General features: G+C 64.4%; 51 protein-coding genes and 1 pseudogene. 16 read left to right on the plus strand and 36 right to left on the minus strand.

Annotated elements, in window-relative coordinates; genetic code table 11:
• Positions 1 to 149: 149 nt before the first annotated feature.
• The 4 genes and pseudogenes from F0311_RS02930 to F0311_RS02945 form a co-directional block, all read right to left on the minus strand.
• Positions 150 to 566: pseudogene (locus F0311_RS02930) on the minus strand (DUF4143 domain-containing protein); the annotation flags it as partial.
• Positions 567 to 641: 75 nt separating this feature from the next.
• Positions 642 to 1,544, minus strand: coding sequence for a GNAT family N-acetyltransferase (locus F0311_RS02935; protein WP_150460472.1), 903 nt, complete (start codon positions 1,542 to 1,544; stop codon positions 642 to 644).
• A gap of 22 nt (positions 1,545 to 1,566) precedes the next feature.
• Positions 1,567 to 2,406 carry an ABC transporter permease gene (locus F0311_RS02940; protein ID WP_150460473.1) on the minus strand — a complete coding sequence of 280 codons (840 nt, stop codon included), beginning with the start codon at positions 2,404 to 2,406 and terminating at the stop codon, positions 1,567 to 1,569.
• Positions 2,403 to 3,317, minus strand: a complete 915-nt coding sequence (locus F0311_RS02945) for an ATP-binding cassette domain-containing protein (RefSeq protein ID WP_150460474.1) — start codon at positions 3,315 to 3,317, stop codon at positions 2,403 to 2,405. Before F0311_RS02945 ends, F0311_RS02940 begins: the two co-directional genes overlap by 4 nt.
• A gap of 83 nt (positions 3,318 to 3,400) precedes the next feature.
• Here F0311_RS02945 and F0311_RS02950 point away from each other — a divergent pair, with 83 nt between their 5' ends.
• From F0311_RS02950 to erm, 3 genes are all read left to right on the plus strand, one after another.
• Complete coding sequence (locus tag F0311_RS02950; RefSeq protein ID WP_191089703.1) at positions 3,401 to 4,168, plus strand: TetR/AcrR family transcriptional regulator; 768 nt, start codon at positions 3,401 to 3,403, stop codon at positions 4,166 to 4,168.
• A 42-nt stretch (positions 4,169 to 4,210) separates the two neighbouring features.
• Positions 4,211 to 5,302: a serine hydrolase domain-containing protein gene (locus F0311_RS02955; protein ID WP_150460476.1), complete on the plus strand. Its 1,092-nt coding sequence runs from the start codon at positions 4,211 to 4,213 to the stop codon at positions 5,300 to 5,302.
• 279 nt (positions 5,303 to 5,581) lie between these two features.
• Positions 5,582 to 6,436, plus strand: coding sequence for a 23S ribosomal RNA methyltransferase Erm (erm, locus tag F0311_RS02960; protein ID WP_150460477.1), 855 nt, complete (start codon positions 5,582 to 5,584; stop codon positions 6,434 to 6,436).
• Between the two features lie 26 nt (positions 6,437 to 6,462).
• Here erm and F0311_RS02965 read toward each other — a convergent pair whose 3' ends face one another.
• The 3 genes from F0311_RS02965 to F0311_RS02975 all read right to left on the minus strand — a co-directional run bounded on the left by F0311_RS02965 (position 6,463) and on the right by F0311_RS02975 (position 9,256).
• Complete coding sequence (locus tag F0311_RS02965) at positions 6,463 to 7,170, minus strand: Pr6Pr family membrane protein (protein WP_150460478.1); 708 nt, start codon at positions 7,168 to 7,170, stop codon at positions 6,463 to 6,465.
• A gap of 41 nt (positions 7,171 to 7,211) precedes the next feature.
• Positions 7,212 to 8,006, minus strand: coding sequence for a SurA N-terminal domain-containing protein (locus F0311_RS02970; protein WP_150460479.1), 795 nt, complete (start codon positions 8,004 to 8,006; stop codon positions 7,212 to 7,214).
• A gap of 71 nt (positions 8,007 to 8,077) precedes the next feature.
• Positions 8,078 to 9,256 carry a pyridoxal phosphate-dependent aminotransferase gene (locus F0311_RS02975; RefSeq protein ID WP_150460480.1) on the minus strand — a complete coding sequence of 393 codons (1,179 nt, stop codon included), beginning with the start codon at positions 9,254 to 9,256 and terminating at the stop codon, positions 8,078 to 8,080.
• 56 nt (positions 9,257 to 9,312) lie between these two features.
• Here F0311_RS02975 and F0311_RS02980 point away from each other — a divergent pair, with 56 nt between their 5' ends.
• The 3 genes from F0311_RS02980 to F0311_RS02990 are packed head-to-tail and all read left to right on the plus strand — an operon-like array spanning position 9,313 to position 11,310.
• Complete coding sequence (locus F0311_RS02980; protein WP_150460481.1) at positions 9,313 to 9,708, plus strand: TOBE domain-containing protein; 396 nt, start codon at positions 9,313 to 9,315, stop codon at positions 9,706 to 9,708.
• A gap of 34 nt (positions 9,709 to 9,742) precedes the next feature.
• Positions 9,743 to 10,498 carry a molybdate ABC transporter substrate-binding protein gene (gene modA, locus F0311_RS02985; RefSeq protein WP_150460482.1) on the plus strand — a complete coding sequence of 252 codons (756 nt, stop codon included), beginning with the start codon at positions 9,743 to 9,745 and terminating at the stop codon, positions 10,496 to 10,498.
• Positions 10,499 to 10,506: 8 nt separating this feature from the next.
• Complete coding sequence (locus tag F0311_RS02990) at positions 10,507 to 11,310, plus strand: ABC transporter permease (protein ID WP_223881097.1); 804 nt, start codon at positions 10,507 to 10,509, stop codon at positions 11,308 to 11,310.
• Between the two features lie 30 nt (positions 11,311 to 11,340).
• Here the strand turns inward: F0311_RS02990 and F0311_RS02995 are convergent, their stop codons facing one another.
• Both F0311_RS02995 and F0311_RS03000 read right to left on the minus strand, forming a co-directional pair.
• Positions 11,341 to 11,871 carry a hypothetical protein gene (locus F0311_RS02995; protein WP_150460483.1) on the minus strand — a complete coding sequence of 177 codons (531 nt, stop codon included), beginning with the start codon at positions 11,869 to 11,871 and terminating at the stop codon, positions 11,341 to 11,343.
• A 133-nt stretch (positions 11,872 to 12,004) separates the two neighbouring features.
• Complete coding sequence (locus F0311_RS03000; protein ID WP_150460484.1) at positions 12,005 to 12,928, minus strand: hypothetical protein; 924 nt, start codon at positions 12,926 to 12,928, stop codon at positions 12,005 to 12,007.
• Between the two features lie 181 nt (positions 12,929 to 13,109).
• Between F0311_RS03000 and F0311_RS03005 the strand changes: the two genes are divergently transcribed.
• Positions 13,110 to 13,361: a helix-turn-helix transcriptional regulator gene (locus F0311_RS03005; RefSeq protein ID WP_150460485.1), complete on the plus strand. Its 252-nt coding sequence runs from the start codon at positions 13,110 to 13,112 to the stop codon at positions 13,359 to 13,361.
• Complete coding sequence (locus tag F0311_RS03010) at positions 13,358 to 13,918, plus strand: hypothetical protein (protein WP_150460486.1); 561 nt, start codon at positions 13,358 to 13,360, stop codon at positions 13,916 to 13,918. The genes F0311_RS03005 and F0311_RS03010 overlap by 4 nt, the downstream gene beginning before the upstream one ends.
• A 36-nt stretch (positions 13,919 to 13,954) precedes the next feature.
• Here the strand turns inward: F0311_RS03010 and F0311_RS03015 are convergent, their stop codons facing one another.
• The 12 genes from F0311_RS03015 to F0311_RS03070 form a co-directional block, all read right to left on the minus strand.
• Positions 13,955 to 14,893 (minus strand): hypothetical protein, encoded by a 939-nt coding sequence (locus F0311_RS03015; RefSeq protein WP_150460487.1) that lies wholly within the window; start codon positions 14,891 to 14,893, stop codon positions 13,955 to 13,957.
• Positions 14,894 to 14,970: 77 nt separating this feature from the next.
• Positions 14,971 to 15,384 (minus strand): DUF3817 domain-containing protein, encoded by a 414-nt coding sequence (locus F0311_RS03020; RefSeq protein WP_223881098.1) that lies wholly within the window; start codon positions 15,382 to 15,384, stop codon positions 14,971 to 14,973.
• A gap of 99 nt (positions 15,385 to 15,483) precedes the next feature.
• Positions 15,484 to 16,836 carry a 23S rRNA (adenine(2503)-C(2))-methyltransferase RlmN gene (gene rlmN / locus F0311_RS03025; RefSeq protein WP_223881099.1) on the minus strand — a complete coding sequence of 451 codons (1,353 nt, stop codon included), beginning with the start codon at positions 16,834 to 16,836 and terminating at the stop codon, positions 15,484 to 15,486.
• Between the two features lie 137 nt (positions 16,837 to 16,973).
• Positions 16,974 to 17,993, minus strand: a complete 1,020-nt coding sequence (locus tag F0311_RS03030) for a siderophore-interacting protein (protein ID WP_150460488.1) — start codon at positions 17,991 to 17,993, stop codon at positions 16,974 to 16,976.
• Entirely contained in the window at positions 17,994 to 19,061 is a 1,068-nt protein-coding gene (locus F0311_RS03035) for an iron-siderophore ABC transporter substrate-binding protein (protein WP_150460489.1), read from the minus strand.
• A gap of 62 nt (positions 19,062 to 19,123) precedes the next feature.
• Positions 19,124 to 19,969 carry an ABC transporter ATP-binding protein gene (locus F0311_RS03040; RefSeq protein WP_150460490.1) on the minus strand — a complete coding sequence of 282 codons (846 nt, stop codon included), beginning with the start codon at positions 19,967 to 19,969 and terminating at the stop codon, positions 19,124 to 19,126.
• The gene (locus F0311_RS03045; protein WP_223881100.1) at positions 19,969 to 21,087 is read right to left on the minus strand and encodes a FecCD family ABC transporter permease; all 1,119 of its coding nucleotides are present in this window, start codon (positions 21,085 to 21,087) and stop codon (positions 19,969 to 19,971) included. Before F0311_RS03045 ends, F0311_RS03040 begins: the two co-directional genes overlap by 1 nt.
• Positions 21,084 to 22,154 carry a FecCD family ABC transporter permease gene (locus F0311_RS03050; protein WP_223881101.1) on the minus strand — a complete coding sequence of 357 codons (1,071 nt, stop codon included), beginning with the start codon at positions 22,152 to 22,154 and terminating at the stop codon, positions 21,084 to 21,086. The genes F0311_RS03045 and F0311_RS03050 overlap by 4 nt, the downstream gene beginning before the upstream one ends.
• 142 nt (positions 22,155 to 22,296) lie before the next feature.
• Entirely contained in the window at positions 22,297 to 23,772 is a 1,476-nt protein-coding gene (locus tag F0311_RS03055; protein ID WP_223881102.1) for an amidohydrolase, read from the minus strand.
• Positions 23,773 to 23,799: 27 nt separating this feature from the next.
• Positions 23,800 to 24,189 (minus strand): type II toxin-antitoxin system VapC family toxin, encoded by a 390-nt coding sequence (locus F0311_RS03060; protein ID WP_150460491.1) that lies wholly within the window; start codon positions 24,187 to 24,189, stop codon positions 23,800 to 23,802.
• Positions 24,186 to 24,431: a type II toxin-antitoxin system Phd/YefM family antitoxin gene (locus F0311_RS03065; protein ID WP_150460492.1), complete on the minus strand. Its 246-nt coding sequence runs from the start codon at positions 24,429 to 24,431 to the stop codon at positions 24,186 to 24,188. Before F0311_RS03065 ends, F0311_RS03060 begins: the two co-directional genes overlap by 4 nt.
• Before the next feature lie 222 nt (positions 24,432 to 24,653).
• On the minus strand, positions 24,654 to 28,211 hold the full coding sequence (locus tag F0311_RS03070; RefSeq protein ID WP_150460493.1) for a bifunctional proline dehydrogenase/L-glutamate gamma-semialdehyde dehydrogenase: 3,558 nt from the start codon (positions 28,209 to 28,211) through the stop codon (positions 24,654 to 24,656).
• Between the two features lie 135 nt (positions 28,212 to 28,346).
• Between F0311_RS03070 and F0311_RS03075 the strand changes: the two genes are divergently transcribed.
• The gene (locus F0311_RS03075; protein ID WP_150460494.1) at positions 28,347 to 29,315 is read left to right on the plus strand and encodes a LysR family transcriptional regulator; all 969 of its coding nucleotides are present in this window, start codon (positions 28,347 to 28,349) and stop codon (positions 29,313 to 29,315) included.
• 10 nt (positions 29,316 to 29,325) lie between these two features.
• Here the strand turns inward: F0311_RS03075 and F0311_RS03080 are convergent, their stop codons facing one another.
• Together F0311_RS03080 and F0311_RS03085 are read right to left on the minus strand one after the other, a co-directional pair.
• Positions 29,326 to 29,832 (minus strand): RES family NAD+ phosphorylase, encoded by a 507-nt coding sequence (locus F0311_RS03080; RefSeq protein WP_223881103.1) that lies wholly within the window; start codon positions 29,830 to 29,832, stop codon positions 29,326 to 29,328.
• Between the two features lie 8 nt (positions 29,833 to 29,840).
• A complete protein-coding gene (locus F0311_RS03085) occupies positions 29,841 to 30,278 on the minus strand; it encodes an NUDIX hydrolase (RefSeq protein ID WP_150460495.1) in 438 nt (145 codons plus the stop codon).
• Between the two features lie 202 nt (positions 30,279 to 30,480).
• Between F0311_RS03085 and F0311_RS03090 the strand changes: the two genes are divergently transcribed.
• Together F0311_RS03090 and F0311_RS03095 are read left to right on the plus strand one after the other, a co-directional pair.
• Positions 30,481 to 31,104, plus strand: coding sequence for a LysE family translocator (locus tag F0311_RS03090; RefSeq protein ID WP_150460496.1), 624 nt, complete (start codon positions 30,481 to 30,483; stop codon positions 31,102 to 31,104).
• 195 nt (positions 31,105 to 31,299) lie between these two features.
• Positions 31,300 to 31,941 (plus strand): MBL fold metallo-hydrolase, encoded by a 642-nt coding sequence (locus F0311_RS03095; protein ID WP_150460497.1) that lies wholly within the window; start codon positions 31,300 to 31,302, stop codon positions 31,939 to 31,941.
• Positions 31,942 to 31,979: 38 nt separating this feature from the next.
• Here F0311_RS03095 and F0311_RS03100 read toward each other — a convergent pair whose 3' ends face one another.
• Positions 31,980 to 32,897, minus strand: coding sequence for an EamA family transporter (locus F0311_RS03100; protein ID WP_150460498.1), 918 nt, complete (start codon positions 32,895 to 32,897; stop codon positions 31,980 to 31,982).
• Between the two features lie 68 nt (positions 32,898 to 32,965).
• On the opposite strand from F0311_RS03100, the gene F0311_RS03105 reads away from it, so the two are divergent.
• Positions 32,966 to 33,820 carry a LysR family transcriptional regulator gene (locus tag F0311_RS03105; protein WP_191089704.1) on the plus strand — a complete coding sequence of 285 codons (855 nt, stop codon included), beginning with the start codon at positions 32,966 to 32,968 and terminating at the stop codon, positions 33,818 to 33,820.
• A 13-nt stretch (positions 33,821 to 33,833) separates the two neighbouring features.
• Here F0311_RS03105 and F0311_RS03110 read toward each other — a convergent pair whose 3' ends face one another.
• Together F0311_RS03110 and F0311_RS03115 are read right to left on the minus strand one after the other, a co-directional pair.
• Positions 33,834 to 36,131, minus strand: coding sequence for a heavy metal translocating P-type ATPase (locus F0311_RS03110; protein ID WP_223881104.1), 2,298 nt, complete (start codon positions 36,129 to 36,131; stop codon positions 33,834 to 33,836).
• Positions 36,128 to 36,349 (minus strand): heavy-metal-associated domain-containing protein, encoded by a 222-nt coding sequence (locus F0311_RS03115; protein WP_150460500.1) that lies wholly within the window; start codon positions 36,347 to 36,349, stop codon positions 36,128 to 36,130. Before F0311_RS03115 ends, F0311_RS03110 begins: the two co-directional genes overlap by 4 nt.
• Before the next feature lie 36 nt (positions 36,350 to 36,385).
• Here F0311_RS03115 and F0311_RS03120 point away from each other — a divergent pair, with 36 nt between their 5' ends.
• Positions 36,386 to 36,679: a metal-sensitive transcriptional regulator gene (locus F0311_RS03120; RefSeq protein WP_150460501.1), complete on the plus strand. Its 294-nt coding sequence runs from the start codon at positions 36,386 to 36,388 to the stop codon at positions 36,677 to 36,679.
• Positions 36,680 to 36,956: 277 nt separating this feature from the next.
• On the plus strand, positions 36,957 to 37,253 hold the full coding sequence (locus tag F0311_RS03125; RefSeq protein ID WP_150460502.1) for an ABC transporter ATP-binding protein/permease: 297 nt from the start codon (positions 36,957 to 36,959) through the stop codon (positions 37,251 to 37,253).
• Here F0311_RS03125 and F0311_RS03130 read toward each other — a convergent pair.
• The 4 genes from F0311_RS03130 to F0311_RS03145 all read right to left on the minus strand — a co-directional run bounded on the left by F0311_RS03130 (position 37,213) and on the right by F0311_RS03145 (position 40,552).
• Positions 37,213 to 37,617 (minus strand): PIN domain-containing protein, encoded by a 405-nt coding sequence (locus tag F0311_RS03130; RefSeq protein WP_191089705.1) that lies wholly within the window; start codon positions 37,615 to 37,617, stop codon positions 37,213 to 37,215. The genes F0311_RS03125 and F0311_RS03130 overlap by 41 nt on opposite strands.
• Complete coding sequence (locus tag F0311_RS03135; protein ID WP_150460504.1) at positions 37,614 to 37,880, minus strand: type II toxin-antitoxin system Phd/YefM family antitoxin; 267 nt, start codon at positions 37,878 to 37,880, stop codon at positions 37,614 to 37,616. Before F0311_RS03135 ends, F0311_RS03130 begins: the two co-directional genes overlap by 4 nt.
• Positions 37,881 to 38,054: 174 nt before the next feature.
• Positions 38,055 to 39,410, minus strand: coding sequence for a hypothetical protein (locus F0311_RS03140; protein WP_150460505.1), 1,356 nt, complete (start codon positions 39,408 to 39,410; stop codon positions 38,055 to 38,057).
• Between the two features lie 185 nt (positions 39,411 to 39,595).
• The gene (locus F0311_RS03145; protein ID WP_150460506.1) at positions 39,596 to 40,552 is read right to left on the minus strand and encodes a hypothetical protein; all 957 of its coding nucleotides are present in this window, start codon (positions 40,550 to 40,552) and stop codon (positions 39,596 to 39,598) included.
• A 237-nt stretch (positions 40,553 to 40,789) separates the two neighbouring features.
• Between F0311_RS03145 and F0311_RS03150 the strand changes: the two genes are divergently transcribed.
• Positions 40,790 to 41,113: a winged helix-turn-helix domain-containing protein gene (locus F0311_RS03150; protein ID WP_150460507.1), complete on the plus strand. Its 324-nt coding sequence runs from the start codon at positions 40,790 to 40,792 to the stop codon at positions 41,111 to 41,113.
• Positions 41,114 to 41,232: 119 nt separating this feature from the next.
• Here the strand turns inward: F0311_RS03150 and trmB are convergent, their stop codons facing one another.
• The 6 genes from trmB to dnaK all read right to left on the minus strand — a co-directional run bounded on the left by trmB (position 41,233) and on the right by dnaK (position 48,581).
• Positions 41,233 to 42,123: a tRNA (guanosine(46)-N7)-methyltransferase TrmB gene (gene trmB / locus F0311_RS03155; protein WP_150460508.1), complete on the minus strand. Its 891-nt coding sequence runs from the start codon at positions 42,121 to 42,123 to the stop codon at positions 41,233 to 41,235.
• A complete protein-coding gene (locus F0311_RS03160) occupies positions 42,116 to 44,038 on the minus strand; it encodes a penicillin-binding transpeptidase domain-containing protein (RefSeq protein ID WP_150460509.1) in 1,923 nt (640 codons plus the stop codon). Before F0311_RS03160 ends, trmB begins: the two co-directional genes overlap by 8 nt.
• Positions 44,039 to 44,176: 138 nt before the next feature.
• Positions 44,177 to 44,599, minus strand: a complete 423-nt coding sequence (locus tag F0311_RS03165; RefSeq protein ID WP_150460521.1) for a heat shock protein transcriptional repressor HspR — start codon at positions 44,597 to 44,599, stop codon at positions 44,177 to 44,179.
• Positions 44,600 to 44,680: 81 nt separating this feature from the next.
• Positions 44,681 to 45,637 (minus strand): DnaJ C-terminal domain-containing protein, encoded by a 957-nt coding sequence (locus F0311_RS03170; RefSeq protein WP_191089706.1) that lies wholly within the window; start codon positions 45,635 to 45,637, stop codon positions 44,681 to 44,683.
• Positions 45,638 to 45,773: 136 nt separating this feature from the next.
• Positions 45,774 to 46,634: a nucleotide exchange factor GrpE gene (locus tag F0311_RS03175; protein WP_191089707.1), complete on the minus strand. Its 861-nt coding sequence runs from the start codon at positions 46,632 to 46,634 to the stop codon at positions 45,774 to 45,776.
• A gap of 78 nt (positions 46,635 to 46,712) precedes the next feature.
• On the minus strand, positions 46,713 to 48,581 hold the full coding sequence (gene dnaK, locus F0311_RS03180; RefSeq protein ID WP_150460511.1) for a molecular chaperone DnaK: 1,869 nt from the start codon (positions 48,579 to 48,581) through the stop codon (positions 46,713 to 46,715).
• Positions 48,582 to 49,153: 572 nt separating this feature from the next.
• Here dnaK and F0311_RS03185 point away from each other — a divergent pair.
• A complete protein-coding gene (locus F0311_RS03185) occupies positions 49,154 to 49,891 on the plus strand; it encodes a hypothetical protein (RefSeq protein ID WP_150460512.1) in 738 nt (245 codons plus the stop codon).
• Positions 49,892 to 50,051 lie beyond the last annotated feature (160 nt).

The raw sequence follows: 50,051 nt of genomic DNA on the forward strand, positions 1-50,051 counted from the left end.
TGCGGCAATCTCCTCAGGATGTTGACCCTCAGCGACCTGGTCGATAGCCCGAAGCCGCAGCACCTCCAGGGTGTGATGATCGATCTTGCGGCCATCGTTATTGCGCATACTCCAGTCTCCCAGAGCACACCCTCAAACAGTCGACATACTTACACGTGTCTTAGTAAGTCTTCGGCAGCGCGGCGGAATCCACCGGACACAACCGGCGCGGTAGAACGTTTGATCTCAATTGCAGCAATAGGGTTACCGCCTCTGACGAGCACCAAATCGGCCTCGTCGCCCCTCGCGGTTCGGTAGTGATACGCCTGTGCTGAGTCTCCCACGGCATCGACCAAACACTCGACGACAAAGCTTCCGTAACTCTCTCCCACTGAAGGGTGGCCCAGGAGATGATCAAGCGCGCCTATCTCCAGCAATGCATGCAAGAGTCCGGAATCACGCACGTGCACCTTGGGCGACTTGGTGATGCGCTTACCTGTATTGGCGTGCCACGGCTGCAGACGACGAACCAACCCCAAGTCCACGAGCAGGTCGACGTATCGGTTCACGGTGGGACTCGTCACACGATGTCGCTCTGCGAGGAATCATGAGTGCAAATCAAACATCAGATTTTAAATTTGCGCAATACTGATTCGCGCCAACTATCTCACCGCATTGCTCATCTGAATACCTCGCTCCATAGGAGTGAAGCCTGCCCTCAGATAGGCGTGCCATGGTGCGGAGTAATTGGGCCAAGGCGCCGAATTGATGAACACCTGACGACCGCCGCGACGGGCCACAAGTCCACATGCCTCCAAGACGAGCACCTGAGCAAGGCTCTTTCGGCGATGCTCCGGAACAATGCCCAAGGGCTCGATCTCGGCCCAGCCCGATACAGGGTCGAGCCAGACCGTGCAGCAGCCAGCAAGTGACCCGTTAGGGGCCTCGACGACCAGGTCAAGCTCCTGGTCGTAGAGCCGCAGCTGCTGCATCTGCCGAAGCACATCAAGCGTGAAGCGGCTCTCCGCATCCGGATCGATTGCCTGGAGCTGATCGGCTGGGTAGGACATATTTACCGGCTTCCATGCCCTGCGGTGCGCCTCCACGCGTGCAGGCACTTCGCCAGTCCCCATCGGACGGATGCGGTAACCCTTCGGGATGGCTGGCTGCGCATCGACGGCGGAGTGGAACAGTCCGGCAGGAGGAGTTGCCTCAGGTGCAGGCGCAAACCCGCTGGACGCTAAAGCCCGATGCACCAGCGGACGATCAGCGAATGAGACCAGAATGAACGGATCTTCCCCAGCAGTCTCCAGTAGCCAATCAAGCAGGAGCACAGGAGCCTCAGCCTCGTCCGGTGCGCATTCGAGCCTGACCTCGTCGCTGGAGAATGCTGCCCAGCCCACCACCGCACCCTTACGCAGGGCTACACGAATCTCTGCCGGCAATTGGTCCGTGGCCAGCTCCCACGCGAATCCTCCTGGGTGTGTGGCTGACGGAAACCAAGAAGAGAGCGCTGACTGCAGATCCTCAGACCGATTCTTGGCAAAAGTGACGATCTCAAACACTCCACGAGCCTATCAACGCTGCTCAGCGGGCGACCTTCTTGGGGAAGATCACCGCGGCCAGCCAGACCGCCACCGCGATGAACCCGACGCACCACAGGATGCCGATCCACCATTCACTTCCAGGGGTCTGGCCGTTGAGCAGAGCCCGCGAGGAGTCGATGATGGGGGTCATCGGCTGGTGCCCGGCGAAGCCACGCAGCCAGCCGGGCATGGTCTCCACCGGGGCGAAGCCGGAGGACATGTAGGGCAGGAACAGCAGGATGAAGCCGTAGCCGCTGGCGGCCTCGGCGGAGCCGGCGATCATGCCCAGCACCGCGAAGACCACCGTGATGACCAGGATCCACAGCGAGATGAGCCCGACCGCACCCAGGAACTGGCCCACCGAGGCATCAGTCCTGAATCCCAGCGCAAAGGCAACTCCGACCACCACAGCAGTGGCCAGCAGGTTGCGCACCATCGAGGACACTGTGTGCCCCAGCAGCACGGTGACCGCGGGGAAGGGCATGGTCCGCAGTCGGTTCATGAAGCCAGTCGTCATGTCATTGGAGACCACCACGGCAGTGTAGGAGGCGCCGAATCCGGCCGCCGTCAGTGCGATGGCAGGCAGCACATAGGCCAGATAGTCGCTGCGGTCCCCACCCTGGCCTGCGGCGATGGATTCGCCGAAGATGAAGGTGAAGATCAGCATGAGCATCAGCGGCAGCAGCACGGCCATCAACAGGGATTCGCCGTCACGGAAGGAGTGCTTGAGACTGCGAGCGCTGAAGATGCGCAGTCCGGTCATCGCCCCTGCTCCCCGCATCGGAGCAGCTCCGGGGTGGGCCGGCGCCGTCGTACTCTGTTCTGTCAAGGTGATGCTCATGCCGGGGCGTTCTCTTTCTGCTTGTCGTTCTGATCGGTGACGGGTTCTCCTGTCAGCTCCAGGAAGACCTCGTCGAGGGTGGGGCGGCGGACGGTGATGCCCACGTCCGGGCGTTCCTGGGCGAGAGCGGAGAGAGCGTGGGCCACTTCCTGCGCTGAGCCCTGGGTGGGCAGGGTCTCGATGATGTGACCGGCGCCGTCGTGAACCTGAATGGTCGAGCCGCCTACGCGGTCTTTGAGCTCGCTGGCGGTGCCGTCGGCCACGATCCGACCGCCATGGAGAACCATGATCCGCTCGGCGAGCACATCGGCCTCCTCCAGGTACTGGGTGGTCAGGAAGATGGATGTTCCAGCTTCGGCAAGCACGCTGATCTCGTCCCACAGTGCCTGCCGGCTGCGGGTGTCGAGGCCGGTGGTGGGCTCATCGAGGAAGATCAGCTGCGGACCGGCAATGAGGCTGGCGGCGATGTCCAGCTTGCGGCGCATACCGCCGGAATAGGTCACCACCCGTTTGCCGGAGGCGGCGGTCAACTCAAAGCGTTCCAAAAGATCATCAGCCCGGCGCTTGGTATCCCGACGGGAGAGCCCGAAGAGCTGGCCCATCATCAGCATGTTCTCCATACCGGTGAGCCGGCCGTCCACCGCTGCATACTGGCCGGTCAGTGAGATCAGTCCCTGCAACTGGCTGCGCTGGTGCTGCGGGTCCAGACCAAGAACGCGGACGGTTCCTGAGTCGTAGGGAATGAGCGTGGAGAGGATGTTGACCAGGGTGGTCTTGCCTGCCCCATTGGGACCGAGCAGCGCGTGAATGCCGGGTTGGATGGTGAGGCTGAGGTCATTCAGGACGTGGTGTTTGCCGTAGCTCTTGGAGAGTCCCGATATCTCGACGAGCGGCTTATCTGCGTATAGCATAAACAGAGTATGACACATACTGTTTATCTTGTACACATAGAAGATTGCCTGGCTTCCCCCACACCGGTGAGAGAATGCAGAGCATGGCCGAGACCACTGAAACCGGATTGCCCCGGGCAGTCGCCATTGCCTGGGGGATGCATGAGGCACCCCAGCGCGGACCCAACCGCGGGTTGAGCCATGAGCGGATCGTCGCCGCAGCCATCGAGATCGCCGATGCCGAGGGCCTCGCCGCTGTCACCATGCAGGCGGTGGCCAAATCCCTGGGCTTCACCACCATGTCGCTCTACCGGTATGTCTCCAGCAAGGATGAGCTGCTGCAGCTGATGCAGGATACCGCCCTCAGTGTGCCGGAGAAGGTCAGACTGCCCGCAGACTGGCAGGAGGCGCTGCGGATGTGGGCCGGAATCGTGCGCGAGGCCTACCGTGCTCACCCCTGGGTCCTGGCACTGCCCCGGGGTCCGGTCTCGATTCTGATGCCCAACAGCGTGCGCGCCGCAGACCTCGGCCTTTCGGCGATGAAGGACCTTCCGCTTGAGGATGATGAGAAGATCGGCGTAATCCTGGTGATCTCCCAGCATGTGGCCGCCTGGGTGGAGCTGGAGCAGAATCTGGCCGCAGCGGACATCATCGCTATTCCTGCCGAAGGCGTGCAGCTGCTCAGCGAGGTCATCACCCCCGAACGCTTCCCGCACCTGGTGCCGGTGATGGAGTCCGGCAACTATATTGTTGATGAGGTGCCCGTGGTCGAGATGAACAACGGCATCGAGGCCGAATACGACCTGGGCCTGGATCTGATCATCTCCGGACTCGAGGTGCTGGAGCAGCAGAGAACAGGCAAGCAGACCTGAGCCCAAACGGCCACCACTGCGCACTTTCGTAGACTGATGCACATGGCAGACACCGGCAAGCATTTCACCCCGGCCCTTGAACGGATTGGGCAGCTGGCAGCGGAGGACAGCTTCTCCGGTGTCGTATTTATCAGACAGGGTGCGCACCTCGTGGCCGACCAGGCCTATGGCCTGGCCACCCGCCGCTGGAGCGTGCCGGTGCAGACATCGACCCGCTTCGATATCGCCTCGATCACCAAACTGTTCACCTCTGTGGCGGTGCTCCAGCTGGTCGATGCCGGCAGCCTCACCCTGGACGAGCGCATCCACAGCCGTGTGGACCTCACCGGCACCCGCATCCCGGAGGATGTCACCCTCCACCATCTGCTCAACCACACCTCTGGCATCGCCGACGACGCCGATGAGGAGGCCGGTGAGTCCTATGAGGCACTCTGGGCGGACCGGCCGACCTACTCTGTCACTGAGACCAAGGGCTTCCTGCCCCAGTTCGTGCACAAGGAGCCGGTCTTCCCCGCCGGCACCGACTGCAGGTACAACAATGCGGGCTACATCCTTCTGGGCCTGGCCCTGGAGAACCTGACTGGACGCAGCTACCACGATGTCATCCGCCAGGAGGTCTTCGCACGAGCTGGGATGGTCTCCTCGGACTTCTTCAATATGCGCCAGGCGGTGCCCGATGTTGCCGAGGGCTGGGATCCGGTCACCGACGATGGGAAGATCACCGGATGGCGGCAGAACATCTTCTCCTATCCGCCCATCGGCTCCCCCGCTGATGGCGCACATGCCACCGCTGGGGATCTGGTGAGGTTCTTGGACGCCGTCGAGAGCGGGAGGCTGCTCTCCGAGGAGTCCACCGCACGGTTCCTGAGCTCCCAGGCACTGCACCATAAGACCAAGGAATCGGAATCACCGACCTCAACCCATGAGCTGCACCACGCCTATGGCCTGGAGATCGAGTACGACGCCGCTGCCCGGGTCCGCTCCTACTACAAGGACGGCATCAATACCGGCGCCAGCGGCATTCTGCGCAAGTATCCGCGCCTTGATCTGACCGTGGTGGTGCTCTCCACCAGTGAGGACGGGGCCTGGGAGCCCATCGATCTGATCGACCAGGCCGCCGCCGAGCTGCTCTGAGAGCCCAGCCAAGATTAGCGCCGGACCAGGATTCGATTCCGTAGTGCGTGATGGGCTAAAATTCTTTTTTATGGGTTCAATAACTTCAGCCGTGGCACGCCCCTGGGCGTAACGCCGCGGCGTCGAGCTTCCTCACTCTCTACGACGCCGCGCCAGCTTTTCTGAACAGCTGGGCGGCACAGGCTCATACCCAAAATATCCTTTCCGGTCCATTCGGACCCTGCGTATCTGCACCTCTGTGCCTGCCCAGGAAGATCACATACTTCCTGGAGAAGGACTTTGCACACCTACACCGACGGCCGTCACGAGCACGGCCAGAACTTCCTCACCGACCGCCGCGCAGTACGTCGCGTCATCAGCCTCGTGGCTGAAACCTCAGGACCCATTCTGGAGATCGGCCCCGGCCAGGGCGCACTGACCCTGCCGATGCAGCAGCTCGACAGGCCGATCACCGCCGTGGAGATCCACCCCGGCATGGCCAAGCAGCTGGCTGCGCGCACCGGTGCCCGCACCGAGGTGATCACAGCAGACTTCCTGAGCTATCGGCTGCCAGCTGAACCCTGCGTGGTCGTCGGTAATCTGCCGTTCCACCTCACCACCGCGATTCTTCGGAAACTCCTGCATAGCCCGAACTGGACCGAGGCGGTGCTCATCGCCCAGTGGGAGGTGGCCCGGCGCCGGGCTGGGGTGGGTGGCGCCACGATGATGACCGCTCAGTGGGCCCCGTACTACCAGTTCGGGCTGGCCGGGAAGATTCCTGCCCGGGCCTACACCCCTGTACCGAGCGTGGATGCCGGAATCATGACCATCAGCCGCCGCGAAACCCCACTGCTTCCCTGGGGACTGCGCAGACAGTACGCGGGATTCGCCCACCGAACCTTCACCGGTTCCGGCCGCGGTATCGCCCAGGTGCTGCGGAACACCACCGGTGCCGGCAAACAGCAGGTGGGCCAATGGCTCGGCGAGCTCAGCATCCGGGGCGCCTCCCTGCCCAAGGACCTCACCGCCGAACAGTGGGCCGGGCTCTACCAGCGCAGCGTCGGCGGCTCCCGCCGGACTGGCAGCCGACTGGGCAAGACCGAGCGGGCCGGCCCCCAGCGTCACAGTACTGGCAAGTCCCGCAACAGGCGATAAGCCGCAGTCAGTCTGGGCGGAGAATCTCAGATACGGGTTCGGCTTCTGCGCGTCCGGCAAAGGGCACGGTCAATGAGCCAGAGCAGACAGGCGATTCCCAGGAAGGCCAGCAGGATGGCCACGACGTAGGCGCTCACCCTGGTGTAGCCCACGCCCGGTACGTCCAAGATGGTGTACGGGTACCAGTCCAGACCGGGGCCGCGGATCAGGGTGACTGCCAGCCAGAGCAGCGGGATCACCGCGGACCCGGCCACCGCCCTCAGGTTCAGCCGCCCGTGTGGACCGAAGACCAGCCACACCAGCGGGACCAGCACCGGCAGAATCACATGCAGCACCCGGTCATTGAACAGCCAGACCCCCAGCAGTCTGCCTTCAGAGCGCAGCAGCAGGTTGAACACCAGCCCGGTGATGATGATCTGCACCACCGAGGCCAGGCGCACCGCGTGGAAAAGCGTGGAGGTCTGCTCCGGGCGGACCGCCAGCATCGCTGAGGTGACCATCACCAGCAGTGCGGAGAGGAAGGTGAAATAGGCCGGCTGGTTGAGCATGTGTTCCCAACCGGCGGAGAAACCCCCTGCATAGGCCACTCCGATAGGTGGTGCAGAGTCTAGGGTCCACCCCAGATAGAGGGAGGTGACCAGCCCGGCAGCGCACAGCAGGGCCACCGCTGCATGGGCAGCCCGGGCTGCTGGTGAGTGCTGCCAGTCCGGGTGTTTCTTCTGTGTGGTGGTCACATTCCTGATTATCGCCCAAGCCAGGCCAGCCTCGGAGCGGCTCAGATGAAGATCTCGACCTCAGCATCTTCACGCAGATCGTCAATATGGGCCAGGATCGCCTCGTTCTCCTTCTGCTGGCTCAGCTGGTCCTCGAGCTCTTCGCGCATCTCCTCGAACTCCGGGACCTCAGGCTGCTCAGCGCCTTCCGTCTCGCCCATCATCTCGGCCTGGGCCGCATACTCCTGGTAGGCCTCTTCAAGCTCCTCCTCAGTGGGCTCGGCCACTTCGAGGTCCTCAATGAGCTGTTCGATGGCCAGTTCAGCGGCGATGTCCTCGCGGAGTTCCTGCTCTTCGACGCCTTGTTCCTCGGCCAATTCCATGAGCTCGTCCATGGTCTCTACGCCGCTGGTCTCGGCGAGGTTCTGCAGCGCCTCTTCGATCTGGTCCTCGCTGGCCTGGTAGCCGGAGGCTTCCGCCTCCTGGTGCAGCAGCTCCATGCCGATGAAGTTGTCAAGCACCTGCTCCTGCAGCGCCTCTTCATCTACCGGCTGTCCGGTCATCTGGACCATCATGGCTTCCTGCATGAACTGGGACTCGTAGAGCTGGCTGTACTCCTCACCTGAGATCTCCTCGCCGTTGACCTCGGCGACCACTTCTGGCACATCCTCCAGGTCCGGTTCGGGCATCTCCATCTCTTCTCCCGGGGCCTGCTCGGGCAGCGGCTGCTCCTCTGCCGCAGTCTCACCGTTCTCCTCCGGGGCTTCGTCATCCCCGCCGTCGCAGGCAGCCAGGCCGAACAGCAGTGCGGCGGCAGCCAAGGAGGTGATGAGCTTCTTCTGCGTGGTCTTCTGCATGCCCGGCAGAATAACAGCCCCAGCACAACACAGCGGTCAGCCAGTGTTCAGCCGGAAAGGTACGAAGACCTCTACCCAGCTCCACGGTGAAAGTCACCGATACGCCCCAGCCCCTCGGCTACAGCAGCTGAGCCTGGCGCCAGGGAGAGCCGGACCCATTCGTGACCGTTGATCGGGTCGAAGTCGGTGCCAGGCACCACCGCCACCGACGCCTGATGCAGTAACGCTGTGGCATAGGCCGTGGAGTCTGCATACCTCTTCAAACGCTCCCCCAGATGGGCGTAGACGTAGAAGGCCCCGTCGGCCGGTGCGGCCTGACCCCAGCCCAACTCCGGCAAAGCACCGAGCACCAGGTCACGAGCCTTCGAATAATCCGCCAGCTGTGACTGGGCGAATCTCAGAGATTCCTCGGTGAAGGCCTCCACGGCGGCGATCTGTGATCCGTGCGGCGGGCACAGGGCCACGTTTCCGGAAAGCCGGGCCACCGGGTCCACTAGGTGCTCAGGCAGGATCATCCAACCGAGTCGCCAGCCGGGCATTCCCCAGTATTTGGAGAAGGAGGAGATGACCACGGCGTCGTTGTCCACCTCCGCGGCACTGACTCCTGGGGAGGCGAAGGTGATGCCGTGATAGATCTCATCGCTGATCAGCTGGACACTGTTGACCCGGCACCAATCTGCCAGTCCGGTGAGCTGTTCGCGGTCGACCATGGTGCCAGTGGGGTTGGCTGGCGAGGCCACCATCAGACCCTGCAGCGGCCCATTGGCCTCCACCTCAGCATCGAGCTGCTCACCGGTGGGCTGGAACCTCACCTCCGGCCCGCAGTCCAGATCCACCACTTCTACGCCCAGACTGGCCAGGATGTTCCGGTAGGCGGGGTATCCGGGGCGGGCCAGTGCCACCCGGTCACCGGGGTCGAAGGCGGCCAAGAAACTCAGCACAAAGGCCCCCGAGGATCCGGTGGTCACTGCGATCCGTTCCACCGGGATCTCTGCCCCGTACCAATCCTGGTAGTGGACGGCGATCGCTTCACGCAGCGGCATGATCCCGAAGGCCGGTGAGTAGTTCAGCACTGTGTTCGCTGCATGCACCTTGGCGGCTGCTGCGTTGACCGCCGGCGGCGCTCCGGAACCGGGCTCCCCAGCGGTGAGCGAGATGATGTTCCGGCCGGCTGAGCGCAGCTTCTCGATCTCAGCCAGGATGCTCATCACTTCGAATCCGGGGACCGCAGAGCGCCGTGAAGGTTGCATCCTCTTAGCCTATCGAGAACCGAGCAGTCCGCATCTGCGTATGTATACTTCATTTTATGCCGCAGATACGCATTTCAGGGGCTGCTGGATTCCTCGGAGTCAGTGATGACACGCTCCGCCGCTGGATCGCTTCAGGGGAATTGACTGCCCAGACCGACAGCACGGGGAAGAAAGTGGTCGACGGCGCAGAGCTCGCCCAGTTCGCCCGCGAGCGCAGCGCCCAGCTGCCCACCCCAGCCGGAGGCTCATCAGCCCGCAACCGGTTCATGGGCCTAGTCACCGCTGTCACCTCGGACAAGGTGATGTCCCAGGTGGAGCTGCAGTGCGGCCCCTACCGGGTGGTCTCGCTGATCAGCACCGAGGCGGTGCGCAGCCTCGGCCTGGAGCCCGGGGTGGTGGCCACTGCCTCGATCAAGGCAACCAACGTAGTCATCGACCGGCCTGAGGCCTAACACCTGGCTTTCATCACCCTGAAGGAAACCATCTATGAAACGATCATTTGCACTCGGCGCGATCGGCGCCCTGACCCTGACCGCCTGTGGGGGCAACGGTGAGGAAGAGGCGGATTCCATCATCGTCTTCGCCGCAGCCAGCCTCAATGAGGTTTTCGAGGAGATCGGCGAGCTCTACACCGAAGAGACCGGCGCGCAAGTCAGCTTCACCTTTGCCGGCTCTTCCGGGCTGGTCGAGCAGTTGGAGAACGGCGCCCCAGCCGATGTGCTGGCTACTGCGGATGAGACGAATATGAACAACGCTGTGGAGGGCGGTCTGGTGGCCGCCGACCCTGAGCTCTTCGCGGAGAACTACCTGGTCATCGTCACCCCGGCCGGCAACCCCGCCGATGTGGCATCCCTGGAGGACCTCGAAGACGATGCCGTGGAGACCGTGATCTGCGCAGTACAGGTTCCCTGCGGGGCCGCCACCCAGCGGATCTCCGAGGCCGCCGGGGTCGCCATCACCCCGGTCTCCGAGGAGACCTCGGTGACCGATGTGCTGGGACGGGTGCGCAACGGTGAGGCTGATGCCGGACTGGTTTACGCCACCGATGCCCTGCAGGGCGGGGACGAGGTGGAGACCGTCGAGATTGCCGGGGCAGAGGAGGATCCCAATCTCTACCCGATCGCCCTGCTGGAGAACGCGGATGCGCCTGAGGCAGGCCAGGAGTTCGTAGATTTCGTGCTCACTGACGAGCTTGCCCAGAACATCCTGTCCGAGGCCGGATTCACCAGACCTCAGGGATAATCCGCTCAGTGAACTCCGCCACTCGCCGCCTGACCCGCCCACCGACCTGGATCCTGATCCCGGGACTGCTGGGCGCGGCGGTGGTGCTGCTCCCGGTGACCGGGATGATGACCCGGCTGAACTGGGCTCAGCTGCCGGAGCTGCTGACCTCCGCATCCTCGTTGGCTGCTCTGCGGCTCTCCCTGTGGACTGCCTCAGCGGCCACTGTGCTGTGCCTGATCCTCGGGGTGCCGCTAGCGCTGATGCTGGCCCATGCCCGGTTCCGGGGGCTGCCCGTGGTGCGCTCGCTGGTGCTGCTGCCGCTGGTGCTGCCTCCGGTGGTGGGCGGGTTGGCGCTGCTCTACACCTTCGGCAGCCAGGGCATGCTCTCCGGAGCGCTGGAGTTCTTCGGCATCCGGGTGGCCTACACCTCTCTAGCCGTGGTGCTGGCGATGACTTTCGTGTCGATGCCGTTTCTGGTGATCAGCGTGGAGACCGCCGTCCGCGGGCTGGATCCGGAGATCCTGGAGGCGGCGACAGTGGATGGCGCCACCCGGACCGGGATCCTGCGGTATATGGTCCTGCCGCTGATCACCCCAGGGTTGGTTTCTGGGGCAGTACTGGCTTTTGCCCGCAGTCTCGGGGAGTTCGGCGCAACCCTGGCCTTTGCCGGCAATCAGCAGGGGGTGACCCGCACCCTGCCGCTGGAGATCTACCTGCAGCGGGAAACCGACCCGGATGCTGCGGTGGCGCTGTCCCTGCTGCTGATCGGTGTGGCGATCATCGTGATCAGCGCAGCCTACAGCCGCAGCTCGCGTCCGGCGGAGCGGTAGGCACCGTCAGCCCGATTCGGCACGACCGGCTCAGTCGATGGCGAAGCCCTCCAGCCCTCCAGCGTCGATCCAGCCGTAGCCATCGGCCAATTGGACCTCCACCCAGATACCGTCGGCATACGCGGCGTAGATCTCGCGTCCGGCGAGCATCACCTGGTCATCAGCACTGAGTTCAGCGGCAACCTCCAGATCCTCATGTGGTCCGGGTCCTTCCGGCGGCGCGGCATAGACCTCAATGGGCTCGTGTTCAGGCCCCAGCTGGTCGAGGCCGAGCACCTCACCCTCATCGGAGAAGTTCCCATCCGCAATGAACTCGCCCTGCTCCTCGGGGTCAATATCATCGTCGCCGAGCCGCTCAGCACCGCCCGGGGGAAGCTCGACGTCAGGCTGCTCGCCCTCCTCGCCGTTGCCGTTCTCCTCCGGCTCGGGAGACTCCTGCTCCACGGTGGGGGTGGCGACTTCCTCGGTCTGCCCGTTGAACTCAGTGTCCTGGTCATCCTCGACTCCGCAGGCAGTCAGGACCAGCACGGCTGCGGCGCTGAGGGCGGCTGTTGTCTTCATGCTTCCGTTCCGCATTGGTTCATTCACCTTCTGGATTGGTTATTGCTTGCACTTCCACCGTGGAAAGCCAGCCTGAATGCAGGCTCGAAATGTGGTCACGGCACTGTTTCAGTCCGGCCTGATTCCGGTTGCCTCAGGTGCACAGTCCGTCAGTAATACCGCGGGAGCAGATCAGGGTGCGCTCCACCTGGATCAGCTCATAGCCGCCCTCGGCCTCCTCCACGGTGACGAAGAGCCGGTAACCGGCCATGGCGTCGTCCATCAGGCCGAGCACATCGATCCGGTAGAACTCCTCGCCGTGGTCCTCCGGCGTAGAGATCAGAGTGTAGTCCGGACCCATCGGTTCGCCGTGCTCATCGATCATCTCACCGTCCTCACCGAGGGATCGTTCGGCCACGCCTTCGGCGATGAGCTGGGGATCCTCGGCCGGGGGAACCTCGTCGATGTACTCCTCGGTGATGTCCTGGGTCTCGCCGAAGTAGAACAGGTCGCCCCCATCTCCCTGAGTCTCTACCCAGCCGTAGCCGTCAGCGAGCTCAACTTCGCGCCAGATACCTCCATCCGCCAAGGCAGGGTGTTCGCGTTCTCGGCCGCCCAGATAAGCGGCGCTGAGTGGTCCGAGTTCGCCGACCACCTCAGCTTCGCTGGTGGGAGCGGCACGCACTTGGAACGGCTCGTCAGCAAAGCTCAGCCCGGCCACTCCGACCTCTTCGCCCTCATGGGAGAAGGGGTGGTCGTGTTCTTGCCCGTGCAGGGACTCCTCAAAGTCCGCCTCCTCCATCCGGTCAGTGCCGCCCTCTGGGATTCCGATCTCCGGGGCGGCCTCGGGCTCTGAGGCCTCCTCCTCAGTCTCTTCCGGATCCTGGGTGACTGTCTCAGTCTCGGCAGGATCGGGCTCCCCGGCGTTCTCCTCGTCCTCGGGCTCCTCGGTCTCGGTGATCGTCTCCTGCGGCTCCGGATCGGGATCCAGTTCCTCCTCCGGAGCACAGGCAGCCAGCGCGAGCAGGCCTGCTGTGCTGAGTGCCGTGGTCGTGGTGATGTGTTGTCCGTAGCGCATGGTTCCCCTTAGTCAGGTTCGGCTGTCCCCACCACCGTGCGAAGCCCAGCTGAACAGAACCTCAGATGACGGTCACAGCCGGATCTCAGAAAGAAAAAGGTTGTGTCTCACCCCCTTGGAACCTCACCACATATGACAAGTCCTCTTGACACATAATGGCAAGTTAAGTTGTCATAGAGACATGGTTCCCAGAATCGTTGAGAGCACGACGCCGCGGGTGCGCACCCAGCGCAGGTCCCGCGGGCTGACCCAGGCTCAGCTGGCCAAGGCTGTGGGTGTCAGCCGGCAGACCATCGTGTCCCTGGAGCGGGGCGACTACGCTCCCTCGGTATACCTGGCACTGCGGATCGGTGCCGAGCTGGGAACCAGCGTCGAGGAACTCTTCGGCGGAACGGACCAGCAGACCGCAACGCGAACAGGGGGAGCATCATGACCCGCAGGAAGCTCATCGACCGAGCAGCTGAGCAGTTGATTGACGTCGAACACATCTCCCTCGCCGACGAGCGCGAGCGTTCCGTCTACCTTGAGGCCAAGGCCTTTCACGGCGAGCTGACCACACTCGGCTGCCTCGCCTTGGCGCTGATCGTCGCCGTCCTGGGCCACCCGGCCGCTACGATCTCCCTCTTCCTCCTCCTAGCGCTCACCGCCAGCGCGACCGGCTGGTACGCCAAGCGACGAGGGGTCGACGAATGGGAGCTCCAGTCGCGCGGTCCGCTCGCCAGGACTCTTGCCTGGACCGGCGTCCATCTCGTACTGGGCTTCGGTGCCTGGGCGGCCATGCTCTATCACCTGGTCCGCGGTGAGGCGCTCCTACCTTTCTTCTTCGAGGTGGAAGTCATAGGCCGGGATCTGCAGGATTTCATGCTCATCGCCGGCCTGGTGCTGACCGGCATCGGTTTCCTCGCCAGCCTTGCCGCGATGTGGGTCATGGTGCTGCACTACCGCCGCCGGGCGCGGCTGCAGGACGAGGCGCTGGACGATACCGACTGACAGCCCTGCCTGCTACGGGCTGCTACGGGGCAGGGCTCACAGACACTCGGGGGTCTCTTCATCCAGTCCGCGGGCGCAGATCGACTGGAAGGCAACCCCCGCAGGGGCGAAACCCTGCTCGGTCTCTTCCAGCGTGATGTGGATCCGCTGCCCGCGCAGGGAGTCATCCATCATTCCACCGACCATATCCACCTGATACTCCACGTCCCCCTCGAGGGAGGGGCCATCCTCATCGATCGACACATCTCCGCCCTCAGAGACGTGGACGATTTCATACTCAGGGGAGGACCCGTCGGTGGCATGGGCGGAGATGTAGTTCTCGGCGACCTCGTGGACAACCGCCTCCGGGTCCTCAGCCGGTCCGGCATCGGAGATCCTCTCGGCTAGCTCAGCCTGATCGGTCTCCTCGGAGGGCAGCTCAGCGAGCTGGCCGGCGTAGTCCGAATGGACCCAGCCGAACAGGGCGTGTGCCGGGTCCTCCTCGGCGATCTCCATCTCCAGCCAGACTCCGTCCTCGAGCTGCACCTCCCGCCCGGTGTGCTCCATGGCCATAGCGCCGGCACTTTCGAGAAGAATCTCGGCGTCCTGCCCCGGGGTGGTGCGGACCAGCAGCTCGGTGTCTGCCGGAACCAGGATCGGGCTGTACAGACCTGCGGGATACTCCCCGGCGTCACCCTCGACCAGCTCACCGGGAAGATCCGCCTCGTCCACAGGCTGCTGACCATCGGCACCTTCAACCGATTCGCCGCCGTCCTGCTCATCGCCTTCGGGATCCTCCGCTGCGGGCTCTTCTTCCTCGGCTTCACCGTTCTGGTCCTCGAGGTCCTCTTCAGGCTCGGGCTCAGCGGTCTCGCCGGCGGGATCGGGCTCCGGGGAGGAGCCGTCCTCCTCATCGGCATTGCAGGCTGTCAGGCCCAGAATCGTGATCAGGGAGAGAGCTGCGGTAGTGCGGGCGGGGCTCAGCCTGCGGTACATGGCCCATCCTTCCGTGGAATTTCCTTGCGGACACTTCCAGGGTCGGGCCCCACGCTTAACACAGGCTCAATATCGGGTCACACGCTGCTCTCAGCGACCTCACGTACTCTCGGCTTGAGCTTCCCGGTCCGGGAATACCAGATCTCCAGCGGGATGGTCATCAGCGGGGGCACCGCCATCGCCAGGGCCACCGCCCACTCCCAGAGTCGCCAGCGGAAGGTGAACCAGGCGGCGGTGGCCACCACGCAGAAGACCATGAACGCGACCCCGTGCACCATGCCCCAGAACGGCACCGGGTCCTCTGCCTCAGGCACACCGGCGATATAGCGCATGTACATTGCGTAGAGCAGGCCGGTCCAGGTGATGGCCTCAATGATCGCCACCGTGTGGAAGGCGATCCGCATGAACTTCTGCCAGCTGAGGCTGCCCCGGGCGGATCTGGGCTGCCGGTGCTGCTGGGGCCCGGCAGGGGCGGTGGGCGTCGTCGTCATCTGGTCCTCTCTCTTCAGCTTGCTGTACCGTTTTTCGGTGCTAAAAGTGCGGTTTCGGCCGCAATAACACCGATATCCGGTACAGCAAAAGGTTCCGGCTCAGGTTTCGGAGGCAGCAAGCTGGCCGCAGGCACCGTCGATCTCTTTGCCGCGGGTATCGCGCAGAGTGGTGGGGACGCCTGCGGCGTTGAGCCGGTCGATGAACTCCTGCATCACCTCAGGCACTGAGGAGGTCCACACCGAGTTCGGCGTCGGGTTCAGCGGGATCGGGTTCACATGCACCCAGCCGCGGCCGCGGGCGTTGAGCTTCTCGGCCAGCAGATCAGCCCGCCAGGGGTGGTCGTTCATGTCCTTGATCAGCGCGTACTCGATGCTCACCCGGCGCCCGGTGGTCTCGTAGTAGTAGCGGGCGGCGTCGATGGCCTCATCGGCCTTCCAGCGGGAGTTGACCGGGATCAGCTCATCGCGCAGCTCGTCATCCGGGGCATGCAGGGACAGCGCGAAGGTGATCGGCAGATTCTCATCGGCCAGCTTCCGGATGGCGGGCACCAGACCCACAGTGGAGACGGTGATGCCGCGGGCGGACATGCCCAGGCCCTCGGGGGCAGGGTCGATCATCCGTCGCACCGCGTTCATCACGCGCTTATAGTTGGCCAGCGGCTCCCCCATGCCCATGAAGACGATGTTGGAGACTCGTTGTGGTCCAGAAGCAGATGACGACGTCCCAGGCGCCCGAGTGCCCACAGCCCCAGCCTTCACCGAACTGAGCTGCTCACCCGACTCACCTTCGGCGAAGTCTGCTTCTTCGCCGAGGGCGGCATGGTCGGCCTCCGCAGCAATCTCCGATGGGTTGGGATTGTCGAGACCACCCTCGGCGATCACCCGGTTGGCCTGCACAATCTGGTCCACGATCTCGGCAGTGGACATATTCCGGGTCAGCCCGTTCTGGCCGGTGGCACAGAAGGGGCAGTTCATCCCGCAACCACATTGGGACGAGATGCACAGGGTGATGCGGGACTTGTAGCGCATCAGCACTGACTCCACCAGGGCGCCGTCGAAGAGCCGCCAGAGAAACTTGATGGTGGCGCCGTCGTCGGTGGCCAGCCGGCGCACCTCGGTGAGCAGCGGGGGCAGGAACTCGGCGACCAGTTGCTCCCGGGTCTCCGCCGGCAGATCGGTCATCGCTGCAGGGTCGGAAGTGTAGTGCTGGAAGTAGTGCACGCTGAGCTGCTTGGCGCGGAACCCGGGCAGGCCGGCCGCCTTGGCCTTGGCGATGCGTTCGTCCAGGGTCAGGTCAGCCAGATGCGTGGGCGGCTGCTTGATCCGTTTGGGCTGGGCGAACTGCAGCTTGGGCCGCCCTGAAGCGTCCATCGCCTGGGTCCAGCCCTCGGCACGGGGCTTGACCTGGGGGCGGGACACGGGGGACGACGCGGCGCCAGTTTTCTCAGACATCCCCGCTATTCTCCCACGCCCAGGACTCTCCATCGAGCGGGTGCAGAGTGTGTGCTGGGCAAGCTGGACGAGGGAAGCGGCACCGGACAGTGCCGTCACTGAGTCCAGCGCAGAGTCAGTGCGTGATATGCGCCCGCTCAGGCGCCGGGTCGGCCCTTCTTCCAGTAGCCCATGAATGAGACCTGCTTGCGACTGAGGCCGACCTCTTTGACCAGGTGGCGGCGCAGGCCTGTGATGACGCTGGCTTCACCGGCCAGCCAGGCGTATTCGCGGAAGCCCTCGGGAGTGGCGGTCTCCCAGAGAGTACCCTCCTCATCGACCTCCGGCAGCTCCTGCGGAGCGCCGGTGAGCGCGCCGACCGGGCTCAGTCCGGGCTCCCAGGTGGCTCGCCGGGCAGCGAATATCTTGGCGCGCCGGGCACCCCAGTCCAGCACGCCCTCCGTCAGTCGATTTCCCAGCGACACGCCATCGCGGGGCAGCCAGTGGATGCGCACGCTGGAGCGAGAGGCCACATCCAGCACATCCGCACTGGTGGGGACCTCCAGGTAGGCCTCGCCGTGGTAGTGCTCCGGCAGGCATTCCAGGATCGCGCAGATCGCCGGAACTGCGGTCTCGTCCCCGGCGATCATCAGATCCCGGGCACTGCCGGGGGTGAAGTCGATGCCGCCGCCGGGCTGGTCTGAGCGCCGGTCCGGACCGATCACCACCAGCTCGTCCCCCGGTGCGGCAGACAGCGCCCAGTCGGCGGCCGGACCGGAACTGCCATCTGGCTCCAGATGGATCACGAAGTCGATGTCCACCTCACGGACCCAGGTGCGGATGGCACGTACGGTGTAGGTGCGGATGGGGTTCCGCTCGGTGTCGTCGAGCTCCCGCCAGGCGGTGTACCACTGCATCATCGTGGCCGGCGGGTCGGCGAAGAGCCCCAAGTCGGGGTAGCTGCCATCCGCTCGGGGCAGGAAGAGCTTGATTCTTTGGTCCCAGGCCGGCGACGGCTGGACCGCCTCCTGCTCGCTCAACGCTGTGCGCTGCGGACCGAAATGCTCCAGCCCATCGCCTGCGACGGTGACGCGGATGAAGTTCGGGGACAACCTGACCACCCGCGCTACCTCAGTGAGATAGGCACGGGTGGCAGGGCGTAGTGCTGTTTCAGTCATTCAGTTGAGGTTCTCCACGGCCTCGGCCAGCTGCGGGGTGAGCTCGTCGAGGACCAGCTCGATGCTCAGCGGGGAGCCGGCGCTGAACGCCATGGACAGGTCCCCCTCGTCGAGCAGCACGGCTCGATCCTCCCGGATCACGTCCAAGGAGGCGATCAGCGGGTCGTTCTCCAATTCCTCCAGGCTGTAGCCGATGGGGAAGAGGATGGCGACCTCGGCGTCGAAGACCTCCACCTGCTCCTCGGAGACATTGGCGAAGAAGCCCTCATCAGGCTCCATATCAGCGGCCGGGCCGTACATCTGGAAGCCCAGCATCTCGATGAGGTCCCAGCGCATATCACCGGTGTAGCTCAGACCGTAAGCCTCGCCGAACTTGGATCCGGTGATCGCCTCCACCCCTTCGAACTCTGGGTGCTCGGCGCGGGCGGCCGCGATCTTCTCCCGGGTCTCGGCGATCAGCTCCTCGCCCTCCTCGGAGAGCCCCAAGGCGTCTGCGATCAGCTGGGTCTGGTTGTCCCAGCCGGGGTTGTAGTTCTCCGCACCCTCGGGCCCGGAGATGGTCGGGGCGATCTCGGCGAGCCGGTCGTATTCAGCTTGGTCGTAGCCGGAGTTGACGTTGAGGATCAGGTCCGGGTCCAGAGACTGGATGTACTCGTAGTCGATCTCCTCGGAGCGTTCGATCACCTCCGGGTCCTCGTTGAACAAGTCAGCGGCCCAGGGCCCCACTCCGTGGGTCTCCTCGCCGAAACCCAGCCAGTCGTGAACGGCGATTGGTTCCACGCCGAGGGCCAGGGCGACCTCGGCATCGGACCAGCCCAGCGCGACCACCCGGAGCTCACCGTCCTCCGGGGCCAGAACTTCGGTGGGGCCGTACATATGGTCCACGGTGGCCAGCACGCCCTCCGCAGCGTCATTGCCGCCGTTGTCGGCACTGTTGTCAGCTGTGCCGTTGTCACCGCTGTTGGCGGCGGCGTCCTCTGCGTCGCCGTCTCCGTTGTCACCGCAGGCGGTCAGCGCCAGCATGGATACAGCGAAGACTGCGGTAAGGGGCAAGAGCGAGTTCTTCAATGGGTCTCCTTCAATGCTCGTTGGGGAAAGCTGGTTAAATCTGGTGCGGCACTTGGGCAGGTCTATTCAGGTAGTGGAGGGGCTTTGGGGATTACTAATGGACGGCCGGTCTCGGGATCTTCGATGATCCGGGCGGCCACCCCGAAGACCTCCTGGACCAGCTCTGGGGTGCCGATCTGCTCAGGGGCCCCCTGGGCGATGATCTCGCCATCCCGCATAGCCACCAGGTGAGTGGCGTAGCGCAGGGCCTGGTTGAGGTCGTGCAGCACCGCCACCAGGGTCCGGCCCTGGGCCTGCAGCTGGGTGCACAGCTGAAGGACCTCGATCTGATGGGCGATGTCCAGGTAGGTGGTGGGCTCGTCCAGCAGCAGGATGGGGGTCTGCTGGGCCAGTGCCATGGCGATCCAGACCCGCTGGCGCTGGCCGCCGGAGAGCTCGTCCACCGGCCGGGTGGCCAGTGCTGAGGTGCCGGTGACCTCCAGTGCCTCGCGGACCGCGGCCTCATCCTCGCGCCCCCAGCGTTTGAGCAGGCTCTGGTGCGGGTGCCTGCCGCGGGAGACCAGGTCAGCTGCGGTGATGCCTTCCGGCGCCACCGAGGACTGCGGCAGCAGCCCGATGGTACGGGCCAGCTGCTTGGTGGGTATTGAGGTGATGGCTGCACCGTCCAATAGGACCTCCCCGCTGGCAGGCTTGATCAGTCGGGCCAGGCTGCGCAGCAGGGTGGATTTTCCGCAGGCATTGGGCCCCATGATCACGGTGAAGGAGCCCTCCGGGATCTGCAGGTCCAGCTCACGCAGCACAGTACGTGCGTCATACCCGGCAGTCAGCCCGGCCGCAGCCAGCCGATGGCTCTCTGCCTGTGTGCTGGGCATCGGTGTCTCGGGGAGTTTAATGGTTTCAGCGCTCATCAGCGGTTTCCTCTCTTGCTACGGCCCATGACCACCAACAGCCACACCAGGTATGCCCCGCCCAGCACCAGAGTCACCACACCTACCGGTAGGCTCACCGGCATCGTCTCGGCCCGGGCGATCGCATCGGAGGCAGTAAGCAGCAAGGCACCCATCGCAGCGGCAGGCAACAGCTGAACCGACGACGCCGCGGTCAGCCTCAGTGCCAGCTGGGGTGCCACCAGAGCGATGAACGCGATGGGGCCAGCAGCTGCAGTGACTACCGCCACCAACAGGATCCCGCCGGTGAACTGGATGAGGCGAACCCGCTCCAGCCGAATGCCGAGGCCGGAGGCGGCGTCGTCGCCCATCTCCATCAGCCGCATCTGGCGGGCGTGGGCCAGCATCACCGGCAGGGCGACTGCTGTGACCGCCAGCAGGGGGTAGACGTGGTTCCAGGTGATGTCGTTGACCGAACCGGCACCCCAGGTGGCCACAGACATGGCGGTCTCCAGGCTGAGTACGGTCAGCAGGTAGGTGTTGAACGAGCTCAGGAAGATGCTGACCCCGATGCCGACGATGATGATCCGCAGCCCCGAGACTCCTCGTTTCCAAGCCAGCAGGTAGACCGCGGCGCCGGTGGCCAGGCCGCCCAGGATGGCAGCGATCGGGGTGGCCCAGAGCCCGGTGAACCCAACGGCTGCCATCAGCAGCGCACCGGTGTAGGCGCCGGTGGAGAAGCCGATGATGTCCGGACTGCCCAGCGGGTTGCGGGTCTGGGACTGGAACACCGCACCGGCCAGGGCCAGCGCTGCGCCGCCGAGCAGGGTGAACAGCACCCGTGGGGCGCGCCATTCGAGCACCACGCGGGTAGTGCCCTCATCGGCACTGCCCAAGAAAGCCTGGATCACCTCGGTAATGCCGAGCATGGCGGAGCCGCTGACCATGTTCCACCCGGCCACCGCGAGCGCAGCGGCGGTGATCAGTAGCGTAACCGCCATGGTGCGGGTGTGCAGCAATGCGCTGAAGCTCGAAGTCCGCACAGGGCGAGTGCCAGGCCCGAACAGCGGCGGGCCCGTGGGTGACTGATCGGCTGCGAGGGACTCTTCTGCACTGCGGCGCTCGGCGGTGAGGGTCACAGACTCTTCACCGCCTTGGCACGGGTCAGCCAGATCAGCACCGGGGCGCCCAGGAACGCAGTGACCACCCCGGCGGGGAGCTCGGAGGCGACGACCGTGCGGGCCAAGATATCTGCCCCCAGTACCAGGATCGGCGCAGCGAGCAGGCTCAGCGGGACCAACCAGCGGTGATCTGGGCCTACCAGCATGCGCAGTGCATGCGGGACCATGAGCCCGATGAAGCTCAGCGGCCCGGCTGCGGCAGTGGCTGCTCCACACAGCAGAGTCACCGCAGCCAGCCCGGTGATCCTGGTCAGGCCGGGGCGGGCACCGAGGGCCGTGGCGGCGTCGTCGCCTAAGGAAAGCGCGTTGAGGGCGCGGGGCAGTATCAAGGCGATGGTGGCACCGATCAGGATGAAGGGCAGAACCGTGATGAGTTCGTCGAATCCGCGGCCCTGCAGGGAGCCTGCTGACCAGAAGCGAACCCGGTCGAAGACATGCGGCATGGCCAGGGTGACGGCGAAGCTGATGCCGGTGAGCAGGGCAGCCACAGCCACTCCGGTGAGCACCAGTTTGGCGGGGCTGGCGCCCATCGGACCGCTAGTGCCAATGATGTAGACGGTGACACCCACCACCAGTGCCCCAACCATGGCCAGCCAGACGTGTGCGGTGCCGATGGTGGCGCCCATGGTGGCTGAGCCGAGGACCACCGCGGTATAGGCCCCGGCGTTGACCCCCAGCAGTCCGGGGTCGGCCAGTGGGTTGCGGGTCATCGCCTGCATGAGCACACCGGCCGCCCCGAGCGCAGCGCCGACTACCACCGCCAGCAGCGTGCGCGGGACCCGGCGCTCCAGGATCAGCAGAGCAGTAGTTTCCCGAGCCTCGGCCGGGAGGTCGCCTGTAGCCCAGTGCGTCAGGATCTGGATCACGCGGTGGGCGGGGATCTCACCTGAGCCGACGAAGAGGCTGGTGGCACACAGTGCGGCCAGTGCGACGAGTCCGCTGAGAATCACCAGGGTGCGTCGGCGCCCGGACTGCGGTGCCCGCTGAGTGGGCTGCAGCTCATGCTGGGCGATCTGGACGGACACTGCTGCTCCCTGAGGGCTGCGCCGATGGCGGCTTGACTGAGCGGGAACGCGATTAGAAAACAACCACGTACCGGAATAATGATAACCAGACTAAGGTAGACCTATATGACTCGGTGTGCAAGTGACGGAAGTAGAGCGGGTACTACAGCACATTGTGAGTGAAACGGCCGCCCAACAGGGTCGCTGCCACCGGCATAGTACGCAGCTGCTCGAGGTCGCAGGTCAGCGGGTCGTGCTCCACCAGGATGAGGTCCGCCGGGTCGCCGGACTGCACCGTGAACTTTCCGCGGGTGCTGGCCTCCAAGGCGGTGCGCACGCTCACGGCCTGCTCCGGGTGCCAGGGCTCGCGGTCGCCCCGGCTGCGTGTGACGGCTGCGGCAACCTGCACCCAGGGATCCAGTGGAGAGACCGGGGCGTCGGAGCCGAAGCGCAGCTCTGCCCCCGCTTCCTGCAGTGAATGGAAGGCGAAAGCTCGTTCGGTGCGGCCGGCCCAGAGCTGCTCGGCGATATCCCGGTCGTCCATGGCATGCTCGGGCTGCACGCTGGCGCTGAGCCCAAGTGCGGCGAAGCGGGGGATGTCTTGAGGCCGGAGCAGCTGAGCATGTTCCACCGAGCCGCTCATGCCGAGGGCTGCGAAGGTATCCAGCACTGCGGTATTAGCCCGATCACCGATGGCGTGGATGGCTGCGCCGATGCCAGCTTCGTGGGCGGTGCGCATCAGGGGCGCCAGCTCTTCGGGTGGCACCGTGGCCACTCCGCAGGCATGTGGGTGCTCCGGCGCAAATCCTGGGTAGGGGTCCCAACACCAGGCGGTGCGGGTATTCAGCGACCCGTCCACAATCACCTTCAGCGGACCCATGACCACCAGCCCCAGGGAGCCCAGCGGGTCGCCGGTCTTTAATCCCCGGCTGATGGCGGCCTCCAACCGGTCGGGCCAGACAGAGGCTTCCACGCGCAGGCTGTCCACCCCGGCTGCCACTCGGGCCGGCCACAGGCTCAGGCTGTCCTGGTTCTCGAAGTCGACGATGCCCACCACTCCGCAGGCTGCTGCGCGCTGGGCGGCAGCCTTCAGATCGGCGGTAGTCAGGTCGGCAGCGGAGTCTAGGTTCTCCAGCACGGCGAAGGCTTCGGCCTCCCGGAGTAGACCTGAGGCATCAGTATGCGCCCCCAGCTGCTGCTGTGCTGCGGTGTTGAGCCAGACGCAGTGCAGATCGGCGCTGACCAGCACCGTGGGCACCTGCCCGCTGGCGGCATCCAGCTCCTCCAGCCGGGGCGGGTCAGGCCAAAGTCCGTCGCGGAAGCCGAAGCCGACCAACCGCTGGCCATCCTCCACCCCAGGGACTGCCTCAGCCACCAGTCCCAGCGTCTCGGCTGCTGATTGGGCCCCAGAGACATCCAGCCGTTTGCGCTGGATGGTCCACTGAGTGAAGTGCACGTGATGGTCCCACATGCCTGGCAGCAGAGTGGCGCCTCCAGCGTCGTAGGTTTCAACCCCACTTGGGGAACTCTCACCGGCTAGCAGCACAGAACGCACCACGCCGTCAGTCACCGTCACATTGACAAGCGCTTCAACACCGGGCATCCGGATGTTCAGGAGAGTGAGATCAGCATCTGGCACATGGATACCCTATGCCCTCGCGCGGCGTCAGGCCCGAGCGTTAAGTACGAAATCCAGCCTCAAGTCGTTGAGGGTTCCGTCGGAAGTGATCAGCGTCAACCCTTCGGCTCGCGCCTGTCCCAGCAACATACGGTCGAATGGATCATGGTGCACCAAGGAGGTGTCAGCTCGCATAGCATCAGCGTGCTCAGCCGAGAGCACCAGCTCAGTCATACCGGCTTCGGTGAACACTCCGGGAAACTTTTCACTTCCAGGAAGTTCCAATTTGCCCAGCATGTTCTTGATGACGATCTCCAGCACTGAGACCGAAGAGTAGTAGACGGTTTCCGCCCCGGAAATCTCATCCCGGGCAATCGGACCGAGGCGCGGGCTGTCCCAGTGCACCCACAGCAGTGCATTGGTATCTAGCACGATCACTGGTCCGACCCTTGGTAAAAGAGTTCATTGATGTCCTGGTCGGTGCCGTCGAAGATCTCTGGGTCGCATTCAGCCTCGTGCTTACCCAGGCCAAAGGTCACCCGCACCGGTTTATGCGCCACCAGGTCGACCACCGGCTCACCGGCTCGGGCAATCACCACTCGCTCCCCTGCCAGCGCCTTCTCGACCAGCTGGGAGAGCTGCGACTTCGCCTGGTGCATGTTGACCTTGGTAACCCCCATACAACTAGATTAGCTAACCGGGCTAACCTGGTCAATGTCTCATCGCTGACCTGCCCACCAGGTGACACCAGGTCGCGGTGACGAAGTTCAAGTCCAACGGCATAGCCCACAGTGACCTGACTGATAGGGAGCGGCTGAGCAGTACGGATCTGCTTGGGTGACGATCAGTGGTGCCCTGGGTCCCACCGAAAGTAAAGAGGGCAGCTGTCGCAGCAGCCCCGGCTAGCGCTTCAGCTCCTCAGCGAGGTCGTGGAATGCCTTACTCGGGTTACCAAACCTATGCAGGGTCATGGAGACGGCCTGCTCCTTGACCCAGTGACGCAGCTCGACCCGACCCGAGGCGGTCACTGGGTCATCCAGCAGGGCGACCTCGGGTCGGTCTGCCACAGCCGCCCAGACCTCGTCTTCGAGCTCGCCGAGCACCCGCACCCGGATTCCTACACCAGCGTCATACTCGCCGGCGGCCAGTTTGGCGGCGAATTCGGCGTCGTCCTCCTTCACCGGCTTCACACTGCGCCGCTTGGCCAGTGCTTTCAGCGTCTTCACCGCCCGGTCGTCGGCCTCAGGGTGGTAGGAGATCACCGGGTTGACCCCGGCGGCAGCCGCAGCCAGCAGCACCCGGGCCACCTCCTTGCTGCGCGCACCGGGCCCCAGGCGCAACAGCACATCAGTCGGGCGGTAGCGGAAGATATTGGCCTCCGATGCCAGCCCGGTGGGATCCTTGGCGACTCCGAATTCCTGGGCCCACCAGTGGGCGTCGTCGGCGGCTGCGATCTGGATGGCCTCCAGCGCCTCCGGCCCGGCCAGTGATTTGACCTCCACCGTGTGCAGCAGGTCCTGCACTGTCTTATTCGCCACCTCGGGCTCGGCAGCTGCAGCGGGATCAGTGGCCGGGGCCCAGGTGCCGAAGAGCATCACGTAGTTGGGGCCGCCGGCCTTGGAGCCCAGGCCCACAGAGGAAGCCTTCCAGCCGCCGAAAGGCTGGCGCTGCACGATGGCACCGGTGATCCCGCGGTTGACATAGGCATTGCCCACCTGGACCTGCTCCAGCCACTGGGCCACCTCTTCGGCCTCCAGGGAGTGGATACCGCCGGTGAGGCCGAACTCGGTCTGGTTCTGGTACTCGATGGCGGCCTGAAGGTCCTTGGCCTCCATCAGTCCCAGCACCGGCCCGAAGACCTCGGTCAGATGGAAGAAGCTGCCGGGCTTGACCCCGGTCTTGACACCCGGGCTCCACAGCCTGCCGGTATCGTCAAGCTGTTTGGGCTGAAGCAGCCACTCCTCGCCGGGCTCCAGGGTGGTCAGGGCTCGCTTGAGCTTCTCGGAGGGCTGCTCGGTGAGCGGACCCACGGTGGCTGAGAGGTTCTGCGGCCAGTCGACAATCAACGACGACGCCGCATCCACCAGTTGGCGCCGGAAACGCGGTGAGGAGTAGACGCTGCCCACCAGGATGCCCAGGGAGGCCGCCGAGCACTTCTGCCCGGCATGGCCGAAGGCCGAGTTGACCAGGTCGGAGACCGCCAGGTCACGGTCCGCGGCCGGGGTGATGATCATGGCATCTTTTCCGGAGGTCTCCGCATTGATGGTCAGCTCCGGCTTCCAGGAGCGGAACATGGCTGCGGTCTCCGAGGCCCCGGTGAGGATGATCCGGTCCACTCCGGGGTGGGAGATGAGTTTGCGGCCGGTTTCTCGCTCATCGGGGTAGATCCCGTGCAGCACCTCCCGGGGCACTCCGGCATCCCAGAGGCACTCCAAGATGGCCATGGAGCAGTGCGGAGTGGGGTTGGCGGGTTTGTGGATCACCGCTGCCCCGGCAGCCAGCGCGGCCGCAGTGCCGCCGGTGGGGATGGCTATCGGGAAGTTCCATGGCGGGGTGACCATCACCAGCTGGTCAGGGATGAACTCGGCGTGCTGGACCTTCTCCAGGTCAAGCGCCGAATGCGCGTAGTAGCGCAGGAAGTCGATGGCCTCGGAGATCTCCGGATCGGACTGGGCCACTGCTTTGCCCACCTCGGCGGCGGCCACGGAGACCAAGAGCCCACGCCGTGCTGCCATGATATCGGCGGCCCGGTAGAGGACCGCGGCACGCTCAGCGGCCGGGCGCCCGCCCCATTCCACCGCGGCCTGGCGCATGGACTCCACTAAGGGATCCACATCCTCGGCGGCCAGTTGCTCCGGCAGCGGCTGCTCAGCCAGCCATTCGGGGGTGGCCCGGGCGATGATCTGCTCAGTCCAACGCTGGTTACCCTCCAGGGCCGGGTTGGTGTCCGGCTCGTTGCCGAACTCCGGGATGCCTGCACTGTAGTCGCCGACCTCAGCGACTTCATCGGCCAGCCGGTCCTGGCTGTGGTTGGGTGCAGGGGCGGCTCCAGCGGCGTCGTCAGGGAATTTTTCGACCAGCTCAGCCAGGGTCTGCACCGAGGCGCGGAAGCGGGACTCCTCACGGGCGAAGATCTCCGATCCGGGGGCCAGGTCAAAGATCCCGGACATGAAGTTCTCTGCCGCGGCGTTCTCCTCCAACCTGCGCACCAGGTAGGAGACCGCCACGTCGAACTCCTCGGGCCGCACCGCGGGCACATAGAGCAGCAGCTGACCCACGTCCTCACGGATGGTCTGCTGCTGTTCAGCGGCCATGCCCTGGAGCATCTCGAACTCCAGGCGATCGGTGACCCCGCGTGCGGCACCCAGCAGGTGGGCGAAGGCGAGGTCGAAGAGGTTCTGCCCGGCCACGCCCAGCCGGATTCCACGCATCCGCTCAGCGGTCAACAGCCAGTGCAGCACCAGCTTGTAGTTGGCGTCAGCGGCCTGCTTGGACTCGCAGGTGACCACCGGCCAGTCGTGGATATCGGCGTGCACCCGCTCCATGGCCAGATTGGCGCCCTTGACCAGGCGGATCTTGATACCCGCTCCCCCGGCATCGACCCGCTGGTTGGCGAAGGCAGCAAGCTCCTGGACGGAGGCCAGTGCATCGGGCAGATAAGCCTGGATGACGATCCCGGCCTCATAGTTTGTGGTCTCCGGTAGGGAGAGCAGCCGCTTGAACACTGCGATGGTCAGCCGAAGGTCGCGGTATTCCTCCATATCCAAGTTGATGAACTTGGACCCGGCCGGTGCTTTGGCGGCCTCCTGGTAGAGCGGGGTGAGCCGGTCGACCACGTAGTCCACGGTGGCTTCAAAGCCCCACATGGAGATTTGCGAAGCGATCGAGGAGACCTTGATGGACACGTAGTCCACGTCCTCACGGCGCAGCAGCCGGTAGGTGTCGGCCAGGTGCTTATCGGCCTCGCCCTCGCCGAGCACCGCCTCGCCGAGCAGGTTGATGTTCAGCCGGTTGCCCTGCTTCTTGATCTCCTTGACGGCTTTGCCGAACTGCTTGTCCCGGGCATCGACCACCATATGGCCCACCATGGAGCGCATTCGTTTGCGCGCAGCGGGCACCACCACTCCGGGCACCATTCTGCCCACCGCAGAGCCGGTACGGATCTGGGCCAGTTCCAGGGCCTCGAGGGTGTCGGGGGCCAGCTCGCCGAGTTCGCTGAGCGCTTTGGCTGCGGCCTTGGTGTCCTCGGTGCGGATCACCCGGTCCACGAATCCCACGGTGAAGTCCAAGCCGGTGGGGTGGGCGAGCACTGCGGAGAGGGTCTTGGCGGATTTATGCGGTTTGATCCCGGAGGCCTCAGTCTTCTTCAGCCACTGGGCCACCCGGTCCACGGCGGCATCGGTGAGTTCGCTCAGGTTATCGGGGGCGGTCTGGGAAGTGCTGGTGGCTGGATCGCTCATCGGTGAGTCCTCTCCTGGTCCGACGGCCCACGGGGCACAGGCCTGCTTTTATCCAGGGTACGGAGTGGAGGCAAGCTTTTCGTCAGAATCGAATAGAATCTTCTGAATACTTCGGATTATCGGTATGGTCGGATCATGCTGAATCTGCACCGCCTGCACCTGCTGCACGAGTTTCGGCTGCGCGGGACGGTCTCCGGAGTGGCGGAGTCCTTGGGCTACAGCGCCTCCACCGTCTCCCAGCAGTTGGCCCAGTTAGAGCACGACGCCGCCATCTCCCTTTTTCAACGCAGCGGACGGACCCTGCGGCTGACCACGGCGGGGCTGCGGCTGGCCGAGCATGCCAAGACGATGCTGGATATGCAGGATGAGGCGCTGCGCAGCCTCACCTCCGCGGAGCCGGAGCTGGGTGGGCTGCTGCGGCTCTCGGTCTTCCAGTCAGTGGCCCTGGCCCTGGTGCCTGCTGCACTGAGCGAGCTGAAGGCCCAGCACCCGGAACTGCGCGTGGAGGTGGTCCAGGCCCCGCCTGAGCAGGCGCTGTTCGACTTAGCCGGGCGCCGCCATGATCTGGTGGTGGCTGAGCAGTACCCCGGGATCAGCCGGCCACGGCAGGCGGAGTTCGAGGTGGAGCTGCTGGGCACCGACCGTCTGTGGCTGGTAGCCCCGGCTGCGGTGGCGAATATTGACCCCGAAGACTTCGACGCCTATCCGTGGGTGATGGAACCGGCCGGCACCGCCTCCCGGGAATGGTGCCTGCAGCAGTGCCGGGCACTGGGCTTTGAGCCCGATATCCGTTTCACCACCGATGATCTGAGCTCCCATCTGCGGCTGATCAGTGCCGGACTGGCTGTGGGCATCCTGCCCGAGCTGTTCCTGACCGGACAACAGGTCGGCGGCGTCGCTCCGCTCACGCCTCTCAGTCGCCTCGGCAGATCCGGAGCAGACTCCGATCTTCCCTCGGCTCGATCCGGCGTCGTGCTCAAACCCCTACCGCAGGAGCCGGTGCGCACTATCTTTACCACCGCACGGCGGTCCTCCACCGAATCCCCGGCGGTGACGGCCTGCCGCGCTGCGCTGCGTCAAGCTTTCGCCTCGGTGCTGTCCTGAGCACCCGGACTCAGTCCCGTACTTGGGCGGCGGGGCCGCTGCCGCCGTTCCAGCGGAACAGGGCCAGGTGCCATAGGCCGGGGCGTTTACGGCTGGGGTCGATCAGCCCGTGGGCACCGAGTGCCTCGAGCCGGTGCCGTACTCCCCAACTGGGCGGCCGCCCGCCCTCTGCCGCGATCTGTTTCCAGGGTGCCACGGCGTCATCGAGCCTGATGTCGGCCGCCTGTCGGGCAGCACTGTCCCGCAGGTCAAAGATCTGCTCTGCCAGAACCTCCACCTCGATGATCTCCAAATCTGGCGTACGGCTGTCCCGGTGGGCGATCATCGCCGCCTCCACGCCCTCCGGGGATGAGCTCAGATACAGCCCAGGGCTGCCGGCAGGCGAATACCGGCCTGCGCTGCGCGATCCAGCGAGTGCGGCATCACGGTGCTGCGGATCGATCGCCCGGTAGAACACACCGGAGACAGCGCAGAACAGCTCACCCTGCTTCTGAATCCGCGGCTGTTGACTGCTCACAGCACCGTTCACCTGATCAGGCCGGCCATTCGGCGGGCGACGTCTACCAGGGAGACCCGGTCGAGACTGTCGATTTCAGACTGGGTGAACCAGGCGACATCGTCGGTGGAGCCGTCTGTCTCCACAGTCAGCTCTCCGCCGGTGATGTGAGCAAGGTAGATGGTCCGCAGGTTCTGCAATGGGACGCCTTCTCGGCCGGATGCGGGAGCACGCCGCTCACCGGGGATCACCAGGTTGTCGATGCCCAGCAGCTCATCGATCTGCACGTGGTAGCCAGACTCCTCAAAAACCTCACGCACCACCGCGTCGGCCGGGTCTTCCCCGGGGTCGATCCCACCGCCCGGAAGTGTCCATCCGGCACCGAACTCCTTGAGGTGCCAGTGCGGCAGGAGCATCCGCCCGGCGTCGTCGGTGATGACCGCATAGGCGGCGATGCGAATATCCATGACTGGCACGTTATCAACTCAGCAGCACAGCAGCGGTTGCACTGACTGCAGGAGGCGGCCAAGGATCTGGGCGGCCTTCGGGTAGCGACCCGCGGACCGCTACCCAGGTACTCACGCACTGTCCCGCTGGCAGCGGAGTCCGCTAAGTGGAAAAACTGATGGTGATAGTGCCGTTGCTGCGGCGGGGAAGTAGGTTTTGACCGTGACGACGTTTGTGCCGCTGATTCTGTTCTTCCTGGCTGGAGCCGGGACCCCGGGGCCGAACAACACGATTGCGATGGCATCCGGGGCCAATTACGGGTTCCGGCGCACCATTCCGTGCATCGCGGGGGTCAATGTGGGGTTCCCGGTCATGCTGATCTCGGTCGGCATGGGTCTGGGCGGAGCGCTCACCCAGTGGCCGTGGATTCTGGACGTACTGCGTCCGATCGGCGTGCTCTATCTGCTGTGGCTAGCCTGGCACATCGCCACCGCGCCCACCAATGTCGAGGCACGCGGACAGGGCAAGCCACCGGGATTCGTGCAGATGGCGCTGTTCCAATTCGTCAACCCCAAGGCGTGGACGCTGGTGGTGGCGGCGGTGTCCACCTACACCGGGTTCATGGGCTCGTTCTTTGTCGAGGTGCTGGTCATCGCCGGTTTCGCCCTGGTGTTCAGCACACCGTGCACCGCAGTATGGGCGCTACTTGGGGTCGGTGCGGGCAAGGTGATCTCCAAACCGGCGCACATGCGGGCGTTCAATACGATCATGGCCGGGCTTCTGGTGGTATCACTGATTCCGGCGGGGGTCGAGATCTGGGAGTCGGTACAGTCCCTGCTCACATGATTAAGCCGACCTGATCATCCAGACCATTTTTGGCAAGGGCAGTGGAGACGCATAGATGCTCCTTCACCATCAGGCTCCCCAGCGGTGGCGCAGGTGCGCACCCAGCTCCCCCGTTACCTTGACACATGCTCAGCCGAATGCCTGGGGTCAAGACCGCCTGTGTACGGGATGGGAGAAGTTTGCCACTATGGAGATATGAAGATCACTCATCTGGGACATGCTTGCGTGCTGGTGGAGGCTGCCGGTGCTCGGATTCTCATCGACCCTGGTGCATTCTCCGACCTGTGGCACGGGGTCAGGAATCTCGACGCCGTGCTGATCACCCACCAGCATGCCGATCATGTGGATCCCGACGATGCCCCGGGGCTGCTGGAGAAGAACCCGCAGGCAAAGGTCTTCACTGCCGACGACGTGGACCAGACTGTTCTGCTGCCCGGGGCAGAGCCAGTTATCCCTGGCCAGACGATGTCAGTCGAAGGCGTCCGGATCGAGGCAGTCGGCGGGAATCATGCAATCATCCACCAGGATATCCCCCGCATTCACAACATCGGATACCTGCTGCGCGCCGAGGGCGAACCGACCTTCTTCCACCCCGGCGATGCCCTCGACGCCGCCCCAGAGGGAGTGGAGGTGCTGGCCCTGCCGCTGATGGGCCCGTGGGCTGCGATGAAGGAGCATGTCGAGTTCGTCCGTGCGCTAAACGCCCCCAAGTGCAGCATTCCCATCCATGACGAGCTGCTCTCAGACCGCGGCCGCGAACTGCTCTCCCGGCAGATCAGCAACCTCACCGGCACTGAGATCATCAGCCTGCGCGGCGGTGCCTGCCGGGACTTCTGAACTAAGCGGTGGGCCATGCGGCCCAGCTCACTGCGCACTTAGGTGATGGCCCGGGAGCTGCGGCGCCAGCGGCCTCTGAGCATCTTGACATGTGGGGCGGCGCCGGCTGCTGAGCGGGTACCGGTCAGAGTCAGGCCATTGCTGAGCACCACCAGTAGAATCCCTCCCCAGGCGATCAGCGGAAGCTGCTCTGCCAGCAGGATCAGCCCGATGATCGCGGCGAACAGCGGGTTCAGCGACATGCCCACCCCGAAGATCAGTGGGCTGATGCGCCGCAGCACGATCAGGTCAAAGGCATAGGGCACCGCGGTGGAGAGCAGCCCGGCGACCGCAGCGAAGAGGTAGGCCTCCACCGGGGGCTGGACCTGCCAGACGATGGCGGCCAGCACCGGCAGCATGCCCAGCGAAGAGAGAACTGTGGCAGCAGCGGTGCCCTGCACACCCTGGATCCGCTGACCCACCACCCGGTTGGTCAAGATGTATCCCGCCCAGCAGACAGCAGCGATCAGAGCAATGCCGATTCCCAGGAAATCAGTGGTGGGACTGGGCCGGGTCAGCAGGATCACCCCGAGCAGTGCGAGTCCGGCAGCGCAGATGTCCCGGCCTCGCCGTGAGGACCAGATGGCCACGGCCAGCGGCCCCAGAAACTCGATGGTCACCGCCATCCCCAGTCCGATCCGGTCCAGGGCGGTGTAGAGCGCGGCATTCATCGCCGCAAAGAAGAAGGCCAGCAGCGCCACAGCCCTCCATTGCGAAGCGGTGAAGCTGCGCAGTGGAGGGCGGGCGATGGAGCACAGGGCGATGGCTGCGGCAATCTGACGCACAGCGACCACGCCCAACGGACCCAAGGTGCCGAAGGCGAAAGATCCCACCGCAGCCCCGGTCTGGGTACTGACCGCACTGGTGGTGATGAGGGCGAATCCCCGCCCCGGCTTCTCTTCGAGTCTGCTGCTCACAGCAGTATTCTCATAGTTCTGCCAAAGCGCGCATAATGCCCTTAGCACAGCTGATATACGCTTTATGCATGGATTGGGGACTGCGTCATATCAGGTGCTTGGTGGCGGTGGCCGATACTGGGACCATCACCGACGCCGCCATCGAGCTGGGCATCTCCCAGCCACAGGCCTCTCGCACGATCAGCGCGCTGGAGCAGTCCTGGGATGTCCGGTTGGTCTCGCGCGGCACCCGGGAGGTCAGCCTCACCCCGGAGGGCATCCGAGCCGTGGAGCAGGGCCGCCATCTGCTGGACTTCGCTGAGTCGATGGCTGCAACGGCCCGGGGTGAGCAGCATATTCGTCTGGGGTATGTGGCCACCGCAGCCGGCCGCCATACTCCTGCTCTGACTCGGCGGTGGCGGGAGACCCAGCCGGAGATTGACTTGGAACTCGTCCATGCCAAGGGCCTGCTGGCCGGCCTCAATCAGGGGCTCTGTGACGCCGCCGTACTGCGCCGGGAACCCGACCCCGGCAAATACGCCTCGACAGTAGTCGGCACTGAGCGGTTGGTGGCCGGGTTCGCCGACACTGATCTCTGGAGCCGCAGGCGCCGACTGAAGCTGGCCGACTTCGCCGGCCGTCCCCTGGTGGTCAACACCGGATCGGAGATCGAGCTGGACCTGTGGGCCGAGGAGTTCGGCCCGCTGCGCGCCTACGACGCCGACAGCGTGGACTCCTGGCTGGACGCTATCGCTGCTGGCCGCGGGGTGGGGGTGGCCACCGAGGCCACCGCCAACCAGCACCGGCCGATCGGCATCCGCTACCTGCCCATCACCGATGCCGCACCCGTGCCAGTCAGGCTGTGCTGGCCCAAAGGCCGCAACGTCCCAGGCCTGGAAGCGGTACGTGAGCTGCTGAAGGACCTCTACGCTCGGCAGTCCTAGAAACCGCTGATGCTCAGCGGAAGCGGCGCAGGCGCAGGCTGTTGGCCACCACGGACAGCGAAGAGAGCACCATGGCGGCACCGGCCAGCATCGGATTGAGCAGCCCCGCGGCGGCCAGCGGGATAGCCGCTGTGTTGTAGAGGAATGCCCAGAAGAGGTTCTCCCGAATGGTTCTCAGGGTCCGGCGGGAGAGCCGCACGGCATCGGCCACCGAGCGCAGGTCCCCCCGGATCACGGTGATGTCCGCAGCATCGATGGCCACGTCGGTACCGGTTCCCATGGCGATGCCCAACTCCGCCCGGGCCAGGGCGGCGGCGTCGTTGACTCCGTCCCCGACCATGGCCACGGTCTTGCCCTGGGCCTGCAGCTGCTGGACGGCAGCGACCTTCTCCTCCGGCAGGGCCTCGGCGATTACCTGCTGGATGCCGACCTCATCGGCGACCCGCTGGGCCGCACCCTGATTGTCTCCAGTCAGCAGCACCGGCTCCATGCCCAGCTGCTTCAGCTGGGCCACGGCTTCCGCAGAGGTCTCCTTCACAGTATCCGAGACCGTGATGATACCGGCGAACTCACCGTCCACAGCGACCAGAACTGCTGTGGACCCGCGGGCTTCTGCCCGGGCGATCAGATCATCCACCTGTTCGGGGAGAACGACTCCGTGGGCTCCCATCAGATGCCGGCGCCCGATGAGCACCTGGTGGCCCTCCACCGTGCCGGAGACCCCCCGCCCCTCATGGTTGCGGAAACCTTCCGGCTGCGGCAGGGTGCCGCGGCGAGAGCCGAGAGACTCCCGGGCCGCATTGGTGATGGCCCGGGCCACTGGATGCTCGGAGGCGGACTCCAGCCCGCCAGCCAAGCGAAGCAGTTCGGGTTCCTCGTACCCCCCACCCCACTGGCGGGCTGAGAGCAATGAGGTGACCTGCATGACACCGGTGGTGACGGTGCCGGTCTTGTCCAGCACTACGGCGTCGATCCCCCGGGAGGACTCCAGTACCTCCGGGCCCTTAATGAGGATGCCCTGTTGGGCCCCTCGGCCGGTACCGACTAACAGCGCGGTGGGTGTGGCAAGCCCCAGGGCACAGGGGCAGGCGATGATCAGCACGGCCACAGCTGCGGTGAACGCGGCCTCCGCCGGAGCACCCAGCAGCAGCCACAGCCCCAAAGTGATGACGGTGATGATCAGCACGATAGGCACAAAGATCCCGGAGATCCTGTCAGCCAGCCGCTGGACCTCGGCCTTGCCGGACTGGGCCTGCTCCACCAATGTGGCCATCTGGGCCAGCTGGGTGTCAGCACCGATACGGGAGGCACGCACCACCAGCCTGCCGGAGGTGTTGATGGTGGCTCCGATCACGGCGTCGCCCTCGGCAACCTCCACCGGGACGGACTCCCCGGTGAGCATCGACATGTCCACTGCGGAGGCTCCGGAGATCACGGTGCCGTCGGTGGCGATCTTCTCCCCGGGTCGCACCACGAACTCGTCATCTACCGAGAGCTCCTTGATGGGCAGCCGGAGCTCGCGGCCGGACTTGAGCACCGTGACATCCTTGGCGCCCAGGTTGAGCAACGAGCGCAGCGCAGCCCCGGCAGAGGCTTTGGAGCGCTTCTCGAAGTAGCGACCCAGCAGCAGGAAGGTGGTCACCGCGGTCGCCACCTCGAAGTACACATTGGCCGACCCCATGGAGTGCCCGGAGAGCCAGTACGGCTGGTCGAAGAGACTGAACTCATGCCGCATGGCAGGATCACCCGCATGGCCGAAGACCAGGGCGTAGAGCGACCAGCCCAATGCTGCCAAGGTACCCAGAGAGATCAGAGTGTCCATGGTGGCGGTGCCGTGCCGGGCGTTCAGCACCGCTGCCCGGTGGAAGGGCCAGCCGGCCCAGAGCACCACGGGGACGCTGAGCGCAAGCGAGACCCAGGTCCAGTAGTCGAACTGGGTGACCGGGACCATAGCCCACAGCACCACCGGGACGGTCAGCACACCAGCAATGATCAGCCGGATGCGCAGGCTCCTGAGGTCTTTGGCGCCTGGTGAGGTGGCGGCGTCGTCATCCTCAGGGTCAGGAGGGAGCTGCGCGGTGTAGCCGGTCTTCTCCACCGTGCTGATCAGCTGATCGACGAACTTGCCGGGATTGGCAATGTCAGTCGCCGAGACCCAGGCTTTCTCGGTGGCGTAGTTGACGCTGGCGGTGACGCCGTCGAGCTTGTTGAGCTTCTTCTCCACCCGGTTGGCACAGGCCGCACAGGTCATCCCGCCGATGGCCAGTTCGACGCGCTCGGCCTCGGCCGCCGATGAGCGGGTCTGGGTCATGATGCAGGCTCTGCCTGGTAGCCAGCATCGTCCACGGCCTCGATGATGGCCGCCTCAGGCACCTCGGCGCCCTCGGCGAGAGTCACGGTGAGCTCACCGGCGGCTGCCGAGACGCTGATTTCCTGGATTCCGTTCAGCTCGGCCAGCTCGCTGCGCACGGCAGACTCGCAGTGGCTGCAGGACATTCCGGTGACGGTGAAGTTCTTAGTAGTAGTCATAGTGCCATGATACCCCCATAGGGTATATTTTCGTCTATGGAATCTTTCTCACACGGATATATGAGCGATAAGAGCAAATATCTCGCCCGACTGCGTCGGGTCGAGGGGCAGGCCCGAGGGATCCATCGGATGGTGGAGGAGGACACCTACTGCATCGACATCCTGACTCAGATCAGCGCGATGACCTCAGCACTGGAGAATGTGGCCTTAGCACTGCTCAACGATCACCTCAAGCACTGCGTGGTTGACGCTGCCGCTTCCGGAGGCGGGGATGCCGAGGAGAAGCTCCAGGAGGCAAGTGCCGCGATCCAGCGCCTAGTGAAGTCCTGATGCAGCAGGAACCAGCCCAGGTGACGCGTACCGCCAAGCTGGGCAAGCCCGCGGCAGCTCTGAGAGAGGCTGCCCGGGAATACCTGGGCACCCCCAAGTACATCCCTTCCTAGGAGGAGCTGGAGAAAATCGACGAAGCCCTCGCGGCTCTGCGTGAGAATCCCTCTGGCGGAACCGATTGGGACGACCTCCGCAACGACTTCCTCACCACACGACACAGCTCCCCAAGGGTGGTGGGCATCATGGATTCTGCTCCTGTTCTGCAGTCAAGCCGGAGGTGCTGATCCTTGACGAGTCGGTCAGCCAGCTGGATGTCACCAATGGGGCGGAACTGACCAGCGCCTTCGACATCGGGGATCAGACCACCGTGATCATCGCCCGTCGGCTCTCCACCCTGTTACACACCCCTCGGATCCTGGTGATGGAACACGGGCACTTGGTGGGCGACGGCTCCCATGCCCAGCTGCTACAGGACTGCGCTGCCTATCGGAGCCTGCTCCCCGGGATCGGCGGCTGGCGCGCTTTCCGCTCCATTACAGTTCGACCACCTCAAGCAGCCCCTCTAACTCTCTGAAATCCTGTACGTTTCGAGTGGCCAGAGGAATGTGCTGAGCTAAAGCTGTTGCGGCGATCATTCGGTCGAACCGGCGTGCCCGAACCTCTCCCCTACGGCGGACAACCCTCTCCAACACTGCATCATAAGCATCCAGGCAGTCCCGGTCGAAAGCTAAGCCGTCTCCAAATACCCGTTGCAGCTCAACAAGACGGCGACTGCGAGCTCGGTAGGTGGGCACGTCCTTCGCCCGGTGCAGCCCCATCACCATTTCACTCCAGCTCAGCGCGCTGACCTGTGGTGCTTGAAGACCGGACAGGTCTGAGGGCTCTTCACCCTGCGCTTTGAGCGCGACCAGAATATTGGTGTCCAGCAGAGCTTTCACGCCTGCTCCCAAGGATCTTCTCCAAGATCTTCAGCTCGGTCACGGGCAAGTTCAGCTGCCCAATCATCCCCCGGTTCCAGGGGTGTGCTCCGCAGAACTTCCATCACCTCAGAGCCGGTAGGCCCTTCTTTCCGCTCACCAGGAGGGACAATTCTCCCCACTTCTTTGTGGTAGCGGGTGACGATCAACGTCTCGCCCCGCTCCACGTCCTCAAAGGCACGCACCGGATTCTGCCGCAGACGGCCAATACTGATGGTCTTCATATCTAAAAGTGTACTGTTTTAGATAAATGTTAGAAATAGCTGGGCATAAGGAAGCGGCCCGGCGGTACGCCCTGCATTGCGCATCAAGCGCCGGACCGCTCCTTCCCTGACCCGCATGCGTCAGGGGCCCCATCGCACCTGTGATGAGAGGTCTTTATCGAGGATCAGTGATCATCAGTGGTCGTGATCCTCGTCGTAGTCGGGCGAGACACCCTCCACCGGGCGACCGTCGAGGACGATGATCTCGTTGGGCACGAAGTCCACCTCACCGGTGATGATGATCTCACCCTCAGCCAGGTCCACCAGGTGGATCTGCTGATTGTCAGGGTTGGTGACATAGGCCAGGTCGCCGGTGGACCGGATAGCCGGGCGCGGCTGCTGCCACTCATCGGGCTCGGTCCACTCGTCCAGGATCTGGATATGGTCGATGTGCTCACCAGTGCCGGGGTCGATGATGTGCAGTTGGCCGTCCTCGGTCAGCACCAGGGCCTCACCCTGGGGGCCGCGCTGCAGGTTGCGCCAGTTGTAGGGAGAGCCCACATCGCTGGTGGTGATCTCACCGGTCTCCACATTGACCAGCGCCACCGAGGTCATCGGCTCCTCGGGATCAGTGCGGTAGTCGCCCAGGAAGATCGGGGAGCCCTCGGCCGGGAAGAGATTGCCGATGCGGGAGAAATCCTCACCGGTGCTCAGCTTCTCGAACTCAGAGTCGTTCCAGACCAGCACGCCGTCCTCACAGCCGACGGCGATGATGCCATCGGGACCGGAGGCCCCACCGTGGACGCCGGGACACTCCTGGCTGCGCGCGACCTCCTCCCCGTCTGCATCGAGGAAGCGGGCACCGGAGCGGTCCTCCAGGGTCTCGAACCGGGAGCCGTCCTCCAGTACCACAGCGACACCATGGTGGGCACCCTCGGTCTCGTAGTCCCCGATGGTCTCGATCGCATCGGCCTCCACGTCCAGCTCCGCGAGGTCAATAGAGTGGTACTGACCGGTGCCGTCGAAGAACAGAGCCCCAATGCCGTTGTGGGCTACCACATGGGCGGGCGTGTCCCCGTCCAGGGTCACATCGGAGAGGTACGGATCAGTGGTGTAGTAGTGATTGTGGCCGCCATGCGGCTCGCCCCACGCGCCGGGGTCGATCAGCCGGAAGCTGTCACCCTCGGTCAGGAATGCGTGGCGGCCGTCGCCGGCCTTGTTGACCCGCACGAAGCCCTGGGTTTCAAAGTCGCCGAGAACCTCGATGCTCACACCGTCGAGCACCGCCACACCGCCGTCATAGGTGACCACCAGGCGGGGCTCCGGGCCGCCCACCTCATGGGTGGGGCGGTCCGAGGGCTCCACCGTCTCGGCTTCGTCACCCTCATCGTAGTCATGGTCATCCTCAGCATCGTTGTCCCCGTCGGCATCAACGGTGGGCACCTGGTCACCTTCAGCCTCATCAACCTCGCCGCTGTCATCCCCGCAAGCGGTCAGGGCCAGGGCTGAGATCAGTGCTGCGGAGCCGAGAACGCTCATATTCTTGTTCATGCATGTCATTATCAACTAAGCTTAGTCAGTTATGCAAATGGTTCGCAATACGGCATGGGCAACCGGCGCCGTCAAGGCACCTCTGGGCCCGGAAACACCGGTGGACCCCGCGAATATTCACGAGGCCCACCAGCCGATATTCAGTTGTTGTTTCCGTTCCCCCGGTCTATGCCCCGAGGCCAGTGTCAGTTCACGGCCTCGTCAAGTTCGTCAATCTGGGCCTGGATCACATCCTGGATCTCCTCGGAGTCGATATCCCCCTCGCCCACGAAGAACACGTGGTTATGGCCGAAGCTGGCACCGCCAATATGCACCTGCTCCGAGCTGAACCCGTCACTGAACTCCACGCTGAAGCCGTCGAAGCCCTCATAGGGCTCGATGTCCACACTCACCGGGCCCTGCGTGATGGAGGTGCCGCACTCCTGGACAATGTCGCTGTAGTAGCCGGTGTAGAGGTCATGCTCCTCCGGAGTGCTGGCCAGTGCCACCATGGCGAAGGAGCCGTCCACTGAGATCGGCAGGATGACCAGGTACTCGGTGTCCTCCTGGATGTCGTCAAAGTCCTGTACGGCTTGGTCACATTCAGCAGAGACATCGAAACCGGTCAGGCTGAAGTCCTTGTTCAGGTAGCCATCACTCTCCGGGCCGCCGACCACAACGCCTTCCTCTGTGATCTCAATGTCATGCACATCAGGGGCCTGCTCATAAGCCTCTTCGACGTGCTGGCGGTCAACCTCCCAACCCTCGGGCAGATCATCCGGCTGCACCAGCAGCTCGACGAGCTCATCACCAGTCAGCGGTTCATCAAGCTCCCAGCTGTACTCATCATCCCCATCCTCGCCGAAGCCGAACCCGACGTCGTCATCCTTATCTTCCTCATCATCCTGCCGATCATCACCGTTTCCAGGCACCGGACCGAAGATGTCCTCAAAATCGCCGCCATTCACGAGCTCCTCCAGGACCTGGAGGATCAGCTGGTCGAACAGCTCCTGATCGAAATCCTCGAGCGGATTCGCCTGCGCGGGCACTGCAGCAGCGCCGAGGGTCAGTCCGAGTGCGGTCCCCCCGGCCAGGCAGGCGGAGGCCATCTTGCGGCGGAGGCTGCGGGTGGCAGTCCGAGTCTGAGCTGCGTTCTGTTCCATGATCAACACCTTCCAGAGTGTTTGCTCCAGCAAATAAGTACATTGCTACTGTAAACCCTGTAATTTGCGATTGCAACTCTTCGGTGTCAGCAGCGATTCCATCTGGCTGAAAAACCGTCCCAGAACCGTGGAGACGCCGATGTTTCCGCACTGTGAGAACTCGGTCACCTTCGGTTTACACCGGCGTCAAGGGCGGGTAACCGCTCACCCCTACGCTGATCATGCGAGGAGGCGATTATGGGGGAATTGGCCCAGGATGTGGTGGAGGAGCACCACTATCTGCGCGTACGCACTGCCCGTGGGGCGGTGGAGATCATCGGTAACGTGATCCACCTCCCTGGCGAGGATCCGGTGCGATTAGCTCCTGGCCCGATGTCTGTGATGCGTGTACTGGTCAAGGCACAAGGAGCGGTGATCTCCCGAGAGCACCTGCTCAGGGTGCTGCCGCACTGCGGCTCAGTGCACGGTTTAGAGATGTGGGTCTCCCGGCTCCGGCAGGCCCTTCCGGACCCGCACACAGTTCAGACCGTGGTCAAACGCGGCTACCGGCTCGCACTCTAACGTCCCAGCGGCGGGCACGCTGCGACCTGGCCCGCCACTTATTAGAACACATGTGCCGACTACGACCTTCACGCCGTAAAAAGTCGGCTCCCTGACTACGCTCCACGACTCACAGATGCTCAGGGCTTGCGCAAGAAGGTCAGGTCAAAAACCTTCCGGCCGGCATCCAGCGCCTTCTGTTCGAAGTCAGTGACTACCCGGGCGGCATAGCGCGGGGCCCAGCCCCCCTCGTGGTCCAGGGCCTCCTGAAGCGGAAGCGGGTGGGTGGGCTTGCCCAGACTCGCAGCATCCAGATCTCCAGCCCGCACCTGAGTCAGCGGGGAGTCCTGCCCGGTCCGCTCCCCGGCGTGGGGGTTCCAGAAAAGGTTCGCTGAGGTCCGGGGCCCGTGCACACGCTGCCGCGTCTGTGCAGGCCGCATCAGGGACGACGGCGCCCCAATCACCTCGCGCATCTGCACCGCGTAGTCTGCCCAGTCTGTGGCCAGTCGCCACACGCCGGTGGGAGCGATCACCCGGGCGGCCTTCTCCACAAAAGCAGGCTGCACCAGGCGGCGCTTCTTATGTTTGGACTTATGCCAAGGGTCGGGGAAGAAGACCCACAACTCAGCTACGGAGGATGCCGGCAGCAGTTTGTCCAGCACCTCCACAGCGTCCAGACAGGCCACCCGCACATTGCTCAGCCCCTCGCGCCGAATGCGGGAAGCCAGCTGGGCGGCTCCGGGCCGGTAGACCTCGATGGCCAAGAAGTCGACGTCCGGGTTGTGCGCGGCAGCCGCTGCCACGGCCTCCCCTGAGCCGGAGCCGATCTCTACGATCAGCGGAGCGGTCCTGCCGTATTCGCCCGCCCAGTCGATGTCAAACCCTTCGGCCACGGCCGTATCGCGCTCAGCGGTGGGCACATCCAGCAGCTCATGGCCCAGTGCGGCATCCCAGGCTCGCTGATAGCTGGGCTTGAGCCGGTTGGAGCGGCGTACGAAGGACAGCAGCCTGCGGTGGTGCTGCTCACTCATCCTCGTACTCCTGAAGGATCTCACGGGCCTCGATGAGGAACTGACGCAGCAGGGGACCATTGTCTGTGGAGCCCCATTCGCCCTCTTCGAGGAAGATCGCCACAGCCAGGTCTCCCTGGGAGCCGATCACCCAGGTGTGCGGGTCATCTCCGCCGGCTTCGGCAGTACCAGTCTTGGCATAGACATGGGGGCCGGGAATGGGGTCCAGGAAACTCAGCGTGCCGTGCTCGATGGTGCCGCGCAGCAGCTGCCGCAGATCCTCTGCCTCCTCCACAGTCAACCCGCCCTCCTGGGGGTGGTCCTCACGCTCCACCAGCCAGGGGTGCACCGTGCGCCCATCGGCGATGGAGGCGGAGACTGCGGCCATCCCCAGGGTGGAGGTCTCCACAGTGCCCTGGCCGAAGAGATTGGAGGCGTGCAGGTTCAGCTCGGCATCCTCAGACACCTGCGCCTTGATCGCGTAGATGCCGACCCCTACTTCATTGTCCATGCCCAGATCCGCTGCCGCCTGGGCAAGCTCAGCTGAGGTGACGTCGTCGTAGGCTGCCACGAAGGTGGTGTTGCAGGAGACTGCCATGGCAGTGCTGAAGGGGATGCTGCCTAGGTACTGGCTGTCGTATCCGACCACGTTCTGGAACTGCTGGCCGTGCACGGTCACTGAGTTGGGGCACTGCACGGTGGAACTGGGGCTGAGACCATTGCGCAGCATGGCCAGCCCGGAGACTACTTTGAAGGTGGAGCCCGGCGCATAGGTGGACTGAGTGGCGGTGTCCACCGAGGGCGTATCCGGGTTGTGACTGGCCGCAGCCAGGATAGCCCCAGTGGAGGGTTGGATGGCCACTATGGCAGCGGTGACCTCTTGATCGTCCACGATGTCCTGGGCGAGGTCCTGCACCCGCGGCAGCAGGCCGGTGTGCACATCTTCACCATCCTGAGGTGCCGCCGAGTAGAGCTCAGTCTCCCCCATGGTGATCCGCATGCCGGGGCTGCCGCGCAGGGTGTCCTCGTGGACCGCCTGGATGCCGGAGAGCCCGATCATATCGCCGGGGTTCAGGGTGGGATCGTCCTCCAGGTGCTCGGCGGTGACCTCACCGACCCGGCCCAGCAGATTGGGAGCGAAGTCGGAGCGTTCAGCCAGGGGCATCTGGTCGTAGATCAGGTGCACCCCGGGAATGGTCTCCACCTCTGCGGCGGTGACATGCCCGCCGTCGGTGCGCACGGTGATGGCCTCCACCCAGGCCTGTTCCCCGTAGGAGTCCACCCGCTGCTCATAGGCGTCGGGGTCAATGCCTACCGCCCCGGCGAGCTCTCGGGCCGCAGCTGCCTGATCCTCCTCGGAATCTAGCTGGGTCTTATCGATTCCGATGCGCACCACATCCCGGTTGTGCACTATGGAGCGCCCGGTCCCGTCCATGATCCGGCCGCGGTCCGGGGTGGTGGTGGAGATGCTGATCGGTTCGTAGCCGGCGTAACCGGGCATGATGAGCTGGGTAGCGCCCTCCAGCAGCCAGGTGTCGATCTCCTCGTCATAGGTGTAGGAGCCGGTGGTGGTGTAGGTCCATTCCTCATCGTCAACCCCGATCTCTTCAAGATCCCAGATGTGGTCGAAGGTGGCCTCAGCGGTGGGCGAACGTACGGAGTCCTCGGCCGGCTCTATGACCTCTATGCCACCGACCTGTACCTCAGGGGTGAGCCCCCCGAATGGCTCATGCAGGTTCTCGGCAGCATCGCCCAGGGTCTGCACAGAGCCTTCCGAGAGGGCAAGATCGGAGAAGTCACCGCTGGAGAGGGCCTCAGCGGTGGCTTCGACCGCACCATCAACCTCTGTGCGCTCTTCCTCCTGGCTGCAGGAGGCGGCCAGGCTCAGCACACCGATACTGAGTACGACGCCGCCTGCCCCCCGGGAAAATTTCACCCGTCCAGTCTACGTGCTGGCCGGGATATGACGTCGTTCAAAAGTTCTGACTGAGCTGCAGACGCAGCGACTTCTGGGCGCGAAGTCCGGCATAAGCCGGAGGAGAGTAACCGCGACACGGGCGGGGCCCGTCAGGGGCTAGCGCTGTCGCCAGATGACCAGTTCTCGACCGGCGGGGCGGGGGCGCTGCCCGCGGGCCACGGTGACCACGTCGCCGCCGGAGCCCACGGCGAAGACCCGGGTGCCGGAGGGGTTTCGGTGGGCTTCGCGCAGAGCCTGGCGCAGTTCGCTGACCTCGGATTCGAGGTCCTCCACCTGGTTGTGCAGTGCGAGGATGCGGCGGATGCCTTCCAGCGAGACGCCTTCGGAGCTGAGTTGCTGAATCTGGCGCAGCTGTTCGATGTCATAGGGGGAGTAGCGGCGGTGGCGGCCGCCCTGGCGGCGCGGTGTGACCAGGCCCAGCCGGTCGTACTGCCGCAGGGTCTGGGGGTGCATATCAGCCAGCTCTGCAGCCACGGAGATGACGAAGAGCGGATCATGCCGGTGAGCGGCGGCCAGCATCCGCGGGTCGTCACCGTACTCGGCGATATTCTCCCGGACCCGAATTCTGGTGTAGGGCACGCTGTTCACCTCCTTCTCCTATTACAACGCTGCTTTGGCCTGCAGACCTTCCCGCGGGTTGGTCCCGCGTGTCGCTTCGGCGAAGGCCCGCACCGCAGCCTCAGCCTGATCACTGAGCTGGTCCGGTACCGCGACCTCCAGGACCACCAGCATGTCTCCGCGGATGTTCTTCCGGTGGATGCCGTGGCCCTTCAGCCGCAGGGTCTTACCGGTGCTGGAGCCTGCCGGGATGCGGATCTTGACCTGCTCGCCGTGGATGGTGGGGATCTCTAACGTGGTGCCAAGGGCAGCCTCGTCAAAGCTGACCGGGACGTGGATGCGGATATTGTCCCCATCGCGTTCGAAGAACGGATGGTCCTGAACGGAGACTTCCACCAGCAGATCCCCGGAGCCTCCGGCCCCTGGCTGGCCTTTGCCCTTGACCCGGACCTTCTGGCCCTCTTTGATGCCGGCGGGGATGCGCACGTCGATCACATTGCCGTTAGGCTCGCGCAGCCCCACTGTGGTGCCGCGGACTGCGCCTTTGAACGAGATAGTGGTCTTTGCAGTGCGGTCCGCGCCCTTGGCCGGGGTTCCGCGGCGGGAGCCGAACCGGGAGCCCATACCACCGAAGATGTCCTCGAATCCGCCGCCGAAGCGGCCACCTCCGGCTCCGGGGGTGCTGCGGTCTCCGAAGAGGCCACCGAACAGATCCTCGAATCCGCCTCCCTCGCCTCCGGGACTGCCGGAGAACCGGGCTCCGGAACCCATGGCTCGGATAGCGTCGTACTGCTGGCGCTCTTCAGGGTCGGAGAGCACAGAGTGCGCCTCCGAGATGTCCTTAAACTTCTGCTCGGCACTGGCATCGCCCGGATTCTTGTCAGGGTGATGGACCCGGGCGAGCTTGCGGTAGGCCTTCTTGATCTCCTCGGCGGAGGCGTCTTTGGCCACGCCGAGGATGCTGTAGAAGTCTTTGTCTATCCAGTCCTGTGAAGCCATGGACGCCTCCTTCCTGTGCCTGTACTTTGTCCCGGCGGCGGGCACCTGTCCCGCTCGCCTCTCGTCCGGCGAGGCCGGACTTCACGCCTTACAAGTCCGGCACATTATGGGGCCGAAGCCCCGCTTGTGCCTGCCCTTATTCTGCCTTGCCGGTCGAGATGATGACCTGGGCGGCACGCAGCAGCCGATCGCCGAAGCGGTAGCCGGAGCGGACCACTACTGCAATGTGGTCAGCCTCGACCTCCTCACTGGGCTGCTGCATGATCGCCTCGTGCGCAGTGGGGTCGAAGCTCTCTCCGACTGCGCCGACTGTGGAGAGGCCCTGCTGGATCAGCACCTGCTCGAGCCGGGAGGCGATATGGGCAAAGGGCCCATCCTCCAAATCACCGGCCTGCCGGGCTGCCGCGATATCGTCGAGCACTGGCATCAGGTCGGCGATGAGCTGACCTTTGACCCGGTCCTTCTCGATCGCGCGGTCACGCTCCACCCGGCGCCGGTAGTTGACGTACTCGGCCTGCACCCGGCGCAGATCATTCTCCAGCTCGGCCTCACGGTCAAAGTCCTGCTGGACCAGTTCCTCCTCAGCAGTCTCGATCCGCTCCTCCGGCTCAGTCTCCACGCCGCCGGCGGCCTGGTCCAGCGGCACTTCCCGCAGTTGTGGCTCCTCAGCCACTTGCGGGTCTTCAGGTGCGAAGTCCGGCGCCGTCGCAGCCGGACCGGCGCCGCCACCATCGGGCTCATGGAGGTCACCCTCCTCACCGGCGGGTTCCTCATGGGCCTGCTGCACCTCGATGGATTCCTCCGGCACATCCGCCAGGATCTGCTCGGCTTCCTCCAGCGGGTCTGGCTCCTCGGCGGCATCCTCGGGCCGGTACTTGCGCTTATCGGTGAACCGGATCGGCTCCTCCGGAGCGGTGTTGTCCTCTGCCATCGCAGTGTCCTCCTGTACTGTGCTGGTCCCGGCGGCGGGCGCCTGTGTCACTCCTTTGGTGTCCAACCCTTAATCGCCTCGGAAGACTCGAGCAAGTCCGGGTCTTCGCTCGGCTCACTCGGGTCGCCCGCTCGCCTCTCCGGTTTACTGCTTGTTCTCGGCGTCGTCGTCCTCGTCAACGACCTCGGCATCGACGATATCCTCGTCCTCCGCCGGAGCTTCACCGGAGGCGGTCTCTCCCTCACCGGGTGCCGCATCAGCGCCCTGGGCGTAGAGGGCCTCACCGATCTTGACCTGGGAGGCCTGCAGCTTCTCGAAGGCAGCAGAGACCTCATCGTCGTTGTCGGTGCCCTCCAGGGCCTTCTTCAGCGCATCGACGTCGGCCTGGACCTCGGTCTTGACCTCTTCGGGCAGCTTCTCTGCATTGTCCTTGAGCAGCTTGTCCACCGAGTAGGCGGTGGCCTCGGCGGCATTGCGCTTCTCGGCGGCCTCGCGGCGGGCTTTGTCCTCCTCGGCGTGCTTCTCGGCATCGGCCACCATCCGGTCGATGTCCTCCTTGTCCAGGGAGGTACCTCCGGTGATGGTCATCGACTGCTCGGTGCCGGTGCCCTTGTCCTTTGCGGAGACATGCACGATGCCGTTGGCGTCGATGTCGAAGGTGACCTCCACCTGCGGCATGCCGCGCGGGGCTGGGGCGATGCCGGTGAGCTCGAAGGTGCCCAGGGGCTTGTTGTCGCGGGTGAACTCGCGCTCGCCCTGGAAGACCTGGATGGCCACCGAGGGCTGGTTGTCCTCGGCGGTGGAGAAGACTTCGGACTTCTTGGTGGGGATGGCGGTGTTGCGCTCGATGAGCTTGGTCATCACCCCGCCCTTGGTCTCGATGCCCAGCGAGAGCGGTGTGACGTCGATGAGCAGCACGTCCTTGCGCTCACCGGCGAGCACACCGGCCTGCAGAGCGGCGCCGACGGCGACCACCTCGTCAGGGTTGACGCCCTTATTGGCCTCCTTGCCGGTGAGCTCCTTGACCAGTTCGGCCACCGCGGGCATACGGGTGGAGCCGCCCACCAGGATCACGTGGTCGATGTCGGAGACCTTGATCCCGGTCTCCCTGATCACGTCGTTGAACGGCTTCTTGGTCCGTTCCAGCAGAGCGGAGGTCAGATCTTCGAACTTGGCCCGGGAGAGGGTCTCGTTGACATGCACCGGGGCGCCGTCATGCTGAGTGGCGTAGGGGATATTGATATTGGCCGAGGTGGTGGAGGAAAGCTCCTTCTTGGCGCGCTCGGCCTCCTCCTTCAACCGGGGGACTGCGATCTTGTCCTTGGAGAGGTCCACGCCCTCCTTGGCTTTGACCTGTTCGACCAGCCAGTCGATGATCCGCTGGTCCCAGTCGTCGCCGCCCAGGCGGTTATCGCCGGCGGTGGCGCGGACCTGGATGGTGGAGAACTCGTCCTCATCCTTGCCGACCTCAAGCAGGGAGACGTCGAAGGTGCCGCCGCCGAGGTCGAAGACCAGGATCTGCTCGTCCTCCTTGCCCTTCTCCAGGCCGTAGGCCAGGGCTGCGGCGGTGGGCTCGTTGACGATGCGGCTGACCTTCAATCCGGCGATCTCACCGGCCTCCTTGGTGGCCTGGCGCTCGGCGTCGTTGAAGTAGGCGGGGACTGTGATGACAGCCTCGGCGACGTCCTCGCCCAGATAGGACTCGGCGTCGTGCTTGAGCTTCATCAGGGTGCGGGCGGAGATCTCCTGTGGGGTGTAGGTCTTGCCGTCGATCTCGGTGGTCCAGTCAGTGCCCATATGGCGCTTGACGCTGGCAATGGTGCGGTCCGGGTTGGACACGGCCTGGCGGCGGGCGACCTCGCCGACCAGCACTTCGCCGGTCTTCGAGAACGCCACGACCGAGGGGGTGGTGCGGGCGCCCTCAGCATTGGCGATCACGGTGGGCTCGCCGCCTTCCAGGACGGTCACCACTGAGTTGGTGGTTCCGAGGTCGATTCCGACTGCGCGGGACATCTGGGCTCCTTTCGTCAGGACTTCTTCAGGCGTGCTTCTCGCAGTTGAGCGAGTTCGGCTCAAGTCTGGAACTTGAGCTGATTGATGTCAAACTGACTTGAGTCAGATTCACTCAACTTTGCGTTCGCTGGATACCAACGACACCGCAGGCGCACCTATTCCCGCGCCGAGCCCGGCGACAGTGACACTCCCCAACACCCTGGACAACGCCTCGCGCGATCCGGTCGAGTCTTCATGGGCATCTTGGGTTTTCATGGACCTGTAGGGGCATGATTTCGCCCAGAAGACTGCGTGCTGCAGCGCAGGTTATCCACAGATTCCAGGACCCTCTAGCGCACTAAACGTCACTCAACAAAACTATCCACACCTCTACTACACGAAATGATCCTCAGCGCATTGAGTTTATCCGCAGTTCGTGGCAGGAGGACGGTGCACATTCCAGCGCCCGCCTAGTAGGCCAGGTTGATCGAGGCGAGCTGGTGCGAATACGCCGCGAGATATACCTGCCCGCCCACACGTGGGCGGCGGCACCGCCCTGGACCCGGTACGGGATCGCGATCTCCGCAGCGGCCATGACCCGAAAGCTGATCTTCTGCCGTGACACCGCGCTCGTCCTTCACGGGGTCCCGCTGCTGAACACTCCGTCGACCCTCTTCGCTCGCACGGCAAATCCCGGCGAAGCGAAAACCCATGCGTCATCGCACATGACGGGCAAAGTGCCACGTCAACAGTTTCTGCAACGCTATTCACAGTCTCACCCTGAGGCAGCTCCGCTGAGAACGGCGCAACTGAGGAATTTTCCCACCAGACTGCTCGAGCCTGCCTGCCCCAGGAACGTCTCGCGTCCCGATCAACGCGCTCGAATACGTACCGGGAAGTTCAGCATTCCTGAAGTCCGCCTGGCATCCGATGCTGTGGAAGCGGTCACCGGACCCGCGCAGGGGTATCGCGCTGAACCTTTGGGACTCTCGGCCCTCGACGCCACCAGTCGAATGTCGTTCACCGAAGCTGTAGTCGTCCTGGACGCAGTGAAAGCACGGGACGACGACGCCCCGGAACCCTGGCTGCATTACTTGCGCACACACCGGCAGCAAGCGCGCTGGGAAAGGGCCTGGAATTTCGCTGATGGTCGAGCTGAGTCTGCCCTGGAATCAGAATCGCGTGTGGTGCTTGCCCAGGTCAACTGTCCCGTACCGACGCTCCAGAAGGTTGTCCGAACATCCATCGGCAACGTCCGGATAGCTTTCAGTTGGGAGAACGAACGGGTCGCAGGTGAAGTCGACGGCAAGTCCAAGTACTTCGACCCCTAGGGCGTGTTGATCAAGTCGGTTCGTGTTTGCGTGGGTGAGTCTTGAGTGGTGACGCGACAGGAGATCTCTGACGAGGTGTGGTCTGTGATGGAGCCGTTGATGCCGGCGGTGTCAGGCAGGTCGAGGCCGTGGACTGATCATCGGCTCGCTGTCGAGGCTA

Origin of the sequence: Nesterenkonia ebinurensis, assembly GCF_008711175.1 — a bacterium.
Taxonomy (GTDB): Bacteria; Actinomycetota; Actinomycetes; order Actinomycetales; family Micrococcaceae; genus Nesterenkonia; species Nesterenkonia ebinurensis.

Excerpts from the sequence above, each read along its gene's own strand:
- F0311_RS02970 (WP_150460479.1), bottom strand. The coding sequence starts at position 8,006 with ATGCAGAAGACCACGCAGAAGAAGCTCATCACCTCCTTGGCTGCCGCC.
- F0311_RS03040 (WP_150460490.1), bottom strand. The coding sequence starts at position 19,969 with ATGAGCGCTGAAACCATTAAACTCCCCGAGACACCGATGCCCAGCACA.
- F0311_RS03135 (WP_150460504.1), bottom strand. The coding sequence starts at position 37,880 with ATGAAGACCATCAGTATTGGCCGTCTGCGGCAGAATCCGGTGCGTGCC.
- F0311_RS03185 (WP_150460512.1), top strand. The coding sequence starts at position 49,154 with ATGACCCGAAAGCTGATCTTCTGCCGTGACACCGCGCTCGTCCTTCAC.
- dnaK (WP_150460511.1), bottom strand. The coding sequence starts at position 48,581 with ATGTCCCGCGCAGTCGGAATCGACCTCGGAACCACCAACTCAGTGGTG.
- F0311_RS03150 (WP_150460507.1), top strand. The coding sequence starts at position 40,790 with ATGGGGGAATTGGCCCAGGATGTGGTGGAGGAGCACCACTATCTGCGC.
- F0311_RS03010 (WP_150460486.1), top strand. The coding sequence starts at position 13,358 with ATGACCCGCAGGAAGCTCATCGACCGAGCAGCTGAGCAGTTGATTGAC.
- F0311_RS03110 (WP_223881104.1), bottom strand. The coding sequence starts at position 36,131 with ATGACCCAGACCCGCTCATCGGCGGCCGAGGCCGAGCGCGTCGAACTG.
- F0311_RS03000 (WP_150460484.1), bottom strand. The coding sequence starts at position 12,928 with ATGCGCTACGGACAACACATCACCACGACCACGGCACTCAGCACAGCA.
- F0311_RS02940 (WP_150460473.1), bottom strand. The coding sequence starts at position 2,406 with ATGAGCATCACCTTGACAGAACAGAGTACGACGGCGCCGGCCCACCCC.
- F0311_RS02950 (WP_191089703.1), top strand. The coding sequence starts at position 3,401 with ATGGCCGAGACCACTGAAACCGGATTGCCCCGGGCAGTCGCCATTGCC.
- trmB (WP_150460508.1), bottom strand. The coding sequence starts at position 42,123 with ATGAGTGAGCAGCACCACCGCAGGCTGCTGTCCTTCGTACGCCGCTCC.
- F0311_RS03095 (WP_150460497.1), top strand. The coding sequence starts at position 31,300 with ATGAAGATCACTCATCTGGGACATGCTTGCGTGCTGGTGGAGGCTGCC.
- F0311_RS03120 (WP_150460501.1), top strand. The coding sequence starts at position 36,386 with ATGGAATCTTTCTCACACGGATATATGAGCGATAAGAGCAAATATCTC.
- F0311_RS02995 (WP_150460483.1), bottom strand. The coding sequence starts at position 11,871 with ATGAAGACAACAGCCGCCCTCAGCGCCGCAGCCGTGCTGGTCCTGACT.
- F0311_RS03030 (WP_150460488.1), bottom strand. The coding sequence starts at position 17,993 with ATGACTGAAACAGCACTACGCCCTGCCACCCGTGCCTATCTCACTGAG.
- F0311_RS03015 (WP_150460487.1), bottom strand. The coding sequence starts at position 14,893 with ATGTACCGCAGGCTGAGCCCCGCCCGCACTACCGCAGCTCTCTCCCTG.
- F0311_RS02975 (WP_150460480.1), bottom strand. The coding sequence starts at position 9,256 with ATGCAACCTTCACGGCGCTCTGCGGTCCCCGGATTCGAAGTGATGAGC.
- F0311_RS03170 (WP_191089706.1), bottom strand. The coding sequence starts at position 45,637 with ATGGCTTCACAGGACTGGATAGACAAAGACTTCTACAGCATCCTCGGC.
- F0311_RS03075 (WP_150460494.1), top strand. The coding sequence starts at position 28,347 with ATGCTGAATCTGCACCGCCTGCACCTGCTGCACGAGTTTCGGCTGCGC.
- F0311_RS03145 (WP_150460506.1), bottom strand. The coding sequence starts at position 40,552 with ATGGAACAGAACGCAGCTCAGACTCGGACTGCCACCCGCAGCCTCCGC.
- F0311_RS03070 (WP_150460493.1), bottom strand. The coding sequence starts at position 28,211 with ATGAGCGATCCAGCCACCAGCACTTCCCAGACCGCCCCCGATAACCTG.
- F0311_RS03140 (WP_150460505.1), bottom strand. The coding sequence starts at position 39,410 with ATGAACAAGAATATGAGCGTTCTCGGCTCCGCAGCACTGATCTCAGCC.
- F0311_RS03085 (WP_150460495.1), bottom strand. The coding sequence starts at position 30,278 with ATGGATATTCGCATCGCCGCCTATGCGGTCATCACCGACGACGCCGGG.
- F0311_RS03115 (WP_150460500.1), bottom strand. The coding sequence starts at position 36,349 with ATGACTACTACTAAGAACTTCACCGTCACCGGAATGTCCTGCAGCCAC.
- F0311_RS02955 (WP_150460476.1), top strand. The coding sequence starts at position 4,211 with ATGGCAGACACCGGCAAGCATTTCACCCCGGCCCTTGAACGGATTGGG.
- modA (WP_150460482.1), top strand. The coding sequence starts at position 9,743 with ATGAAACGATCATTTGCACTCGGCGCGATCGGCGCCCTGACCCTGACC.
- F0311_RS03165 (WP_150460521.1), bottom strand. The coding sequence starts at position 44,599 with ATGCTGGCCGCCGCTCACCGGCATGATCCGCTCTTCGTCATCTCCGTG.
- F0311_RS03020 (WP_223881098.1), bottom strand. The coding sequence starts at position 15,384 with ATGACGACGACGCCCACCGCCCCTGCCGGGCCCCAGCAGCACCGGCAG.
- F0311_RS02945 (WP_150460474.1), bottom strand. The coding sequence starts at position 3,317 with ATGCTATACGCAGATAAGCCGCTCGTCGAGATATCGGGACTCTCCAAG.
- F0311_RS03005 (WP_150460485.1), top strand. The coding sequence starts at position 13,110 with ATGGTTCCCAGAATCGTTGAGAGCACGACGCCGCGGGTGCGCACCCAG.
- F0311_RS02980 (WP_150460481.1), top strand. The coding sequence starts at position 9,313 with ATGCCGCAGATACGCATTTCAGGGGCTGCTGGATTCCTCGGAGTCAGT.
- rlmN (WP_223881099.1), bottom strand. The coding sequence starts at position 16,836 with ATGTCTGAGAAAACTGGCGCCGCGTCGTCCCCCGTGTCCCGCCCCCAG.
- F0311_RS03105 (WP_191089704.1), top strand. The coding sequence starts at position 32,966 with ATGGATTGGGGACTGCGTCATATCAGGTGCTTGGTGGCGGTGGCCGAT.
- F0311_RS03065 (WP_150460492.1), bottom strand. The coding sequence starts at position 24,431 with ATGGGGGTTACCAAGGTCAACATGCACCAGGCGAAGTCGCAGCTCTCC.